The organism is Kitasatospora sp. DSM 101779 (assembly GCF_025655475.1).
GTDB lineage: Bacteria > Actinomycetota > Actinomycetes > Streptomycetales > Streptomycetaceae > Kitasatospora.
Genome location: NZ_JAHTIK010000001.1, coordinates 6,501,504 through 6,556,734, shown reverse-complemented (window position 1 = coordinate 6,556,734; position 55,231 = coordinate 6,501,504). Strand labels below are relative to the sequence as shown.

The window sequence follows — 55,231 nt, the reverse complement described above, 5'->3', positions numbered from 1 at the left end:
CCCGGGGGCGGCCCCCCCCCCCCCGCCCCCTCCCACGCCCGGCCCGCGCCCCCCGCCCGCCCCCGCCGTCCCGCCATCATGGAACCGCCGCCCAACAGGGTCCGGTCCTTCGGCTCCCCTTCGACCAGGAGGTCGGCATGCCCGAGCCCGACCTCCCGCCCGTCGCCCACCGGCCCCCGCCCGCGCTCGCCGGCCCCCGCACGGGCGGCCCCCGCTCAGCCGGCGGCGGCGACCCCGACGGCGGCGGGCAGCCCCGCCTCCAGGTACCGCAGCTCTCCGCGCTCACGGGCGTCGAGGGCGGCGGCGAGCCGCCGCAGCCGGGCGGCGGGCAGCAGTCCGGCGGCCTCGTCGAGGGTGACGAAGCGCCAGCTGCGCAGTTCGTCGGCCTGCAGCCGCAGTTGCTGCCGGGCCTCGGCTGCGAGCCGGCCGCCGTCGTAGACGAGCCGCAGGCCGCCGCGCCGGGGGCCGGTCCGGGGTTCCCAGTCGACGGCGAGCAGTCGCAGTGCGTGGGCGTCGAGGTGCAGGCCGAGTTCCTCGGCGGTCTCGCGCAGGGCGGCGTCGGTCGGTGCCTCGCCGCGTTCCACGACGCCGCCGGGGAACTCCCACGCGGGCTTGTAGACGGGGTCGACGAGCAGGACGCGGTCCTGTTCGTCGAAGAGCAGGACGGCGGCGGCGACGGTGTCGCCGGTGGGATCGGCGCTCTGCACGATCGGGCAGCGGGCGGTGCCGTCCTCGACGAGCCGGGCCAGACGGCGGGCGGTCTGCTCGGGGGTGAGCCCGGTCGTGTCGACGAGCTGGGCGTCGCGTCCGAGCCACCGTCTGGCCGAGCGGTAGGCGGGCAGGTGGTCGAGGCACCAGCGGCGGACGCGTTCGTTGCGTTCGGGGTCGCCGGGGTACTCCTCCCGGCCCGCTATCCGTTCCTGCAGGATCGTTTCGTCAGGGTCCAGCACGAAGTGGTGGACGGCGACCCCGCGAGAGGCGAGCGCCCCGAACATCTCGTCGCGGTAGTCCTCGCGCAGCAGCGTCATGGGGACGACCAGCGGCCCCGGCACCTCGGTGAGCAGGGCCGCGGCGACCTCGGGCACCAGGCGCCGCCAGGAGGGCAGGTCCTGGAAGTCGGCGACCGGGGCCAGCCGGTCGGCGGGCAGCAGCCGGCAGAGTCCGGCGCCGACCAGTTCGGGGTCGAAGAGGAGGCTCCCCGGCAGGAGCTCCACCAGTTCCCGGCACGCGGAGGTCTTCCCCGCGCCGAACGTGCCATTGACCCAGACGATCACAGAGCATCCCCTGCCCTCGGCCCACCCCGGTGCCCCACGCACCGGGCGGCGGGAGTCCGTGCTGCGGCCCCCGCGCCACACCGGTGGTACCCGTACGGGCCGCCGTCCCATGCCTCGCGGTGCCGGGCAGCGTCGGCGTCCGGCCACCGGGCACATGCCCGGCGGGGCGGTCAGCCGCGGTCGAGCAGCTGCTTCTTGAGCACCTTGCCCATGGCGTTGCGGGGCAGTTCGTCCACCAGCACGACCCGCCGCGGGCGCTTGTGGACGGAGAGCCGCTCGGCGACGAAGGCGGTGAGCCCCTCGCCGGTGACCGTCCCGTCGGGGATCACGTAGGCGACCACGGCCTGGCCGAGGTCGTCGTCGGGCACCCCGACCACGGCGGCGTCGGCGACCTCGGGGTGGTCCCGCAGGGCGGCCTCGACCTCGCCCGCGCCGATCCGGTAACCGCCGCTCTTGATCAGGTCGACGGAGGCCCGGCCGACGATCCGGTGGAAGCCGTCCGCGCCGATCACCGCGACGTCCCCGGTGCGGAACCAGCCGTCGGCCGTCCACGACTCCGCATCGGCGTCGGGGCGGTTGAGGTAGCCGGCGAACAGGGTCGGCCCGGCGACCTGCAGCTCGCCGACGGACTCCCCGTCCGCGGGGACCTCCGCACCGTCCTCGCCGACGAGTCGGGTGCGTACCCCGTCGAGCGGCAGGCCGACGCTGCCGGGGCGGCGCTCGCCGTCGGCCCGGGTGGAGACGGTGATCAGCGACTCGGTCATCCCGTAGCGCTCGATCGGCTCGTGGCCGGTCAGTTCGGCGAGCCGCTCGAAGACCGGGACGGGCAGCGGTGCGCTGCCGGAGACCAGCAGGCGGGCGCCGGACAGCGCGCGGGCGGCGGTGCCGTCCGCCGTCAGCCGGGACCAGACGGTCGGCACGCCGAAGTACAGGCTGCCGCGCGCGCCGGCGTACGCGCCGGGCGTGGGGCGCCCGGTGTGCACCAGGCGGCTGCCGGTGCGCAGCGCGCCGAGGACGCCCAGTACCAGCCCGTGCACGTGGAAGAGCGGCAGCCCGTGGACGAGGGTGTCGTCGGCGGTCCAGCGCCAGGCGTCGGCGAGGCCGTCCAGGCCGGCGGCGACGGCGGAGCGCGGGATCACCGCCCCCTTGGGCGCGCCGGTGGTGCCCGAGGTGTAGAGGACGAAGGCGGGTCGCTCCGGCGCGGGCTCGGCGAAGGTCGCGCCGGAGGAGCGCGCGCCGAGGTCGACGGGCACCGCCTCGGCGTCCTCCGCCCGTTCGCCCACCGGGACGGCCAGCAGTTCGGCGCCGGAGTCCCGCAGGATGTGGCTTCGCTCCTTCGGCCCGGAGTCGGGGGGCAGCGGCACCACCGGGACGCCGGCCAGCAGCCCGCCGACCACGGCCGCCACCGTCTCGGCGGTCGGCCGGGCCAGGACGGCGAGCGCGGGCGCTCCCGCGACCCGTTCGGCCACCGCGCCGGCCGCGCCAAGCAGTTCCTCCCACGACATCGCGCGGCCGTCGACCACCACCGCGTCGCCCCGGTCCCCGTGTCCGCCCTCAAGTGCCGTCAGCAGTCCCATGCTCCGGACTCTACGCGCCCCTCCGGGCCGGCACGCGGGGACGTCCCGCGGCTCGGGACACCCCGTGGAAGCCGGTGGAAGGCCGCTGCAGGGCCGATGCGAGGCCGGTGCGAGCGGGTACGGCGAAGGGCGCGGCTCCCGGTCTCCCGGGCGCCGCGCCCTCCTGCGCCGTGCGTGGTTCAGCTCCCGGGGATCAGCCCTTGCGGGCCTTCACCTCGGCGGTGAGCTGGGGCAGGACGGTGAAGAGGTCGCCGACGACGCCGTAGTCGACGAGTTCGAAGATCGGCGCCTCGGGGTCCTTGTTGACGGCGACGATGGTCTTCGAGGTCTGCATGCCGGCGCGGTGCTGGATGGCGCCGGAGATGCCCGCGGCGACGTACAGCTGCGGGGAGACCTGCTTGCCGGTCTGGCCGACCTGGTTGGTGTGCGGGTACCAGCCGGCGTCGACGGCGGCGCGGGAGGCGCCGACGGCCGCGCCGAGCGCGTCGGCGAGGTCCTCGACGACGGCGAAGCCCTCGGCGGCGCCGACGCCGCGGCCGCCGGAGACCACGATCGCGGCCTCGGTCAGCTCGGGGCGGCCGGAGGCGACGCGCGGGGTGCGGGCGGTGACGGTGGCGGCGTTGCCGGTGAAGGCGACGGTGACCGGCTCGACGGTGCCGGCGGCCGGGGCCGGCTCCGGGGCGGCGGCGTTCGGCTTGACGGTGATCACCGGGGTGCCGGTGGTCACGGTCGACTTGACCTGGAACGAGGCGGCGAACACCGACTGGGTGGCGACGGGGCCGCCGTCGCCGGCCTCGAGGTCGACGGCGTCGGTGATGATGCCGGAGCCCAGCCGCAGCGCGACGCGGGCGGCGACCTCCTTGCCCTCGCCGGAGGAGGTGACCAGGACGGCGGCGGCGCCGGCGGCCTTGGCGATCTGGGTGAGGGCGTCGACCTTCGGGACGACGAGCTGGGAGGTGAACTCGTCGGCGTCGGCGGTGTAGACCTTGGCGGCGCCGTACTCGGCGGCCTTGGCGGCGATGTCGGCAGCGGCCGCACCGGCACCGAGGACGACGGCGGAGGGCTCGCCGATCCGGCGGGCCAGGGTCAGCAGTTCGAGGGCCGGCTTGCGGACCACGCCGTCGGCGTGGTCCACGAGAACCAGGATCTCAGCCATGATTCGTTGCTCCTGATCGTTCGTTGGATGCGCGCGTTGGGCGTGGGCTCAGATGAACTTCTGCTCGGCGAGGTAGGCGGCGAGCTGCTTGCCGCCCTCGCCCTCGTCCTTGACGACGGTGCCGGCGGTACGGGCCGGGCGGGCGGTGATGTCCGCGACCTTGGTCCAGGAGCCGGCCAGGCCGACCTCGTCGGCGTCGATGCCCAGGTCGTCCAGGTCGAGCTCGGCGACCGGCTTCTTCTTCGCGGCCATGATGCCCTTGAAGGACGGGTAGCGGGCCTCGCCGGACTGGTCGGTGACCGACACGACGGCCGGCAGCGCGGCCTCGACCTGCTCGGTCGCCGCGTCGCCGTCGCGGCGGCCCTTGACCACACCGCCCTCGACCGACACCTCGGACAGCAGGGTCACCTGCGGCACGCCCAGACGCTCGGCGAGCAGCGCCGGCAGCACGCCCATCGTGCCGTCGGTGGAGGCCATGCCGCACACCACCAGGTCGAACCCGGTGTTCTCCAGCGCCTTCGCCAGCACCGCCGAGGTACCGATCACGTCCGAGCCGTGGATGTCCTCGTCGTTGACGTGCACGGCCTTGTCCGCACCCATCGACAGGGCCTTGCGCAGCGCGTCCTTCGCGTCGTCCGGACCGACGGTCAGCACCGTCACCTCGGCGTCACCGGAGGCCTCCGCGATCCGCAGCGCCTGCTCCACGCCGTACTCGTCCAGCTCCGACAGGAGGCCGTCCACGCCCTCCCGGTCGGTGGTGGTGTCGTCCGCGAAGCGACGGTCACCGGTCGCGTCGGGCACGTACTTCACACAGACAACGATCCTCAAGCTCACGGCCTGTCTCCTGTACTGGTCCTGTCCGGCGGCTGCGGCTGTGCAGTCGGGCGGAACACATGCTCCTGCCCGCACGCGGGCCGCGTCTTCCTGTGCCCGTCCGGAACTTCCTGGCAGCATACTCGCCAGTAGCTCAAACAGGCTACTGGCGAGTAGCTTAGCCTTTGCGATGCCCCGGACGGGGCGCCCCGACCGCCGCCGCACACCCTGGCCGGCAGGCTTCCGGGACGGCTGCACTGCCGTCTGGGCCCATCCTGCCCCAGGCGGCGCCCGGTACCACCTGACCGGGCGGCAGATCCCGCTGTGAGATTGAAGGTCTTGACAACGCCGACGATGATCGGCGCGGCCGTCACGCCCGTCCGGGCCGGTCAGACCGCCTCTCCGAGGGCCGCGACGACGTCCGCCCGGCGCGGCTGGCCGGCGGCGCGCCGGATCACCCGGCCGGTCGCATCGAGCACCAGCACGGTCGGCGTGCGCAGGATGTCCAGCCGGCGCACCAGGTCGAGCCTGGACTCGGCGTCGATCTCCACGTGGGCCACGCCCTCGACCATCCCCGACACCTCGGCGAGCACCCGGCGGGTCGCCCGGCACGGCTGGCAGAACGCGGTGGAGAACTGCACCAGCGTCGCCCGCTCCCCCAGCTCGCCGCCCAGGTCCGCCGCCGTGAGCCGCTCGACCCCGTCCTTCACCCGCAGCCTTCCGTCCCGGTGCGCGCGCAGCAGCCCGAAGGCGCTCGCCAGCACCAGCACCGCACCGCACACCACCCAACCGGTCACCGCTCCAGTGTCCCGCACGGCTCCGCATCCGCCGGACCCCACCCACCGGAACGCGCACCGCCCCGACCGCGCACCACCCGCAGGCGCAGCGACCGGACGCGCACCCACCGGAACGCGCCACCACGTGGACACCGCTCGACCGGGCGCGCCCGCGGGCCCTACCATCGGCGGATGGACTCCCTCCGCTCCCGGCTGCCCCGGCTGACCACCCGCCGCGTGGTCGACCTGTGCCGGGCCACCGCGTCCCGCTGTCGCTGACCGCGGCCGCCCGAGCGGCCGACCAGGTCCCCGACCGGTTCGCTTCCCAGGAGTCCCTCCCGTGCTGATCGACCCGCGCGGCCCGCGCTTCGCCGCCGCGCTCACCTCCGTCGTCCTCGCCGCCGTCCTGGTCACGGGCAGCGGCGTGCTGCTCGCCCTGCAGGCCGCCGTCTTCGCCGTCGGCGCCCTCGCCGGCCTGCAGCGCTCGCCCTACGGCCTGCTCTTCCGGGTCCTCGTCCGGCCCCGGCTCGCACCGCCGCGGGAACTGGAGGACGCCCGGCCGCCGCGCTTCGCCCAGGCCGTCGGCCTCGCCTTCGCACTCGTCGGCACGGTCGGCTTCCTGTCCGGCGCCGACTGGCTGGGCCTCGCCGCCACCGGGCTCGCCCTCGCCGCAGCCTTCCTCAACGCCGCGTTCGGGTACTGCCTCGGCTGCGAGGCGTACCTGCTGCTGCGGCGCGGGACGGACCGGGTCGCCGCACGCGCCTGAGAAAGTGTTGGGTAATCGGGTGATTACTGGTTCTCGAGGTCGTCGGCGAGGCGGCGGGCTGCTTCGGTCTCGATGGGGCCGCGTGGTTCGATCTCCTCGCCGGCGAGGCGGGCGGCCATGAGCCGGATCATGGCGACCTTTATCATTGCTTCGGCGTGCGCGGTCTTGCGCTCGTAGTCCCGTGCCAACCGTCTGCACCGTCCCAGCCAGGAGAATGTCCGCTCGACCACCCACCGGCGGGGCAGCACCTGGAAGCCTTTCACATCCGCGTTTCGGGGCACCGCGACGATCTCCAGCCTCTCGTGCTCGGCCGCCCAGCCGACCAGCCCCGCGTCGACGACGTTCACGTAGCCGCCGTCCACCCAGACCAGCCCGGCCTGCGGAAACACCTCCCGCAGGCCGGCGAGAACCAACTTCGCGCCGGCCCGGTCCTGCACCGAGGCCGAGTGCACGACCGCCCGGAGCACCAGCCCGCAGGTGTCCACCAGCAGGTGCCGCTTGCGGCCCCGCACGCGCTTGCCCGCGTCGTAGCCGATCGCCTGCCCGCCCTGGTGGCTGCGGGCGGACTGAGAGTCCAGCACCGCCGCCGAGGGCTGCGGGTCCCGGCCGTCCGCCACCCGCACCCGCTCGCGCAGCGCGTCGTGGACCCGGTCCCAGGTGCCGTCCGCCGCCCAGACCCGGAACCACCGGTAGGCCACGTCCCACGGGGCGAGGTCGTGCGGAACCAACCGCCAGGCACAGCCACTGACCAGCACGTACAGCACGGTGTCCACGACCAGCCGACGCGGGAACTTCAACCGACGACCCGCCCGGCGCGGATCCCGCACCGGCAACAACGGCTCGATCACCGCCCACTGGGCATCCGTCAACGACGAGTCATAGGACGGCTTGCACACGCAGACACACATGGCGGCGATCATCGCGAACACCACGGCCGCAAAGATCACCGCCCGCGCATCACGTCTCGCAGTTGATCAATTACCCAACACTTTCTGAGACGTCCGGCGGGCGGCTCCGCGAGCGGTTCGGCGGCGAGTCACCGGGTGAGACGCAGCTCTCACGTGACGTAGCCCTCGCCGCCGATTCCCGCCCCGCGGACGCCGCCGCGTGACATCGGGCACGTCTTCGGGGGATCATCGGGCTGAAACACCCGTGGCCGCCGCGGCGTGCCGCGCCCTCGCCGGTCGGCCCCGACGACCCGGGTACCGCCGGACCGGGCATCAGGCCCGACGAGAAGTAGGGCTGACCGTGGCTGAGTTCGTGTACCCGCCGGTGATCCGCGCCGCCTTGACCGCGTTCAAGGCGCTCGACCTGCGCGTCTCGGTCGTGGGAGCCGAGCACGTCCCCGCGACGGGCGGCGCCGTCCTGGTGAGCAATCACATCAGCTACCTCGACTTCATCTTCGCCGGCCTCGGCCCGTGGCGCGGCGGCAAGCGGCTCACCCGCTTCATGGCCAAGGACGACGTCTTCAAGCACCGCATCTCCGGCCCGCTGATGCGCGGCATGCGGCACATCCCGGTGGACCGCACCGACGGCCAGCCCGCCTACGACGCCGCCGTCGAGGCACTGCGCCAGGGCGAGATCGTCGGCGTCTTCCCCGAGGCCACCATCAGCCGCTCCTTCATGCTCAAGAAGTTCAAGACCGGCGCGGCCCGGATGGCCGCCGACTCCGGCGCCCCGCTGCTGCCCGTGATCCTCTGGGGCACCCAGCAGCTGTGGACCAAGGGCCGCCCGAAGACCCTCACCAAGCGGCACATCCCGATCACCGTCATGATCGGCGAGCCGATCGAGCTCACGCCGCAGGACAAGCCGGTGATGGTCACCCGGCGCCTGCGCGCGGCCATGGGCGAGATGCTGGACCGCGCCCAGCGCGAGTACCCCGGCAAGCCCTCCGGCGAGGACGACACCTGGTGGATCCCGGCCCACCTCGGCGGCACCGCGCCCACCCTGGAGCAGGCCGAGGCCGCCGAAGCGGCCGAGGCGGCCGCCAAGGCGGAGCGCGCGGCCAAGTCCGACTGATCGTCCCGCCCGGCGTACGGCCTGCCGGTCAGAGCCGTACGCCGGGCGGAGTGTCGCGTCCGCGCGTCGAGCGTGTCACCAGGGCCCCGGGTCCCCCGATCCGACAGGGGTGGCAGCTCTCGCGGGGCTCGGCCGTCTCGGGGGCCACCCCGGTGACGGAAACCGTCCGGGTGCTGTGCCGCACCCCGACCGACCGTCCGGCCCGCCGTCGGTGCCCTGACCGCCCTCGTGCCTCTCCCCGGCTGTGCGGCCGGTCCCTGCCGCGCCCGAGGGCGCCCTTGCTCCCGGCTCGCCCGTCCGCCGGCACAGCGACGTCCGCTCCCCCGCCCGGGGCCGTCGCCACGGACCCATCGCCGACCAACACGTACGTCGACAGCGAGAAGCAGGCTGGCAGGTCTTCGCCGCGGCCCCGGCGGCAGCTGACCGCAGCAACTCCCCCGGCCCGGCCCGAGCACCCCGGACGGCCACCCCGACCGGTGGTCCGACGGCAGCGCCACCCCGTGACCCGGACCGCCGGCACCTGGAACGGCCACCGCAATCGGTGCACCGCAGCCCCCTGGCCGGCAGCCCCGGGCGCCACATCCCTGCTGCTCGCTCGGTAGGCTCGTGGTGTATGACGACACCTCAGTTCTCGACCGCCACCGAACGGGACGCCCTCTGCGGCTTCCTCGACAAGCAGCGGGCCGCCCTGCTCCGCACCTTGGACGGAGTCGGCGAGGCGGACGCCCGCAAGGCGCCCACCGCCAGTTCGCTGTCCCTGCTCGGGCTGCTGAAGCACAACGCCCTCTGGGAACGCCGCTGGTTCCAGGTGATCCTGGCCGGCCGGCACTTCCCCGACGAGTGGCCGCACGACGAGGACGGCGCGGACGACGACTTCGTCCTCGACGAGCACGACACCGTCCCGCGCTGGCTCGCGTACTACGAGGAGCAGGTCACCACCGCCCGCGAGATCGTCGCCACCACCGACCTGGACACCCCGTGCGCCTGGCCGAAGCTCGCCCACCGCAACCTCCGGTGGGTCCTCCTCCACATGATCGAGGAGGTCGCCCGCCACGCGGGCCACGCCGACATCATCCGCGAGACCCTCGACGGTAGCCGCAGCAGCTGACTCCAGCCGTCCGCAGACCCCGGTCAGGACGGGGCAGATCGGGACGGGGCTCGACCGAAGGAGCCGTCCGGCCTGCGGACATGCTCGCCGCCGTGGCTTCCGAGCACGACTACTCCTGCGCCTGCTGCGGCGACCGGCACGGCGAGGTCCCGATGAACTTCTCCAGTCCGGCGCCGGTCCACTGGGAGGGGTCGCCGGCCGCGGATCCGGACAGCGTTCTCACCTCCGACCGGTGCGTGATCAAGGGCGAGCACGTCTTCGTCCGCGGCCTGGTCGAACTGCCGGTGATCGGCAGTGACGAGGTCTTCTCCTGGGGTGTCTGGGACTCGCTCAGTGCCGCCGATTACGCCCGTGCCGTCGAGGCCTGGGACAGGCCGGGACGCGAGCGCGAGCCGTGCTCCTTCGGGTGGTTCTCCACCGAGCTGCCGATCTGCACTCCGACGACCGCCAATCTCACGACCCGCCTGCACACGCGCCCGGTCGCCGAGCGCCCGTGGATCGAACTGGAACCCACCGACCACCCGCTCGCCGTCGAGCAGCGGCCGGCATCACCATGGGCCGGGTCCGGGAGATCGCCGACGCGGTGCTGAACGCCGGCCGCTGACGCCGTCTTCGGCATGGCCGCCCCGTCCACGGGGAAGTCCCCCGGTGAGCCGCACCTTCGGACCGTGCGGCGAGCCACTCCCCGAGGAGCCCGATGGCCGTCGACCTCGTCTACGAGTCGCACTCCACCACCACCGACAACGAAGCGGGCATCGCCACCGGGTGGCTCCAGGGCCACCTGTCCGAGCTGGGCCGCCGTCAGGCCGCCGAACTGGGCGAGCGCCGGCGCGGCGGCGGCTTCGCCGCGGTGTTCACCTCCGACCTGCACCGGGCGGTCGAGACGGCCGCCATCGCCTTCCCCGACGGTCTGCCGCCCGCCCACCAGGACCGGCGCCTCCGCGAGTGCGACTACGGCGAACTGAACGGCTGTCCCACCGCACACGTCGCCGCCCGCCGGACCGCATGCCTCGACGAACCCTTCCCCGGCGGGCAGAGCTACCGCCAGGTCGTGCGCGCCACCGCCGACTTCCTCCAGGACCTCGCCGCCGCCCACGACGGCCGCCGGATCCTGCTGATCGCCCACTCCGCCAACCGGTGGGCCCTGGACTGTCTGCTCACCGGCGTTCCCCTGGAGGAGATCCTCCGCTCACCCCCGGCCTGGCGCCCAGGCTGGCACTACGCCCTGCCCACGGGCTGGCAGCCGCCGCACTTGTGATCAACCGTCAGTGGCGGTCGAACGGCTCGTCACTCCAGCGGAACCACGCCTGGTCGCCGTCGATGTGCAGCAAGAACTCCGCGACCGGCCCCTCCGGAGAGGCGAGCGTCAGCGCCTCGGAGATCCGGTCGTACGCCTCGTCGAAACGCTCCTCGTACTCCTCGGCCTCCAGTAGGGCGAGCGTCTCGGCGAACCACGGAGCCACCGCGGGATAGCCCGGCCCCGGGCGGAACGTCCCCGCCAGCCACGGGAAGTCGGCCTCGGCTGTCTCGATCTCGCCGACGAGCTCCACCCCTCGCGTCAAGCGCCAGACCCCGTCGTGCATCTCAGCTCTCCTCCCCCGTGGTGCTCCGCATCCTGCCACGCCCACGGACCAGGCACTGGTGGACCGCCCAGCAGCCTCCCGCACCGGCGGCGTACCAGAGCAGATCCGGCACGTTGAAGGTCGATCCCAGGACGAGCCGCGCCGCCGTGCTCTCCGCCGACCACCGCGCCGGCAGCCCCGTCAGCTGGAAGAACTCCACGCCCCAACTCACCAGCAGGGCCGCGACGGCGGCCCTGCCCGGCCTGATCCGCGGTGCCACCATCACCACCAGGACGTACACGAGCACGGTGTACAGCGCATCACCGCCGTACTTCGCCACCACCCCGGTGGCCGCCGTCCGCAGCCCCAACCCCGCCACCACGGTCAGCAGTCCGGCCGCAGCCGCACCCCACCGCATTCCTCGCACGTTCTACTCCCCCCCGGACATGCGAGAAGCCCCGCCCGGTGTCCCCGGGCGGGGCTTCTCTGAAGAATTGTTCGGCGGCGTCCTACTCTCCCACAGGGTCCCCCCTGCAGTACCATCGGCGCTACGAGGCTTAGCTTCCGGGTTCGGAATGTAACCGGGCGTTTCCCTCGCGCTATGACCACCGAAACACTATGAAACACATCGAACAACCGACACAGAGCCTGTTCGTGGTTTCAGAACCAACACAGTGGACGCGAGCAACTGAGGACAAGCCCTCGGCCTATTAGTACCGGTCAACTCCACCCATTACTGGGCTTCCATATCCGGCCTATCAACCCAGTCGTCTACTGGGAGCCTTACCCTCTCAAGGAGGTGGGAGTGCTCATCTCGAAGCAGGCTTCCCGCTTAGATGCTTTCAGCGGTTATCCCTCCCGAACGTAGCCAACCAGCCATGCCCTTGGCAGGACAACTGGCACACCAGAGGTTCGTCCGTCCCGGTCCTCTCGTACTAGGGACAGCCCTTCTCAACACTCCTACGCGCACAGCGGATAGGGACCGAACTGTCTCACGACGTTCTAAACCCAGCTCGCGTACCGCTTTAATGGGCGAACAGCCCAACCCTTGGGACCTACTCCAGCCCCAGGATGCGACGAGCCGACATCGAGGTGCCAAACCATCCCGTCGATATGGACTCTTGGGGAAGATCAGCCTGTTATCCCCGGGGTACCTTTTATCCGTTGAGCGACGGCGCTTCCACAAGCCACCGCCGGATCACTAGTCCCTACTTTCGTACCTGCTCGACCCGTCAGTCTCACAGTCAAGCTCCCTTGTGCACTTACACTCAACACCTGATTGCCAACCAGGCTGAGGGAACCTTTGGGCGCCTCCGTTACCCTTTAGGAGGCAACCGCCCCAGTTAAACTACCCACCAGACACTGTCCCTGATCCGGATCACGGACCCAGGTTAGACATCCAGCACGACCAGAGTGGTATTTCAACGGCGACTCCACAACAACTGGCGTTGCTGCTTCACAGTCTCCCACCTATCCTACACAAGCCGAACCGAACACCAATATCAAGCTATAGTAAAGGTCCCGGGGTCTTTCCGTCCTGCTGCGCGAAACGAGCATCTTTACTCGTAATGCAATTTCACCGGGCCTGTGGTTGAGACAGTCGAGAAGTCGTTACGCCATTCGTGCAGGTCGGAACTTACCCGACAAGGAATTTCGCTACCTTAGGATGGTTATAGTTACCACCGCCGTTTACTGGCGCTTAAGTTCTCAGCTTCGCCCGACCGAAATCGGACTAACCGGTCCCCTTAACGTTCCAGCACCGGGCAGGCGTCAGTCCGTATACATCGCCTTACGGCTTCGCACGGACCTGTGTTTTTAGTAAACAGTCGCTTCTCGCTGGTCTCTGCGGCCACCCCCAGCTCAGACCGTAAAGGTCATCACCAGGGCTGGCCCCCCTTCTCCCGAAGTTACGGGGGCATTTTGCCGAGTTCCTTAACCACAGTTCACCCGAACGCCTCGGTATTCTCTACCTGACCACCTGAGTCGGTTTGGGGTACGGGCCGCCATGAAACTCGCTAGAGGCTTTTCTCGACAGCATAGGATCATCCACTTCACCACAATCGGCTCGGCATCAGGTCTCAGACTACGTGCAGGGCGGATTTGCCTACCCTGCGTCCTACACCCTTACCCCGGGACAACCACCGCCCGGGCTGGACTACCTTCCTGCGTCACCCCATCGCTCACCTACTACCACCTTGGGCCACCGGCTCCACCACTCCCCTTCACCCGAAGGATCCAGGACGGCTTCACGGGCTTAGCATCAGAGGGTTCAGCGTTGGCGCTTCAAAGCGGGTACGGGAATATCAACCCGTTGTCCATCGACTACGCCTGTCGGCCTCGCCTTAGGTCCCGACTTACCCTGGGCAGATCAGCTTGACCCAGGAACCCTTGGTCAATCGGCGCAAGAGTTTCCCACTCTTGTATCGCTACTCATGCCTGCATTCTCACTCGTGAACCGTCCACGACTCGATTCCTCGGCCGCTTCACCCGGCACACGACGCTCCCCTACCCATCACAGCCTCCGTTGGGAGTATTGCTGCAATGACACGACTTCGGTGATGTGCTTGAGCCCCGCTACATTGTCGGCGCGGAATCACTTGACCAGTGAGCTATTACGCACTCTTTCAAGGGTGGCTGCTTCTAAGCCAACCTCCTGGTTGTCTCTGCGACTCCACATCCTTTCCCACTTAGCACACGCTTAGGGACCTTAGTCGGTGTTCTGGGCTGTTTCCCTCTCGACCATGGAGCTTATCCCCCACAGTCTCACTGCCGCGCTCTCACTTACCGGCATTCGGAGTTTGGCTAAGGTCAGTAACCCGGTGAGGCCCATCGCCTATCCAGTGCTCTACCTCCGGCAAGAAACACGCGACGCTGCACCTAAATGCATTTCGGGGAGAACCAGCTATCACGGAGTTTGATTGGCCTTTCACCCCTAACCACAGGTCATCCCCCAGGTTTTCAACCCTGGTGGGTTCGGTCCTCCACACGGTCTTACCCGCGCTTCAACCTGCCCATGGCTAGATCACTCCGCTTCGGGTCTTGGGCATGCAACTCAAACGCCCTATTCGGACTCGCTTTCGCTACGGCTACCCCACACGGGTTAACCTCGCTACACACCGCAAACTCGCAGGCTCATTCTTCAAAAGGCACGCAGTCACAGTCCGAAGACTGCCCCCACGGCTTGTAGGCACACGGTTTCAGGTACTATTTCACTCCGCTCCCGCGGTACTTTTCACCATTCCCTCACGGTACTATCCGCTATCGGTCACCAGGGAATATTTAGGCTTAGCGGGTGGTCCCGCCAGATTCACACGGGATTTCTCGGGCCCCGTGCTACTTGGGAGATGAGCAAGCAAGCCGCTGATGTTTCGTCTACGGGGGTCTTACCCTCTACGCCGGACCTTTCGCATGTCCTTCGACTACACCAACGGTTTCTGACTCGCCGACCGGCCGGCAGACCGATCAAGCTCATTCCCACAACCCCCCGAGCGCAACCCCTGCCGGGTCTCACACGCTCAAGGTTTAGCCTCATCCGGTTTCGCTCGCCACTACTCCCGGAATCACGGTTGTTTTCTCTTCCTGCGGGTACTGAGATGTTTCACTTCCCCGCGTTCCCTCCACTTACCCTATGTGTTCAGGTAAGGGTGACAGCCCATGACGACTGCCGGGTTTCCCCATTCGGACACCCCCGGATCAAAGCTCGGTTGACAGCTCCCCGGGGCCTATCGCGGCCTCCCACGTCCTTCATCGGTTCCTGGTGCCAAGGCATCCACCGTGCGCCCTTAAAAACTTGGCCACAGATGCTCGCGTCCACTGTGCAGTTCTCAAACAACGACCAGACACCCACCCTCGAACCGTCCCAAGGACGACCCTCAAGTGGAGCCGGCATCCACGAGGAAACCTTCGTTCCCTCAGGACCCAACAGCGTGCCCGACCCGAACAGTTCACATCACGCGTTCCACGCCGAAGCAGTACTAGCGTCCATGACTCTGTCCGTGCCGAATAGTCAACGTTCCACCCATGAGCTAGCACTCCGGAACACTCGTCCGAAGCTGCCGTGCGCTCCTTAGAAAGGAGGTGATCCAGCCACACCTTCCGGTACGGCTACCTTGTTACGACTTCGTCCCAATCGCTGGTCCCACCTTCGACGGCTCCCTCCCAAGGGTTAGGCCACCGGCTTCGGGTGTTACCGACTTTCGTGACGTGACGGGCGGTGTGTACAAGGCCCGGGAACGTATTCACCGCAGCATGCTGATCTGCGATTACTAGCAACTCCAACTTCATGGGGTCGAGTTGCAGACCCCAATCCGAACTGAGACCGGCTTTTTGGGATTCGCTCCGCCTCACGGCATCGCAGCCCTTTGTACCGGCCATTGTAGCACGTGTGCAGCCCAAGACATAAGGGGCATGATGATTTGACGTCGTCCCCACCTTCCTCCGAGTTGACCCCGGCAGTCTCCTGTGAGTCCCCGACATTACTCGCTGGCAACACAGAACAAGGGTTGCGCTCGTTGCGGGACTTAACCCAACATCTCACGACACGAGCTGACGACAACCATGCACCACCTGTACACCGACCACAAGGGGGCTGATATCTCTACCAGTTTCCGGTGTATGTCAAGCCTTGGTAAGGTTCTTCGCGTTGCGTCGAATTAAGCCACATGCTCCGCTGCTTGTGCGGGCCCCCGTCAATTCCTTTGAGTTTTAGCCTTGCGGCCGTACTCCCCAGGCGGGGAACTTAATGCGTTAGCTGCGGCACCGACGACGTGGAATGTCGCCAACACCTAGTTCCCAACGTTTACGGCGTGGACTACCAGGGTATCTAATCCTGTTCGCTCCCCACGCTTTCGCTCCTCAGCGTCAGTAATGGCCCAGAGATCCGCCTTCGCCACCGGTGTTCCTCCTGATATCTGCGCATTTCACCGCTACACCAGGAATTCCGATCTCCCCTACCACACTCTAGCCTGCCCGTATCGAATGCAGACCCGGGGTTAAGCCCCGGGCTTTCACATCCGACGCGACAGGCCGCCTACGAGCTCTTTACGCCCAATAATTCCGGACAACGCTCGCACCCTACGTATTACCGCGGCTGCTGGCACGTAGTTAGCCGGTGCTTCTTCTGCAGGTACCGTCACTTGCGCTTCTTCCCTGCTGAAAGAGGTTTACAACCCGAAGGCCGTCATCCCTCACGCGGCGTCGCTGCATCAGGCTTTCGCCCATTGTGCAATATTCCCCACTGCTGCCTCCCGTAGGAGTCTGGGCCGTGTCTCAGTCCCAGTGTGGCCGGTCGCCCTCTCAGGCCGGCTACCCGTCGTCGCCTTGGTAGGCCATTACCCCACCAACAAGCTGATAGGCCGCGGGCTCATCCTGCACCGCCGGAGCTTTCCACCAACCCCCATGCAGAGGAAGGTCGTATCCGGTATTAGACCCCGTTTCCAGGGCTTGTCCCAGAGTGCAGGGCAGATTGCCCACGTGTTACTCACCCGTTCGCCACTGATCCACCCCGAAGGGCTTCACCGTTCGACTTGCATGTGTTAAGCACGCCGCCAGCGTTCGTCCTGAGCCAGGATCAAACTCTCCGTGAATGATTACCGGCTATCCGGTGCACACTCGCGTTGAGCGGCACGGCAACCACCGGAATAGGGTGATCCCGCGCACTGCGTCCTCGCTGTGTTATTTCAAAAGGAATCTCCAACCGATCGATTGCCCGACCGGCCGGGGATGTCAACATATCTGGCGTTGACTTTTGGCACGCTGTTGAGTTCTCAAGGAACGGACACTTCCTTCGGACCGCCTTCCAGCGGATCCTCCGGGTGTTTCGCTCTTTCGTGTTTCCAGCTTATCAGATCCGAGTCCGTGCTCTTCACCGACTTGCTTTCTTCACCGCTTTGTCGGAACCGCCTGACGGCCCGTCCGACGCTTCAAACCTTAGCCGATCCCCGCTCCGAAAAGCGAATCGGCCTCGATCCGAAGTGCAATTCCTATAAACAGGCACGCCGAATTCGCACAGGGGCGCGACAAGACGCGACCCGGTGAGGATCTGGAAGTGGTGTTTCAAGGGATTGGCCGCTCCGGGACCGTCCGCGCAGACGCGTGTCCGGTGCTCCCTGCCGAGCGACCAGTGAACACTACGCCGAACCACCCGCAGATGCAAAACGGCCCCGGCGCGGGTGTCCGCGCCGGGGCCGTACTGCTGTACCGGGGATGGGGTGGGGTCAGGCCCGGCCCATCTCCTCGGCGATCGCCGCGGCGAACGCGTCGATGTCGGCCTCGCTGGTGTCGAAGGACGCCATCCAGCGGACCTCGCCGGTGTGCTCGTTCCAGAAGTAGAAGCGGTAGCGCTTCTGCAGCCGCTCGCTGACCTCCCGCGGGAGGATCGCGAAGACCGCGTTCGCCTGGACCGGCCGCACCACGGTCACGCCGTCGATGCCGCTGACGGCCTGCTCCAGGCGCTTCGCCATGGCGTTGGCGTGGCCGGCGTTGCGCAGGTACAGGTCGCCGGTGAGCAGCGCCTCGAACTGCACGGAGACGAAGCGCATCTTCGAGGCGAGCTGCATCGACATCTTGCGCAGGAACTTCAGGTTGCGGACGCGCTCGGGGTTGAGCACGACCACGACCTCGCCCAGCATCAGGCCGTTCTTGGTGCCGCCGTAGGACAGCACGTCCACCCCGGCGTCGGTGGTGAACTCGCGGAACGGCACGCCCAGGGTGGCGGCGGCGTTGGCGAGCCGCGAGCCGTCCATGTGCACGAGCATGCCGCGCTCGTGGGCGTGGTCGCAGATGGCCTTGACCTCGTCGACCGTGTACACGGTGCCGAGCTCGGTGCTCTGGGTGAGGGAGACGGCCAGCGGCTGGGCGCGGTGCTCGTCGTCCCAGCCCCAGGCCTGCTGGTCGATCAGCTCGGGGGTGAGCTTGCCGTCCGGGGTGGGGACGGTGAGGATCTTGATCCCGGCGATCTTCTCCGGCGCACCGCACTCGTCCACGTTGATGTGCGCGGACTCGGCGGCGACCACCGCGCCCCAGCGCGGCAGGAGGGACTGCAGGGCGACCACGTTGGCGCCGGTGCCGTTGAAGACGGGGTACGCCTCGGCACGGTCGCCGAAGTGGCGGCGGAAGACCTGCTGCAGGTGGGCGGTGTAGTCGTCCTCGCCGTAGGCGACCTGGTGGCCGTCGTTGGCGAGGGCGATCGCCGCGAGGATCTCCGGGTGGATGCCGGCGTAGTTGTCGCTGGCGAATCCGCGCACGGCGGGGTCGTGGTGCCGCACGGCGTCGGTGCGGGCGCCTTCGGTGCCGATGGTCATCGGGCTGTCAGCCACAGGTGCTGTCCGTTCAGTTCTGCTGCGGGGCGGTCCCAGAGGCCCGCCAGGGTCTCGGCCAGGTCGGCGGTGTCGGTGAAGCCGGCGAACTTGGCGTCCGGCTTCTCGGCACGCATCTCGGGAGAGACCAGGGCCTTGATCACCAGGATGGCAGCCGCGGCGGTGGGCGTGCCGTCCCCGGCGGTGGTCTCCTTCACGAAGGAGTCCGCCATGGCCAGCGTCCAGGCCTCGGTGGCCGCCTTCGCGGCGGCGTACGCGGCTCCGCCGGCGGTCGGCTTGTGGGCCGCGGCCGCGGAGACCATGGCGTAGCGGCCGCCGCTGCGGACCAGTGCCGGCTGGAAGGCCAGCGAGGTGTGCTGCAGGGTCCGCACCACGGTGTCGTGCAGGAAGTCCCAGTCGTCGATCCGGGTGTCGAAGAAGGTCTTGCTGCCGCGCCAGCCGCCGACCAGGTGGAGCAGGCCGTCGACGTGGCCGTGCTCGGCCTCCAGGTGGTCGGCCCAGTCGTGGACCTCCTGCGGGTCGAGCAGGTCGATGACCTGGCCGCTGACCTTGGCGCCCGGCACGGTGGTCCGGACGCTGTCGAGGGCCCTGTCGAGGCGCTGCTGGTCGATGTCGGCGCCGATGACGGTGGCACCGGCGGCGGCGAGGCGGCGCACGGTGGCCTGGCCGGCGGGGCCGCTGGCCCCGGCGACCGCGATCACCTTGTCGTCGAGACGGGCGCTCATGCGGCGACCCCCTGGACACCGGTGCCGGTGATGCCGGTGGTGGCGGCGATGACGCCGCTCAGCTTCTTGGAGAGGGCCTCGTAGAACATGCTGAGGGGGAACTCGTCCGGCTTGACGGCGTCGCACAGGGCCTTGTTGAGGGCCTTGCCGTCGGTGATGTCGAGCGGGAGCGCCTCGGGGCCCTTGGCCCAGACGGAGGCGGGGTGCGGGGTGAGGTAGCGGGAGACGAGCTCGTAGGCGGCGATCCAGTGGGCCGTCTTCGGGCGGTCGATACCGTCGCGGTAGAGGGTCTCGATCTCGCCGCAGAGCTGGTTGGTCACCTCGGCGACGCGGTCCCAGTCGATGGAGAGGCGGTTGTCGCGCCAACGCAGCGCGTCGTGCTTGTGCAGGTAGGCGAAGAGCAGCTGGCCGCCCATGCCGTCGTAGTTGCGGACGCGGTCACCGCTGACCGGGAAGCGGAACATGCGGTCGAAGAGGATCGCGTACTGGACGTCGCGGCCCTGGGCGTAGCCCTCGGCCTGCAGCTTCACGGCCTCCTTGAAGGCGGTGAGGTCGCAGCGGAGCTCCTCGAGTCCGTACATCCAGAACGGGCTGCGCTGCTTGATCATGAAGGGATCGAACGGCAGGTCGCCGTGGCTGTGGGTGCGGTCGTGGATGAGGTCCCACAGCACGAAGGTCTGCTGGGCGCGCTCCTGGTCCTTGAGGAGGCCGGTGGCGTCCTCGGGGATCTCCAGGCCGAGCAGCTCGACGGCGTTGGTGGAGACGGCGCGGAAGCGGGCCGCCTCGCGGTCGCAGAAGATGCCGCCCCAGGTGAAACGTTCCGGCGCCTGGCGGACGGCCACGGTCTCCGGGAAGAGCACGGCGGAGTTGGTGTCGTAGCCGGCCGTGAAGTCGGTGAAGGTGATCGGCACGAACATCGGGTTGTCGAAGCGCTCGCGCTCCAGCTCGGCCAGCCAGTCCGGCCAGACGACCTTGAGCAGGACGGCCTCGAGGTTGCGGTTCGGGTTTCCGTTCTGGGTGTACATCGGGAAGACCACGAGGTGGTCCAGGCCGTCGGTGCGCTGCTCGGCGGGGTGGAAGGCGAGCAGCGAGTCGAGGAAGTCGGGCTCGCGGTAGCCGGTGTCGGCCCACTTGCGCAGGTCGTCCTGGACGGCGGCGAGGTACGCGGCGTCGTGCGGGAAGAGCGGAGCGAGCTCCTGCACCGAGGTGAGCACGGCCTCGACCAGCGGGTCGACCGTGCCGCGCTGGACGGCGGACAGGTCGATCGAGCCGTCCTTCGACTGCAGCGGGCGGAGGGACTCCACCGCGTCCTTCAGACGAAGCCAGGCGGGGTGGCCGGCCGGAGAGGCGGAAGCATCGCCAGCCACGGCGAGCGTCGGCGAAAGATTCTGCATCGGAGACTCACTTCGACAGGAGGTATTGCGACGTACCCACCATAGATACGAAAGGTTCTTCTGTTCAAGGGGGGTCTGCCGGGCAATCCTGCGGCGGATGGGGCTCGCGGCGGGAGATCCGGCACTCGGAGGCGTCTCGCGGGCGGTTCCGGCGGGTTCCGGAGGCCGCCGCATCCCGACCATCCCGCGGCCGCCGCGGCCCCGCCACCGGGGAGCGGCGCCGCCCAACGGGGCGCGGTCCGGGCACCGATCGGCCGGGCACCTCCGTGCGCCCCCCTGCGCGCCCTGCTGCCCGCTGCCCGGATCGGTGATCGTGGACGTACTGTCCGCTGGCACCGGTCGGGAGGGGCGCCGTGCACGGTCCGGCCGTCGTCACGTGGATGCTGGCGGGGCTGGCCGCCGGCTCGGCCACGCTGTGCGCGCTGCGCCTGCGGCGCCCGGGCTGTGCGGTGGCGCACCGCGAGGCCGACGCCGCCGAGGCGGCGATGGCGGTCGGCATGGCGGGGATGGCCGTGCTGCCCGGCGTGCTCTGGGGCTGGTTCTTCGCGGTGCTCGCCGGCGCGCTGGTCCTGGGGGCACTCGCCGGGCGCGCGGGGCGGGTGCACCGCCTGCACCACGGGGTCGGGGCGCTCGCGATGGCGTACATGGCGCTGGCGATGGCCGCCGCACCGGCGGCCTCCGCCGCCCACCTCCACCACGTGGTACCGGGCGCCACCGGGACGGCGGGCGCACCGATGGGGCTACCGGTGCTGACCGGTGCGCTGCTCCTCTACTTCGGCGGGTACTCGCTGTGGGCGGGCAGCCGCCTGCTGTCCGCGCCGGGGGCGGCGGGCACGGCGGCCACGGCGGAGGGTCGCACCGTGCGGGCCTGCCGGGTGGCGATGGGCATCGGGATGTTCGCCATGCTCCTGACGCTCTGACGGCTGTCGGGCACTGACGGGGTGTCGTTGGTCACCTGTCCGCGGAAGCCGTTCCACGGGGGCGCCACGGAGCATAGGTTGGAGGTAGCGCACTGTCGCGCTCCTGATCGCTCCTCGGGGGAGCCCCTGCCATGACGGCCCTGCTGAGCCTGCTGCTGCTCGGACTGCTGCTCGCCACCGTGGCTCCGGGCCTGCTGGCCCGGGCCCGCTGGCCCGAGCGGGAACCCGTGCTGGCGCTGCTCGCCTGGCAGTCCCTGGTGGTGGCCGTACTGCTCTGCTGCGTGCTCTCCCTGCTGCTGGCCTGCGCCGCGGCGCTGCCCGCACTGCGCGCGGCGGTCTTCACGGGCGCGCCGGCCGGCGTCGAGGAGGCGTACGGCCTGGCGGGTGCGGAGGGCTGGGGCCGGCTGACGGCCGCTCTGCTGGCCCTCGGCGGGGTGCAGACCGCGGTGTCGCTGACCCGCGAGGTGCGTGCGGCCCGGGCGCTGCGCGAGGCGCGCCACGCCCAACTGGACGACCGGGCACCGCAGTTGCCTGGCGAGTCGGCGGCGGAGCGGCGCGGCGGCGAGCGGCTGGTGGTGCTGGAGAACCTCCGTCCGGAGGCCTGGTCGCTGCCAGGCCCGGAGGCCCGGCTGGTGGTGACGACGGGCGCACTGCAGCAGTTGACCGACCGTGAGCTGGCGGCGGTGCTGAGCCACGAGCGCAGCCACGTCCGGGCCCGGCACCACTGGCTGGCGCAGTGCGCCGAGGCGCTGGCGACCGGCTTCCCCGGGGTGGGGGTGTTCAGCGCCTTCCGGAACCAGGTCGGCGAACTGGTGGAGTTGGCCGCGGACGACCGGGCCGCGCGCCGGCACGGCCGGATCACCACGGCGCTGGCCCTGGTGGAGATCAACGCCGGACGCGGGGTGTTCGGCTCGTGCCCGCCCAAGCAGCTCGCCCAGGCGCCGCGCCGGGTGGACCGCCTGCTGGCGGGCGAGCCTCGGCTGCCGGTTCACCACCGGCTGCGGCTGACGCTGGCGGCGCTGGCGCCGCCGGCCGCGGTGGTGCTGCTGGCGGTGGCGCCGGGCCTCGGCACGCTGCTCTGACGGGAGCCCTCCTGCCCGGCGCTCAGCCGAGGGTGCGGGAGAGCACCTCGCGGTGGATCGGCTGGGCCTCCTGGTAGCGGGCCCGGCCCTCGTCGGTGAGCGCCACGAAGATCCCGCGCCGGTCGAGCTCGCACATGACACGGGCGACCAGGCCGTCCTTCTCCAGGCGACCGATCAGCCGGGACAGCGCGCTCTGGCTGAGGTGGACCGTCTGCGCTATCTCCTGCACACGGAGCTTGCCGGGGCCGACCTTCAGCTCGTCCTCCCAGAGGCGCTCCAGCACCTCGAACTCGCTCATACCCAGGCCGAACCGCTCGCCCAGCGCGCGGTCGAGCGCGCAGGAGACGGCGGCGTGGCGCGCGAGCACGTCCCGCCACTCGAACACGAGGGCGGATTCTGGAGCGAGATCCGGTTCAGCCACGGCGCCATGATAGCACATGTCCGCACATCTATTGCGCACGCATTAAATTCACTTGCATTGAATGCATGCGCATGGAAGTCTCGTGGCCATGACGACCGCATCTGACGACCCGTCGACGACCGGGGCCTGGAGTCCACGCCTGTGGGGTACCCTCGTCGTCCTCTGCGCCGCCCTCTTCCTCGATGCCCTCGACGTCTCGATGGTGGGTGTGGCACTGCCCTCCATCGGTACCGACCTCCACCTGTCCACCTCCGCCCTGCAGTGGGTGGTGAGCGGCTACGTGCTCGGCTACGGCGGGCTGCTGCTGCTCGGCGGCCGGGCCGCCGACCTGCTCGGCCGGCGGCGCGTCTTCCTGGCCGCCCTCGCCGTCTTCGCCGCCGCATCGCTGCTCGGCGGCCTGGTCGACGACGGCGGCCTGCTGATAGCCGCCCGGTTCCTCAAGGGCGTGAGCGCCGCGTTCACCGCCCCCGCCGGCCTGTCGATCATCACCACGACCTTCGCGGAGGGCCCGGCGCGCAACCGGGCGCTCTCCATCTACACCACCTGTGGCGCCAGCGGCTTCTCGCTCGGCCTGGTGCTCAGCGGCCTGCTCACCTCGGCGGGCTGGCGCTGGACGTTCCTGATGCCGGTGCCGGTCGCGCTGGTGGCCCTGGGGGCGGCCGTCCGCCTGCTGCCCCGGCAGCCCGTCCCGGCCCGCGGTACCGGCGGGTACGACATCGCGGGCGCGATCACCGGCACCGGCTCGTTGCTGCTGCTCGTCTTCACCGTCACCGAGGCGCAGAACGCCGGCTGGGCGAGCGTCCGCACGCTCGGCTCGCTCGTGGCCGTCGCCGTGCTGATGGCGCTCTTCCTGCTGGTCGAGTCCCGGGCAGCCCATCCGCTGGTCCGGCTGGGGATCTTCCGCAACGGCGGGGTGAGCCGGGCCAACGTCGCCGCGCTGGCGGTGTTCGGGTCGTACGCCGGCTTCCAGTTCACCGCGACGCTCTACCTGCAGCGGCTGCTCGGCTGGTCCGCGCTGGAGATGGCCCTCGCCTTCCTCCCGGCCGGAGCGCTGGTCGCGCTGTCGGCGACGAAGATGGGCGCGGTGGTCGACCGGTTCGGCACCGCCCGCCTGCTGCCGCTGGGCATCCTCTCGCTGACTGCGGGATATGCGCTGTTCCTGCGGCTGGACGAGCACTCCGGGTTCCTCGGCCTGGTGCTGCCCAGCATGGTGCTGCTCGGCCTCGGCTTCGCGCTCGCCTTCCCGTCCGTCAACATCGCCGCCACCAACGGCGTCGACGACGACGAGCAGGGGCTGGCCTCCGGCCTCGTCAACACGGCCTTCCAGGTCGGCAGTGCGATCGTGCTGGCCGTCGTCACGGCGGTGATCACGGCGGGCAGCGGTGGCGGGCAGGGTCCGCAGGCCCAGCTGGACGGCTACCGGCCCGCGCTGCTGCTGGTGACGGCGGTCTCGTTGGGCGCCCTGGTGGTGACCCTCGTGGGGTGGGCCCTCGAGCGCCGACGGACGACGACCCTCACGGCCGGGTCCATACCCACACACTCCTCACGGGCGGCTGCCGGGCCGACGACGGCCGGGGGCTCCGCCGCGGAGGAGAACACCGAGGGGAGGGTGCTCGCCGACCGCTGACCGGGCGACCACCCGGGTCCGCATCCGCACCCGGGGCGGGAAACACAGCAGCGCCGGCTCCACCAAACCCCCGTGTTGGTGGAGCCGACGCTGCTGTGTGCGCTGCCACCGAGGTCATCCGGGCCTGGGCATACGGCCGCGCCGCGACGGGCCCGGCCAGTATATTGGCCCGGAGCCAGTCAACGTTCGGAGCAGACACGATGGCACCTCGCGGGGAATCGGTCAATGAGGAGATGCGCCGGCGATCCCGCCGCCGAATCATGCGCGCCACCGTGGAGCTCGTCGACCAGCACGGATATGCCGGGACGACGCTCAGCGACATAGCGGAGCACGCAGGGCTCGCCCGCGGCCTGGTGTCGTACTACTTCGACGGCAAACGGCTGTTGATGCAATCCGCCACCCACCGGCTGATGCACCTGGAGCTGGCCGCGGCGCTGGCGGAACTGCCCCTCGACGCCTCCCCCGACGCCCGGCTGGCGAGGGCCATCGACGCCGTCCTCGGGCTGGCGCTGGACCATCCGCGGGTGATGCGTTCACACCTGGCGCTGATCCTCGATCCGGACGTCGGCGCCTTCGTCCAGGACCCGGAGCAGCAGCAGTTGGGCGCGATCCTGCGCGGCCTGCTGCAGGACTGGGGCGCACCCGATCCGGTCGCCGAACACGCCGTGCTGCGCAGCGCGTTGATGGGCGGGTGCATAGGCGTGCTGCTGCCCGGCGCGTCCACACCGCTGGCCCCGATCCGGGCCGACCTGTTCGCGCGGTACGGGCTGGCCTGGGAGCTGGGGGTGCCGCCGCAGCCCACGGCGCCCGAGCGCGGCGGCGCATCCGTCCGTGGCAGGGTCACCACCCAGGCATGACCCTCCGCCCCCGGGCCCGCCGCCCGTCCGGGCCGGCGCGAGGCTGTCGGCCTCGTTCGGCGGGTCGATAATCGGCTCGTGGACACCAGCCGCGATCTCGTCCGGGGCCGTGCGTGTTACGCCGCCGGGGCCTGGCGCGAGGCCTTCGAGAGCCTGAGTGCCGCCGACGGAGCCGCACCGGTGGGTGCCGACGACCTGGAGCTGCTTGCCAGGTCCGCCTACATGCTCGGGCGCGACGAGGACTACGTGGCCCGGTTGGAGCGCGCCCACGCGAGGTGGCTGGACGCCGGTGATGTGCCGCGGGCCGTCCGCTGTGCGGTGTGGATCGGCCACAGCCTGCTGTTCCGGGGCCACGGTGCGCGGGCGAGCGGCTGGTTCGCCCTCGGCGAGCGCCTCCTGAAGGCCGACGGGCGGGACTGCGTGGAACGCGGGTACCTGCTGATCCCCGTGTGGCTGGCCCTGATGGCCGGCGGCGACTGGCAGTCCGGCCGTGCGACGGCGGCCGTGGCCGCCGAGGTCGGTGAGGCGTTCGGCGACGCCGACCTGGTGTGGTTGGCGCGCGACGAGCAGGCCCGGGCCCTGCTGAACCTGGGCCGTGTGCACGAGGGCCTTCGTCTCGTCGACGAGACGCTCGTGGTCGTCGAGTCCGGTGCGCTGTCGCCAATCGTCAGCGGCATCGTCTACTGCAACACGATCGGCTTCTGCCACGACCTGTACGACCTGCGGCGTGTCCGCGAGTGGACGGCCGCCCTGACGCGGTGGTGCGACCGCCAGCCGCAGATGGTCGCGCACAACGGACTGTGCCTGGTGCACCGCGCCGAGGTGATGCAGTACGCCGGCGCCTGGCCCGCCGCGCTCGACGAGGCCTGTCGCGCCGCCGGACACTTCACCCGGGGTGTCCTGAACCGGATCGCCTGTGGACAGGCCCACTACCGGCAGGGCGAGATCCACCGGCTGCAGGGCCGCCCGGCCGAGGCCGAGGGCGCCTACCGGGAGGCCAACCGATGCGGGTTCGAGCCGCAACCCGGGTTCTCCCTGCTCCGGCTGGCGCAGGGCAAGGGCGAGGCGGCAGCGGCCACGATCCGCCGCGCCGTGTCCGAGCACACCCGGGAGCTGGAGCAGGCAGCCCTCCTCCCGGCATACGTCGAAATCATGCTGGCAGGCGCCGACCTCGACGGCGCGGCCGAGGCCGCCCGCCGACTGGAGGCCGTCGCGGAGCGCCATGCCAGCGATGTGCTCCGCGCGGCAGCGGCCTACGGCGTCGCCTCGGTGGCACTGGCCAGGGGCGACGCCCCCGCCGGTCTCGCCGCGGCACGGCGGGCGTGGCGCGGGTGGCAGGAGCTCGATGTGCCGTACGAGGGAGCGCGGGCACGGGTCCTGGTGGCACTCGCCTGCCGCGCCCTCGGTGACGACGACACCTCCGGTCTGGAGCTCCAGGCCGCCCGCGCACTCTTCGCCGAGCTCGGGGCCGGGCCGGACGTGGCCCGCCTGGATTCCCTCGCCCGCGGCGGACCGGGCACGGCCCCGGGCACGCGCGGTGACACGGGCACGGGCCCGGCCGGCTACGGTCTCTCGGCGCGCGAGGTCGAGGTGCTCCGGGAGGTGGTCGGCGGCGCGAGCAACCGGCAGATCGCCGCCGCCCTGGTGATCAGCGAGCACACCGTCGCCCGGCACCTGCAGAACATCTTCGGCAAGCTGGGCGTCTCCTCCCGGACCGCGGCGAGCACCTTCGCGCTGGAGCACGGCCTGCTCTGAGCGGCATGGCCAGGATTGACCATGCCTCCCCGCGCCGGATTGGTGAATGCGGGCGACGCGGCGTCCTCCTCCGCAGGCCTACGGTCGAACCGTCCGAAGTCGAACCGTCCGACAGGGACGGAAGGCAGCGAGGAGGACTCCCATGTACGTCGTGGTCCAGCACACGATCCTCGCCCCGGAGACCGCGTTCACCCGCGGCCGGGCCCTCATGAGCGGCAGTGGAGCGCCGGACGGCACCCGGGTGCTGCAGTTCTACCCGCACGTCGAGGGGTCCGCCGTGACCTGCCTCTGGGAGACGCAGTCCGTCGGTGACGTCCAGCGCTTCGTCGACACCACTCTCGGGGACTCCAGCAGCAACCTCTGCTACGAGGTCGACGCGGAGCAGGCGTTCGCCGACCGCCCGCTCGGTCTGCGCCCGTCACCGGCTCCGGTCGTTCACTAGGCGTACCGCCGGAGGAAGGGCGTGCCGCCGGAAAAACGGTCGGGCGCCCCGAGGGGCGCCCGACCGCGTTCTGCCGTGTTCGCCGGCTCAGCGGTCCTTGAGGATCGAGGTGAGCAGGTCGACGGTCTGATCGGGCGTCAGGCTGTCTACGCAGAGCCGTTCCATGACCTGGATGTAGGCGTCGACGTCGTCGCGCTTGTCCAGGTAGAGGGCGCTGGTGAGCTGCTCCAGGTAGACCACGTCGGCGAGGTCCTGCTCGGGGAAGCGCAGGATGGAGAAGGCGCCGCTCTCACCGGCGTGGGCGCCGAAGCGGAACGGCATGACCTGGATGGTCACGTTGGGCCGGTCCGCCATGTCGATCAGGTGCTGCACCTGGGCGCGCATCACGGCCGGGCCGCCGACCGGGCGGCGCAGCGCGGCCTCGTCGATGACGGCCCACAGGTGCGGGCTCCGATCCCCCGTCAGCAGGGTCTGGCGGCGCATCCGGAGGCTGACGCGGCGCTCCAGTTCCTCGGCACTTATCGCGGGGCGGCTCTGGCCGAAGACGGCCCGGGCGTACTCCTCGGCCTGCAGCAGGCCGGGGATGAACTGCACCTCGTAGGTGCGGATCAGCGCGGCGGCCTCCTCCAGACCGACGTAGGTCTGGAACCAGCCGGGCAGGACGTCGTTGAAGCTGTGCCACCAGCCGGACTTGTTGGCCTCGCGGACCAGGCCGAGCAGCGCCTCGCGCTCCGCACTGTCGTCGACGCCGTAGAGGCTGAGCAGATCGGCGACGTCGCGCTCCTTGAAGGAGACCCGGCCGAGCTCCATGCGGCTGATCTTCGACTCGGAGGCACGGATGGTGTAGCCGGCGTCCTCGCGGGTGATGCCACGTCCCTCGCGCAGGCGCCGCAGCTGCGAGCCGAGGAGGATGCGGCGCACCATCGAGCCCCCGCCGGGCTGAACTGTGGTCATGCGGTCGGAAACCTCCACCTCGGGTCAAACAGCGCACAGTCTGCCATCAGTTGGGCGCGCTCGGTGCCCGTAGTGGCGCAACGATCTACTACTTCTGCATCACATCCTCCATCTTGCACGTGCATCTGGCGCTTGCATATGCCAAACATGCGACTGCACGTGAATCGACTCTTGCATCTGCAGTGGGCGCAGAGGACCATGGTGCACGTGCACTTGCACGCACCTGACAACTCCGCGGGCTTCGCGTCGACCGAACGCGCGACCCCCCCATGCCCTCCCGGCCGCTCCCCTGTGCGGCCGGGAGTTCGTGTGCGGGTCCGGGCTTACGGGCGGGCGGCCGAGCGGCCGAGCGAGTCGGAGGTGACCGGCATGACCCGGGTGGGTCCCGCCGTGTCCGCCCCCTTATGGGAGGAGCTCTTCATGAGCACCGGTACGGCCATCGCTGCCGACCCGTACGTGGTCAGCTGTACCCTCGCCCCTCGCTACGAAGCCGTCAGATCGGCCCGGGACTTCGCCAGGACCACCCTGCGGAACTGGGGACTCGACTCACTCTTCGACGATGTCGCCCTGGTCGCCTCGGAGTTGGTGACCAATGCGCTGCGCCACGCCCTGGGCGCGGTACCGGACGGCTGCAACAGTGCGGTCGCGCAGGTGCCGGCGCAGCTCGCCCGCCCGCAGGGCGTCGAGGGCCGCACCCCCATACGCATCAGCCTGGTGCACCGGGCTCCGCAGGTGGTGTGCGCGGTGAGCGACCCCAGCAGCCAGGGGCCGGTGGCACGCGAGGCGGACTTCGTGGCGGAGTCCGGTCGCGGGCTGCACCTGGTCGATTCCTTCAGCAGCTCCTGGGGCTGGCACCCGCTCGCCGGGGCGGGCAAGGTCGTCTGGGCCCTGTTCGAGCCCGCGCCCACCGGCGGGACCGGTCGGCACCGCTCGGCCTGAACCGGTCCGAGCCGAACCGGGCCCAACCGGACCGACCGGGCAGCGGCTGCGGGGCCGCGGATGAACGGTCGAAACGCGTCCGCCGGGCGGAGGGTTCCGGGCGGGTCGGGCAGAGGGGACCCGATCGGCCTTCTCGTACCGCACCGGCGGGACCGCCGGTCCGACGGGCACCGCGGCCGCGGGGAGACAGTCCGCGGACGCTGCACCGCCGGAGGCGCCGGGCCGGGAACGCACAGCCGGGCGGGTCGTGACCGGACAGCGCGAGCAACCGGGGAGGACACCCGACCCGGCCGGGAGCACCACCGGGCAGGACACGCAACCGGGCCGTCGCGGCGACCTCCACGACGGCCCTCACGGGAAGAAGGCCCGAACGCCGGGCCCACCGGCTACAGCGACACGGCGGCCCGACGGACGGTCAGGTCGCGAGGTGGTCGAACTCCCCGTCCTTGGCGCCGAGGAGCAGCGCGGCTATCTCGGCCCGGGTGTAGATGAGCGCGGGCCCGTCCGGGAAACGGGAGTTGCGCATCGCCACCTCGCCGGTCGGCAGGGCGGCGAACTCGACGCAGTTGCCCTGCGAGTTGCTGTGCCGGCTCTTCTGCCAGACCACACCGTCGAGGTCCGCAGCCGCCATGCCGTTGTACGTGTCACTCATCGTTGTCTCCCTGAGCCTGGCGTTCGCCTCACTTGACGTGATGATAGCTGGCCTGCACGTGCATCAGCACGGGACAAAGCGCGTGCATCTGACTCATCAGTAGCGTTGAACGGCCGCGCCGCGCGCCGGGCAAACCAGGTCAAACCACAGCAGACGACACAGCAAACGATCACCGTGGGTACGGGCCGGCCTGCGTCCCGTTGATCTTGACGCTCGCCGTCGGCCTTTACGCGCAGTCACATCGGCCACTGTGAGGAGCATCACGCACCCCACCGACGGACCGCGCATCGCTTTGCCGGGATTTGTCCGACCTTGCGCCGTCACCATCAACCCCTCACGGGAGTCGACTGCAGTAAGGGCCCCGGTATGTCCTACGATCTCCGCCATGAGCACCGCAGCCATCCCGGGCGCGCCACTGCCCGTCCGTACGCCAGGCTCCCGTGCGCGGGGGCGCCACCGCCGTCCCGAGCGCCCCGAGGTCCCGGCCGGCTCCCCGGCCCTGCTGCTGGCCGTCCCGGCCACGGCCGGACCCGAGGCCCGCCCGATCGTCGACGAGCTGCTCTCCATCGTGCGCGGCGAGCAGCCGGGCATCGAGATCGCCGCCGGCTACGTCGCGGCCGAGTCCGAGGACGCCCCGACCGTCTCCGACCTGCTCGCCATGGCCGCGGGCAACGGCGCGCCGCCGCCGATCGTGGTGCCGCTGCTGCCCGGTCCGCACGGCTTCCTGACGGAGCTGCACGAGGTGGCCTCGGCCGCCGGCTCCCCGGTCACCGACCCGCTGGGCCCGCACCCGCTGCTCGCCGAGGCCGTGCACGTCCGTCTGTCCGAGGCCGGTCTGGCCCGCGCCGACCGCGCCCGCCTGTTCGCGATCGCCACCTCCGCCGACGGCGTGGTGCTGACCGTCTCCGGCGGCGAGGACGCCGCCGCGGCCGCCGGGATCACCGGTGTGCTGCTCGCCGCCCGTCTCGCCGTGCCGGTGGTGGCCGCCGCCCTCGACGTTCCGGGTTCGGTCGCCGCCGCGGTGGACCACCTCAAGGCCACCGGTTCCGAGCGCCCCGCGCTCGCCCCGCTGGTGATCGGCCCGGAGGCGGACTCCGAGCTGCTGGCCACCGCCGCCGAGGAGACCGGCTGCCCGAGCGCCGCTCCGCTGGGCGCCTACCCGGCCGTCGGCCAGCTGATCGCCTCCACCTACCTGGCCGCGCTGCCGCCTCGGCCGCAGATCGACGAGGAGGAGCTCGCCGCCGCCGAGGCCGAGGCTGCCGCCCGAGCCGAGGCCGAGGAGACCGCCACGGAGCAGTGAGCGGTGCGCAGGCATCGGCCGCGCACGCAGTGAACTCCAGGAGGGGCCCCGACCGCATCAGGTCGGGGCCCCTCCTCGTTCTGCGGTCCGACCCCGGCCCGCCGCACTGTCAGAAGCACGGCCACAGCGTCAGAGCACGGCAACGGCGTCGCAAGCCCGGCCGCGGGCTCGGCAGGGCGGCCGGGGGCACGCCGGTACAGCCTCGGGCCCGGGAGCACGGCCGAGGCCGAGGGCTCAGACGGGCAGCCGGCGGGTCGGTGCCGCCGTGTCCGCGAGCCGGATCGCGGGGGTGACCACCGCCCGGGGCGGGCCGTCGACCGTGGTGGGCGCGGCGGCGGCGTTCCACTCGGCCTTGCCCGGGCCCGGCTGCAGCTGCACGGCCTCCCGCTCGCCGGCCTTGCGCAGCACGACCCGGGCCGGGCGGGGCGCCTCCGGGTCCAGCCACACCTCGTTGCCGCCGAAGGAGCAGTCGAGCACGGCGATGTCGTCCGGTTCGCCGTCGGTGGTGGCGCGGAATGCCACGCCGGCCTTCCGGTAGCCCGTCAGACGGCTCCGAGCGATCGTCACGGTCGTTCCTGCGAGCTGGTGTTTGACCGTGGCGATCGCGTAGTCGGACTGTCCGGCGGCGTCGATCAGCAGGCCGTCGAAGACGGTGCCCTTCTCGCGCCCGAGCGCGTGCACGGCCACGCCCCCGGCGGCATTGCCGTACAGCACGCCGCCGTTGTAGTCGAAGTCGTTGAGGTAGGCGCCGTGCTCGATGCCCCAGCCGCCGTTGTGGTACGCGACGAAGCGTTCCAGCACGTGGTGCTGACGGGCGTTCAGCCAGACGAAGATGCCGTTCTCGAGGTTGTTGTGGGCCAGGCAGCGTTCGAAGGTCCACACGCCCTCGCCGGCCTCCGGCCATTCGTAGCCGGAGGCGCCGGTGGCACCCTGCACGCCGACGGCCACGCAGTCGCGGGCGACGCCGCCGGTGCCGGCGCCGAGCGAGAAGCCGGTGAGCCGGTAGCCGCGCGGGTTGGGCTCGTACACGGTGCGGGAGGCCACGCAGGACTCGTAGGCGATGTCGTCGGACGGCGCCTGCGGGGTGCGGGTGTCCGTCGGCCCGTCCCACCAGTAGGCGTCCTCCCAGGTGTTGTGGCTGATGCAGCTGCGGAAGGTGATGCCGTGGCTGGCGTGCGGGACGAAGGCGTGGCTGCCGGCGTCCCGGACCACGACGCCCTCGACGACGGTGCCCCGGGAGGTGTCGCCGAGCATGTGGAAGTGCAGGCCGTAGCGGCCGAGCACGGGCTCGGTCACGGGGGCGCCGTTCCAGGTCTCCTTGCCGGGCTGCCGCGGGCCGAGCCAGCGCAGTGCGGCATGCCGGACGTCGGCCCGGCGCGAGCTGGTCAGGTGGACGTGGGCGCGGCCTTCGGCGGTGCCCTCGATCCGCACGCTGCGGGTCAGGTTGAGCACCTCGGCGCCGATCGCGACACCGCCGCCGGCCGTCACCCGCGGGTGCGCGAACGCGAGGGGTGCGGCCAGCGTGACGGTCTTGCCGTCGATCCGTCTGATCGTGCACAGATCGTACCGGGTGGAGAATTCGTCCTCGCTCGGGGGTCCGGTCGGCGTGACGGCCAGCTCGTCGCCGGCTCGCCAGCCCGTGGGCGGCTCGGCCAGGCGCAGCTCGGTGTCGCCGGCCCGCAGGGCGGTGGCCGCACGGACCCAGGCGGTCTTGGCGGCGCCGTCCAGTCGCAGGTAGCCGGTGCCCGTGACCCAGAGCCCGGTGTCCCCCTCCATCACCGTCATGCCGCCGCCGCGGAAGCCTCGTTCGTTCACAGACGGAAATCTCAGAGTGTGCACGGCCCCGTCCTCCGGGGCCAGCACCAGGGCACCGCGAACCTCCACGCTGCCCGCCGAGGAGAGCGTGAGGCTGCGCCCGGGGGTGAAGACCAGCGAGCCGCCCGGCTCGACCGCCAGGGAGCCGACGGACGCGTCGGCGTCCAGCAGGACGCGGTCGGCGATCCGGACCGCGCTCTCCACCCCGGGGACGGCGCCGCCCCAGCCGGCCGGGTCGGACCAGCGGCGGCCCGTCAGATCGACCGGGGAGGGCGCGGGGTCGGCGGGGGCCGGAGCGGCGTGCGCGTGCCCGACAGAGGCCCCCGCGGGGCCTGTCGGGGGCGCCGTGGCCGGCGGCGCGGGCGCGGCCCCGGAGGCGAGCGCGCGGCGGGCCAACTCGCCGCCGACCGCGACGGCGGCGGTGGAGATCCCGAGCCAGAGGAGCATCCTGCGCCGGCCGAACCGGCGGTGCGACGCCGGCCCCCGGGGCACCTCGCCGGACTCCCCCTCCGGGTGCTGCCCGCGCTGATCCATGACCGGCCGACCCCTCCCCCGGGCCGCCGCCCGGCCTCCGATGCCTGAAGCATAAACAGGCCGGTTTTCCCCGAAGGGCTTTGCCGGAAATCAAAAGAAGTCGATCACTGAATGATCAATGGATCGATCATGGAATATACCAAGATCGCCTGTGACCGGCATCACACATGTTTGCGGTTTGAACTTAACTCTGTCTAATGTCCTCCCACGTTCGTGGTCACACGGACCCAGTTGGCCCGAACGCCGAGTCCTGCCGGCGGTCCGACTGGCAATGCGAAACGCACTTCGGCAGGGGCGGGGGAACCAGGTAAGTCGCCCGGGAGCGGTCCAGCGCCGCTCCCCGGCTTGGGGTGAAGCCGCGCGCGCGGAAACGGCGAGAGATCGCCCGATTCTGCGCGGGCGGCCGGGCAACTCCAGCCCGAATCCGACAGCTCACCTCGCAGGCGTGGGAGAGGAACGCTGCTTCATGCTGTCCATCAACTCCAAGCGCGGCCGCCGCATTCTCGCCACCACCGGCGTCGTCGGCATCGGCCTCAGCATCCCGTCCCTGGCGGCCGGCACCGCCTCCGCCGCCTCGGTCTCCACCTGGGACAAGGTCGCCCAGTGCGAGTCCTCCGGCGACTGGCACATCAACACGGGCAACGGCTTCTACGGCGGCCTCCAGTTCACCAACAGCACCTGGACCTCCTTCGGCGGCGGCAGCTACGCCTCCCGCGCCGACCTGGCCACCAAGGACCAGCAGATCGCCATCGCCGAGAAGGTGCTGGCCGTCCAGGGCCCCGGCGCCTGGCCGGTCTGCTCCGTCAAGGCGGGTCTGACCAAGGGCGGCCCGGCCCCCGAGATCAACCCCGGCGGCTCCGCCTCCAGCACCGCCCCGGCGGCCTCCGCCGCCCCCAAGCCGGCCGCTCCGGCCGCGCCCGCCGCCTCCACCGGCTCGACCGCCTCCACCGGCACCTCGCAGGACGGCATGGCGTGGCAGGGCAAGAAGTCCTGGCAGGGCCAGTGGAACCACGGCGCCACCTACACCGTGCGGGCCGGCGACTGGCTGTCGACCATCGCCGAGCGCAACCACGTCCAGGGCGGCTGGCAGAAGCTCTACGAGATCAACAAGTCGGTCCTGAAGAACGGTCCGCACACCATCTACCCGGGCCAGAAGCTGTCGCTGGGCACCCCCGCCAAGGCGTCCTCGACCCCGGCCCAGGCCGCCCCGGCCGCCGCCAAGCCGGCCACCACCGCGGTCAAGGCGAGCACCACCACCACGACCGCGCAGACCGCCACCGGCTCCAAGGCCGCCGCGGTCAACTTCGCGCTCTCCAAGGTGGGCCAGGCCTACATCTACGGCGGCACCGGCAACGGCGGCTGGGACTGCTCCGGCCTCACCCAGGCCGCGCTGCGCGCCGCGGGCATCTCCGTCCCGCGCGTCGCCGCCGACCAGGCCGACTACTCGACCCGCGTCTCGCTGGACAACCTGCAGCCGGGCGACCTGCTGTTCTGGTCCAGCAACGGCGCCAACTCCGGTGTGCACCACGTCGCCCTGTACATCGGCGACGGCAAGTACGTCGAGGCCGCGAACCCGAGCGCCGGTGTCCGCGTCCAGACCATCGCCAACTGGGCCCCGGACTTCGCCGGCCGGGTCTGATCCACCCTCCCGGCGTCCCGTACGCCGGGGCAGGCGCCCGAAGCCGTACCTGGGTCCCTCGGCCCGGGCGCTCCTCTCCTCTCCGCAGCCCCGGAGCGGCCTCCCGCCGCTCCGGGGCTCCGGCCTGCCCGCGCATGGATAGGCTGGCGCCCCCACGGAATTGAGGAGCCACCATGGCAGCGAAGGTCACCGTCACACTGGACGCCGACCTGGCGATCGAGGTCATGCTCGCCGCCGGGGCCGGCAACCCGCAGGACGCGGTCGAGCTGATCGTCCGCGACTACCTGGCGCGGAGCCGGCGAACCGAGGCCCGCACCGGCGACGCCGCCGACGCCGCACGCACCGCCCGCCCCCACCGCACCGCCGAAGAGGGCTGACGCCAGAGGGGGCGGATCAACCGCCAGGGACCACGGGGCCGGCCCAAAGGGGGGAACTGCGCAATTCGGACGCGGGGTCACTGCGAGATCGGGGCCGTCCCCTGGTCCGTACGGCGGCCCACATCCGAAGCGCGCAGTTCTCCCCCAGCCTTCGGCCGGGAGGTGCCCCCACGCGCCCCTGTGTGGTTGCCCCACGCCCCGGGTGGGTTCGCCACGCCCCTGGGGCCGCCCCGAAACGCCCTGTGGCCCCGGAGAGGGCTCTCCGGGGCCACAGGGGTGTGCCTCCGGCCATCGGCCGGGTGGCGGGGTGTCAGCGCACGCTGGCACCGGTGGAGCCGCGCATCACGAGCTCCGGCTGGAACATGAACTCCGCGCGCTGCGCGGGGTTGCCGCCGACCTCCTCCAGCAGGGCGTCCACGGCCGCGATGGCCATGGCCTCCACCGGCTGGCGGATCGTGGTCAGCGGCGGCTCGGTGAACGCTATCAGCGGCGAGTCGTCGAACCCGACCACCGAGACGTCCTGCGGCACCGCGAGCCCGCGCTGCCGGGCCGCCCGGATCGCGCCGAGCGCCATCATGTCGCTGCCGCAGACGATCGCGGTGCAGCCCTTGTCGAGCAGCACACCGGCCGCGGCGTGCCCGCCCTCCACGCTGAACAGCGTGTGGTGGACCCAGCCGTCGGCCTCCTCCGGGGTCAGCCCGAGCAGTTCCTGCACGGCCGCCCGGAAGCCCTCGACCTTCCGGAGCACCGGCACGAAGCGCCGCTGCCCGATCGCGAGGCCGATCTTCGTGTGGCCGAGCTCGACCAGGTGCTGGACGGCCATCCACATCGCGGCGCGGTCGTCCGGCGAGATGAACGGCGCGGCGATCCGCTCGCTGTAGCCGTTGATCATCACGAACGGCACCTGGCGGCCGATCAGCTTGTTGTACCGCTCGTGGTCGGCGGTGGTGTCCGCGTGCAGGCCGGAGACGAAGACGATTCCGGACACCCCCCGCTCCACCAGCAGCTCCACGAGCTCGTCCTCGGTGGAACCACCGGGGGTCTGGGTGCACAGGACCGGCGTGTAGCCGTGCCGGCTGAGCACCTGCTCGATCACCTGCGCGAGCGCCGGGAAGATCGGGTTGTTCAGCTCCGGGATGATCAGGCCGATCAGACCCGCACTGCGCTGCCGCAGCCGGGTCGGCCTCTCGTACCCGAGCACGTCGAGAGCGGCCAGTACGGTCTGGCGGGTGGTCGCGGAGACGCCCGCCTTGCCGTTGAGGACGCGGCTGACGGTGGCTTCACTGACCCCCGCCTGCGCCGCGATGTCCGAGAGTCGCGCCGTAGTCACGATCCCAGAGCCTATTGCAACCATCTCAGACCGCCCACCAAACGGTGCTGTCCGCTGCCAGCAGAATCTCTCCGTCCACGGCCTCGGTGTCCGCGGAGGACAGCAGGATACGTCCGGGAGCGGCCATCCGGACCGGCGCACCGGTGGTGTTGGAGGTGCAGACGAAGGAGCCCTGCGCGCTGTCCCGGCGGAAGGCGAGGACGCCCTCCGGCGACTCCAGCCAGGTCAGCTCGGTGCCGGCGCCGAGCGCGGGGTGCTCGCGCCGGACGGCCAGCGCCGAGCGGTACAGCTCCAGGGTGGACGTGGGGTCGCCGGTCTGGACCTCCACGCTCAGGTCGGCCCACTCGGCCGGCTGCGGCAGCCAGCTCGGACCGCCCTCGGCGGGGCCGAAGCCGTACGGGGCCTCGGTGCCGGACCACGGGATCGGCACCCGGCAGCCGTCGCGGAAGCCGTCCTGGCCGGAGGCGCGGAGGAAGGACGGGTCCTGGCGGACCTCGTCCGGCAGGTCGGTGACGTCCGGCAGGCCGAGCTCCTCGCCCTGGTAGACGTAGGCGGAGCCGGGCAGGGCCAGCATCAGCAGGCTGGCGGCGCGGGCGCGGCGCAGGCCGAGCTCGCGGTCGCCGGCGGTGCGGATCTGGGTGCCGAGGCCCGGCTCGTTGGCGAACCGGGTGGCGTGCCGGGTGACGTCGTGGTTGGAGAGCACCCAGGTGGTGGGGGCGTCGACCGGGCGCATCGAGTCGAGCGAGACGTCGATCACCTCGCGCAGCTCGTCGGCGGCCCAGGAGGTGCCCAGGTACTGGAAGTTGAAGGCCTGGTGCAGCTCGTCGGGGCGGACGTAGTTGGCGGTGCGCTGGACGGTGGGGGTCCAGGCCTCGGCGACGCCGATCCGCTGGCCCGGGTACTCGTCGAGGATCTTGCGCCAGTCGCGGTAGATCTCGTGGACGCCGTCCTGGTCGAAGAAGGGCATCACGTCGTTGCCGAGCAGCTTGAGCTGGTCGCCCTCGCCGCCGATGTCGGGCAGGCCAGCCTGCTTGACCATGCCGTGCGCGACGTCGATCCGGAAGCCGTCGACGCCCATGTCCAGCCAGAACCGCAGGATCGAGCGGAACTCGTCGGCGACGGCCCGGTTCTCCCAGTTGAAGTCGGGCTGCTCCGGGGCGAAGAGGTGCAGGTACCACTCGCCCGGGGTGCCGTCCGGGTTGACGGACCGGGTCCAGGCCGGGCCGCCGAAGATCGACTCCCAGTTGTTGGGCGGCAGCTCGCCGTTCTCGCCCTTGCCGGGGCGGAAGTGGTAGCGGTCGCGCAGCGGGGAGCCGGGGCCCTCCCGCAGCGCGCGCTGGAACCACTCGTGCTGGTCGGAGGAGTGGTTGGGGACGAGGTCGACGATGATCCGCAGGCCGAGCGCGTGCGCGTCGCGGATCAGCCCGTCGGCGTCCAGCAGGGTGCCGAACATCGGGTCGACCGCGCGGTAGTCGGAGACGTCGTAGCCGGCGTCGGCCTGCGGGGAGGCGTAGAACGGGGAGAGCCAGACCGCGTCGACGCCGAGGTCGCGCAGGTAGGGCAGTCGGCTGCGGATGCCCGGCAGGTCGCCCATGCCGTCGCCGTTGGAGTCGGCGAAGCTGCGCGGGTACACCTGGTAGATGACCGCGTCCCGCCACCAGCCTCTGCTCGCGCCCGCACTCGCTGCGATGGGCTCGGCGGCGGGAACGGGGGCGGGCCGGGAGGCGTCGGCCAGGTTCTGGGTCATTGGTCAGTCATCCCTTGGGGATTCGCGGCGAACAGAGCGTTGTGTGACGGTACGTCAGCCCGTCGGCCTCAGTGGGCACTTCGGCCGCTCGGTGCGTGATTTCGTCAGGACTTGGCGGCACCGGCGGTCAGTCCGGTGACGAGGTGGCGCTGGACGAGGTAGAAGACCAGCGCGGCGGGCAGCGCGATCAGCACCGAGGTGGTGGCCATCAGCTGCCACTGGTGGTCGTGCTCGCTGATGAAGGACTGCAGGCCGACGGCGAGCGTGTACTTGTCCGAGCTGAGCATGAAGGTCGAGGCGAAGGCCACCTCGGCCCAGGCGGTGAGGAAGGAGTAGAAGGCGGCGACGGCCAGGCCCGGGCGGGCCAGCGGCAGGATCAGCCGCCAGAAGGTGCCGAAGGGGGAGAGTCCGTCGACCCGGCCGGCCTCGTCGATCTCCACCGGGATGGTGTCGAAGTAGCCCTTCAGCAGCCAGGCGCAGTACGGGACGGTGGTGCCGGAGTAGACCAGGATCAGGCCGAAGTAGCTGTCCAGCAGCTGGAGGTTGGACAGGATGTAGTACATCGGCACGATCAGCACGGCGATCGGGAACATCTGGGTCACCAGCAGCGTCCACATCAGCTGCTTGTGGCCGGCGAAGCGCATCCGGGAGACGGCGTAGCCGGTGCTGGCGGCGAGCATGACGCCGACCACGGTGGTGCCGCCGGCGACGATCACCGAGTTGCCGAACCAGCTGAAGAAGTCGGTCTGGTTGAGCACCTTGTCGTAGTTCGACAGGGTCGCCTTGCCGAGGATCTGCCCGGGGTGCAGGTAGTCCATGTCGTCCGGGCCGAGCGAGATGTAGGCGATGTAGACGACGGGGAAGAGCGCGATCAGGCTGGCCGCGATCAGTGCGAGGTGGCTGAGCGCGGTGGCGACGGGGCTGCGCTGCTCACGGCTGCGGACCTTCGCCGGCCGGGCTGCGTGGGCGGCCGAGGAGCGGGCGGCCGGTCGTTCGGTGGTGGTGGTCATCGGGTACCTGCCTCGTGGATGTCGCTGGTCTGCTGGATGCGCGCGGCGCTCAGCCGTTCGCCTGCTCGTTGCGGGCGAGCCAACGGCGGTAGAAGCTCGTGAAGACGATCAGGAGCGAGAGCAGCAGCACGCCGTAGGTGGCGGACTGCGCGTAGTCGCGGGGCATCTGGCCGAAGCCGAGGCGGTAGGCCCAGGTGACCAGGATCTGGGCGTCGGGGGCGCCGTTGCCGAACAGCAGGAAGATGACGGCGAACTGGTTGAAGGTCCAGATCACGCCGAGCAGGACGACGGTGCTGCTGACGGTGCGCAGGCCCGGCAGGGTGACGTAGCGGAAGCGCTGCCAGGGGCTGGCGCCGTCCATCTCGGCGGCCTCGTACAGCTCGGCCGGGATGGACTGCAGGCCGCCGAGGAGCGAGACCATCATGAAGGGCACGCCGACCCAGGTGTTGACCGCGATGGCGGCGGCCTTCTGCGCGAACGGGTCGGAGAGCCAGCCGGGCTCCGGCAGGCCGACGGAGCCGAGGACGGCGTTGATCGCACCGCCGTCGGCGAGCATCAGGCGCCAGGAGAAGACGGTGACGAAGGTCGGCACGGCCCAGGGCAGGATCAGCAGCATGCGGTAGAGGCCGCGGCCGCGGAGCTTCTGGTTGAGCAGCAGGGCCAGCGCCAGGCCGATGGAGTAGTGCAGGAGGACGCAGATGGCCGTCCAGGCGATCGTCCACACGAAGTGCGACCAGAATCGGTCGTACGAGCCGGGGCCCCACAGCACATCGGCGTAGTTGTGCAGGCCGACGAACGTGAAGCTGTCCGGGATGTGGTTGACGCCGATCTGGCGGCCGGTGTTGAGGCTGGTGGCGTCGGTGAGCGTCAGGTAGACGCCGCGCACGAGCGGATAGCCGACGAGCACGCCGAGCACGATCACGACTGGCGCGATCATGGCGTAGGCGTACCAGTACTTGCTGTACGAGAGCTTGATGCGCTCCACGAGGCCCGGACGCGGTTCGCGGCCGCGGCTGCTCTTGCCGGGAGCGCCCTGCACGGCGACTGCCATTGTTGACACCTTTTCGGGAGGTCCGCCGCCTCGCGTCGGCGACTGGGTCTTCGTACGGGGGCGGCCGGGGGTGTTACTTGGCGAAGCCGGGGAGGAGCTTCGCGTAGTCGACGGCGGTGGCGTCGAGGCCGGTCTTGGTGTCGGCCTGGCCCTGGACGATCTTGGCGAGGTTGGTGCCGATCGAGGCGAACAGCGAGCCGTACTCGGGCAGCTCGGGCCGCGGCTGGGCGGAGCTCAGGATGGCCTGGTAGCCCGCGATGCCCAGGTTGGCCTTGACCTCGGCGGTGTAGGCGTCACCACGGGTCGGCAGGGTGGAGTTCTTCAGCGCGAGGGTGGTCTGGCTCTCGGCCGAGGTCAGGAACGCGGCGAGCTTCTCGGCAGCGGCCTTGTGGGCGGCGTCGGAGCCGGCGTAGACGGAGACGTTGTGGCCGCCGGTGGGGGCGCCGGCCTTGCCGGTGGAGCCGGCCGGGACGGGCGCGATGCCCAGGTTCGCCTTGTTGCTGAACGCGGCGCCCTTGTAGACGTTGGTGATCTCCCAGGGGCCCTGGATGATCATCGCGACCTTGCCGGTGTTGAACGCGTCCATCATGTGGGCGTACGAGTCGGTCGTGGTGTCGGCCTTGACGGTGCCGGGCGAGGTGAACATCGTCTTGTAGGTCTCGACGGCCTTGACGGCCTCGGGCGAGTTGATGCTGATCTTCTTGCCCTTGGCGTCCACCATGTCGGTGCCCTCGCCGAAGAGGAACGGCATCGCGTAGTAGCCGTCGCCGGCCCGCATGAAGAAGCCGTCCACGCCGGCCTTGTCCTTGACCAGGGCGGCGTCGGCCTTGAGCTCGTCCCAGGTCGCGGGGGCCTTGGTGATGCCGGCCTTGGCGAACAGGTCCTTGTTGTAGAGCAGGCCGAGGGTGTCGGTGACCAGCGGCGCGCCGTAGGTCTTGCCCTCGTACTTCGCCTGCTGGATCAGGCTCGGCTGGAAGGCCGACGCGTCGGGGAGCGCCGGGGTGCCGTCCAGCGGCTCCAGGAAGCCGGCCTTGGCGAAGGCGGAGGTCCAGCCGACCTCGGAGCGGAAGGCGTCCGGAGCGCCCTTGGCGCCCATCGCGGTCTGCAGCTTGTTCTGCGCCTGGTCGAACGGCACGTTGACGAAGTTGACCTTGATGTTCGGGTTGGCGGCCTCGAACTTCTGGACCAGCGCCTGGTACGTCGGAGCCTCGTTGGTGGCGTTGGACGTGTCCCAGTAGGTGATGGTGACCGGACCGCCGTCGCCCTTGGCGTCCGAGCCGGAGCCGCTGCTGCCACAGGCTGCAAGAGATACCGCAAGGGCCGCAACGAGAGCGGAGGCCGCGATGCCACGCCGCATGAGAACTCCTAGGAAGGTGGGGGTGCCCGAATTGGTGGAGGACCGCGCATAATGGCTGTCCCGTGCCGACTGCGCCGTTGCGGCCGTCGGGCTTGGGGAGGAACGTAACAGCGCCGAAAGCCAACCTGAAAGCCCTTGCAGCAACTTTCTGCAAGCGTCATTCAGATCGTTACATCCGCGTGTCCTCCGAGTTGCCGTCACACGAACCCGCCCCGGGACCCCCTGTGGCCTGCATCGCTCCTGGCCGGCCGGGGCATGCGAACGGCCCGTGCCGGCCGGGTCGTCCCCGGCGGCAACGGGCCGTCGTTGCGGTGGTTTGCAGCAACCTTTCCCGGTCGGGCGGGCTCGCGGCCCCTCCCCGGACGGTCGCCGGGCCTCAGACGGTGCCCAGGCGCAGCACCGTCGTCGAGCGGAACTCCTCGCCCGGACGCAGCACCGTCGACGGGTACGAGGGGTGGTGCGGCGAGTCCGGGTGGTGCTGGGTCTCCAGGGCGACGCCGGCGTACGGGCCGTACGGGACGCCGCGGGCGCCGGTGACCGCGCCGTGGAAGCCGTTGGCGGTGTAGACCTGGATGCCGGGCTCGGTGGTGAGCACCTCCAGGGTGCGGCCGCTCTCCGGGTCCTCCAGCAGGGCGGCGCGGGCCGGGCTGCCGTCGGCGGGGCGCTCGCGCAGCACCCAGTTGTGGTCGTAGCCGCGGGCGGCGGCCACCTGCGGGTGGTTCTCGGCGATCCCCTTGCCGATCGGCCGGGCGGTGGTGAAGTCGAAGGGTGTGCCGGCCACCGCCTCGAACGGCCCGAGCGGGATCTGCCGGGCGTCGACCGGGGTGTAGTGGTCGGCGTCCAGGGTGAGCAGGTGGCCGAGCACGTCGCCGCTGCCCTCGCCGGCGAGGTTGAAGTAGGCGTGGTTGGTCAGGTTGACCACGGTGGGCTTGCTGGTGACGGCGTGGTAGTCGATGGTCACGGCGTCGGCGGAGAGGGTGTAGGAGACGGTGACGTCGAGTCCGCCGGGGAAGCCCTGGTCGCCGTCGGGGCTGTGCAGCTTCAGCCGGACGCCGCCGGGGATCTCCTCGGCCTCCCAGATCCGGTGGGCGAAGCCGTCCGGGCCGCCGTGCAGGGTGACGCCGTTGCCGGTGGGGGCGAGCGGGTACTCCTCGCCGTCGACGGTGATCCGGGAGTCGGCGATCCGGTTGGCGTAGCGGCCGACGGTGGTGCCGTAGTGGCGGGCGGCGCCGAGGATCAGCGGGAGTTCCTCGGTGGAGAGCAGGATCTGCTCGGGCGTGCCGGAGCGGTCGGGTGCGGTGAGGGTGTGCAGGGTGGCGCCAAGGGTGAGGACGCTGGCCTCCAGCGGGCCGTTGCGCAGGGTCCAGCGCTCGATCGCCGCGCCCGCGCCGCTGGGTTCGAAGGGCCCGTGCCGGACCTCCGTGGCCTGTGCGGATGCCGCCATGGCCTGCTCCTCACCGAAGCGGCCGCGACCGCCTCACCTCGACAGCTGTTCGATTATGGGCGATCTTGTCGCTCCGGGAGCAGCCTAGCCCGGCCGGGGCCCGGCACGGCGCTGCTGCGCCGTACGTGCCCCGGCCGGTCGGCGGCGTCGGCCGGGCTCAGGCGCCGTCGCCGTCGCGGGAGTCCTTGTCGGGCAGCCCGAGGGCGGCCGCCAGGCCCTCCGGCCCGGTGCCCGCTTTGCGGTGCACGGCGGCCAGCCGGCGGTGCACCAGGCTGAGCGGCAGGTCGAGGTGGTCGGCGATCCGCTGCGGCGGCAGGCCGCGGACGGCGAGTTCGGCGACCTCCCACTCGTGCTGGCTGAGGGCGTCCTTGGTGAGCGTGCGGAGCCGGTTGGGGCGCAGCCCGGAGACGGAGAGCTCGCGGCGGGCGCGGGCGACCAGGCCGTCGGCGCCGCACTGCTGGGCGAGCTCCATGCCCTGGTACAGGTACTCACCGGCGTCGACCAGCCGGCCACTGCGGCGCAGGGCGGCGCCGAGGTCCACCAGGGCGTGCGCGTGCTCGTGGCCGGCCGGGGACTGGCCCAGCACGGCCACCGCCTCCTCCAGGAGCTCGACCGCGACCGGGCCGTCGCTGACGGCGGCCTGCAGACGCAGGGCCGCGCCGACCGCGGAGGCCGAGCCGAAGTGCCGGGCGCGGTCCACGCCGAGCTGCGCGTACTCGCGGGCGCCGTCCGGGTCGTCCGGCGCGAGGGCGAGCGCGAGGTGGCCGGCCCAGGGTGCCCAGACGGTGTTGTGGCGGCCGCGGGCGGTGAGCTGATCGCCGACCTGCCGCAGCACCTTGGCGGCCTCGGTGAGCTCGCCGCGGGCGAGCAGCAGCTTGCCGTAGAGGGTGGGCGCGTCGGGCAGCACCATCGCGGTCTCGTGGTACGGCGGGGCGAAGCGGTACTGCTGGGCGAGCTCCCAGGCCTCCTGGACACGGCCGCGGGCGAGCAGGGTGTCGGCGAGCACGCCGACGATGTCCCACTGCAGCGGCAGGTCGGGGGCGATCCGCTCGGAGATCCGCAGACCGCGGCGGAGGAAGTCCTCGGCCTCCAGCAGGAAGCCGCGGCGGAACCGGACGAGACCCATCAGGAAGTAGGCGAAGCCGCGGTGGGCGCCGCTCCAGCCGGCGACCTCGAACTCCATGATCGCGTCGGAGAACAGCCGCTCGGCGCGGATGAGTTCGTCGGTGTAGGTGAGGGTGAGGCCGATCAGGGCGGGCAGTTCGAAGCCCCAGGTGGTGCCCGTCCAGCCGAGTTCGGCGGGCAGCCGGCCGTTGACCAGGGCCCGGTCGGCGAGCTCCACGGCACGGGCGGCGGACTCGCCGCGCAGCGTGAGGTCCCAGGCCCGCATGGCCATCACGGCGCGTTCGGCGCTGTCGCGGCCGGTGAGCGAGGCGGCAAGCTCGTCCAAGCGCTGGGAGCGGCCGACGGCGTCGTCCTCGTCGCGCTGGAAGGCGGCCCACATGAAGTGCGCCGCCTGCAGGCGCAGCCGGCCCGGGCCGTGCGGGGTGCGCTGCGCCTCCTCCTGGCAGACCGTCGCGGCCCGGGTCAGCTGCCCGGCGTGGGCGAGCGCCTCGGAGAGCCGGAAGGTGGCGTCGGCCCGCAGCGCGGCGCTGAGGCCGTTCTCCGGCTCCAGGGCCATGGTGAGCTGGTTGACGGTGGCGGCCGGGTCGGTGAGCAGGGCGGAACAGCCGAGCTCGTACATCACCTCGGCGCGGATGTCGTCGTCCGGCGGCTCGTTGAGGGCGCGTTCGAGGCAGCGCTTGGCGGCGTCCGGGGCGCCGATCGCGAGATGTTCCTGGGCGGCCTTGCGCAGCTTGCGGACGATGGCGTCGTCGCCCTCCGGCAGCACCTCCAGCAGGTGCCGGGAGGCGGCGAGCATGGTGCCGCCGGCGTTCTCGATGGCGGTGGCCGCGATGCCGTGCATGGCGGTCTTGGTGGCGGCCGGCATGGTGAGGTAGATCGAGGTGCCGATCAGCGGGTGGACGAACTCCAGCCGGCCGTTGGGCTGGCTGGTGAGGACGCGCTGGCGGCGCAGCAGGCGCACGGACTCCTCGGCCTGGTCGGGCCCCTGGGCGGAGATGGTGGCGGCGAGGCTCTGCCGGATGTCGGTGCCGAGCAGGGCGGCGGCCCAGGCGAACCGCAGGGTGGTGGGGCCGAGCTTGTCCAGCCAGTGCTGCAGGGTCTCGCCGCGGGCCGCGGCGGCGAGGTCGTGCAGCCTGCGGGCGTTCTCCTCGCTGGGCTCCAGCGCCTGGTCGCGGACCTCGCGGAGCAGGGCGACGACCTCGTACGGGGTACCGCCGGTGACCGCCCAGACCTGGCGGCAGAAGGCGTCCTCGGCGTGCGGGCCGAGCTCGGCGCGGACGAGGTCGGCGACGGTGTCCGGGGTGAGGCGGCGCAGTTCGTGGCGGTGCTGGGCGATGGACTCGATCTGGTGGCGCAGCGGGAGCGCCTTGTGGTCGAACTCGTCGCGGTAGGCGAGGACGAGCAGGACGGGCAGTTCGCGGGAGCGGACGGCGAAGGCGGCGAGCCAGCTGAGGGACTCCTGGTCGGCCCAGTGGAGGTCGTCGACCACCATCACCAACGGGGCCCGGCGCGGCGCGAGTTGGGTGAAGACGAAGTCGAGGCCGTCGCGCACGCCCTGCGGGTCGAGCGGCTCCAGCTCGTCGGACGGCGGGACGAGGCCGATCGCGGGGCCGACGATGCCGTACCAGTTGCCGAAGACCTCCTGCTTCTCGTCCTCGAGCAGCGCGCCGAGCACCGGCTGCAGCAACTGCCGCAGCACGCGGAAGGGTTCGTTGCGCTGGCGCTCGCCGCCGCGGGCGAAGAGCACAGTGCAGTCGGGCTGGAGCTTGGCCAGGCGGCGGACCCGGTGCAGCAGCGAGGTCTTGCCCATGCCGCCGGGGCCGGAGTAGCACAGCACCTCGCCGATCTCGGTGCCGCCGGCGGCGAACTTGCGGCAGAGCCGGGCTACCGCCTCGTCGGCGGCGTGCAGTTCCGCGTCGCGCTCGCGCAGGGTCTCCTCGGTCGGCGAGGTGACGTACTCCTGTTCGCCCTGCCCGTTCTGATCTGCCGCCACCGCCGCGCCTCCGCCTCGTCCGTTCGTCGTTCCGCAAACGACCCTAGCGCCGTGCACGCCCGCGCGGGCGGCATTCGTGCAGGCCCCGGCGGGAGCCGAGGGTTGAGGGCGCGGGGCCAGGGCAAGTGCCCTGGTGCGCATGCCATCTGATGATCCGATCGGGTAGTCTGCCGGGCCGGACGGCACAGTCGATCTTCAGCACGTCCCAGTATTCAGCATCGGGGTCACCGCACGACGCTCACGCACAGCACCGGATCGAAGAGTCACCTGGCTGGGAGCACCATGTCCGACGACAGCTCGCTCGACTTCCCGTTCCCGCACCGGCGCAGCGGGCACCACGCCCACGCCGCCGAACGGCACCGCGCGTGGCTCGACCGCCACCGCGAGCTGGCGGACGTCGCGGACGCCACGGTCTACGGCCACTGGGAGGTCGCCGAGCTCGCCGCATTCAGCCATCCGGACGCCGACCCCGACGAACTCGTCCTCGCCGCCGACATGTTGGGCTTCTTCTTTCTCTTCGACGACCAGTTCGACAGCTCGCTGGGCCGCCGCCCGGCCGAGGTCGCCCGGATCTGCGACCGGATGACCACGATCCTGCACGGAGCCCTGCCGGACGGCACCTCCGACGTGGAGCGGGCCTTCGCGGACCTGTGGAGACGGTCCACGGCCGGCATGCCCGGCCGCTGGCGGGCGCGGGCCGCGGCCAACTGGGAGTGGTACTTCGCCAGCCATCCCGCCGAGGCGGCCGGCCGCGCCTCCGGCCGGATCCCGGACCGCGAGGGCTATCTGACGCTCCGTCGGGGAACGGCGGCCATGGAGACCATCTTCGACATGGTGGAGCGGCTCGGCCGGTTCACGGTGCCCCAGAGCACCTTCCACCACCCGGTGCTGCGGCAGCTGCGCCAGGTCGCCGCCGACATCCCCTCGTACAGCAACGACGTCCACTCCTACCCGCTGGAGGCGCCGCGCGGGGACGTGTACAACCTGGTGATGATCGTCCAGCGGGAGCGCTCCTGCCCGCCGGAGGAGGCCTGCTCGATCGTCCTCGCCGAGGCGCAGCTGCTGGTCGACCGTTACACCCGGCTGCTCGCCGAACTGCCCTGCGCCTTCCGCGAGCTGGAGCTCGACGAGGAGCAGCGCGGCATCGCGCAGCGCTACGCCGACGGCATGACCGCCTGGCTGGCGGGCTACCTGCACTGGGAACGGCGGACGGGCCGCTACCGCACCGGGTGATCGGCGATGCACCCACCGTAGCGGAACGGGCGCCCTGCGACCAGAGCCTCCGGCACACCTGTGCGGAGATGAAGGACACATCCCGGGCGCGGGAACTGCGCAGCTCGGATGTGGTTCGCCGGACGGACCGGGGCCTGCCCCGAACGGCGGTGCGTCAGCGCCCGTTCCGGGCGCGGGCCGCGCGGACGGCCTCCTCGATCCGCTCCGGCGGGATCCGCACGCCCGAGGCGATCCGCCCGCCGACCGCGCCGAGGGCGGCCGCGGCGCTCTGCGCCCACAGGTGCTCGATCAGCACGACCACCGCGACGGTGCCCGGGGCGAGCAGGGCGGCAGCCTCCTCGGCGTCGGCCGGTCCGATCAGCGGCAGCTCGTGCCCGCCGGCCGCGACCACCCCGTGCAGGTGCTCCACCTCACCGACCTCGGCGTACTCGACGGTGCCGTCGGTGCGGCGGGTGACGACCAGGGCGTCGACCACCCGGATGTCCCCGCCCGTCCGCAGCGCGGCGAGGGCGCGGGCGCTCTCGGCGGTGATGGCCTCCTGCGGGAACGTCAGGACGATCAGTTCGGCCGGCCCCATCCAGGGCACTCCTTCCGTCGGCGGTTCCCCGCGGTGGCCCCCGGAAGCGGATCAAAGCACAGCCCGGGCCCGGTGCCGCGGAGGCGGGGCGCGGACGGCGCACGCCGCTGGCGGGCGCCCTGGCCCCGTGGTCTCTGGGAAGCACGGCACCGTGCCGTGCACCCCGGGACGAGGAGGCCCCGACCATGACGATCCCCGCCGCCAAGCTGTCCAATCCCGCCGTCCGCGCGCTGGTCAGCGCGATCAACGGGGGCGACCCGACGGCGTTCTTCGCCGTGCTGACCCCGGACGCCACGATGTCCGACGACGGTTCGGACCGCCCGCTGGCGGCCTGGGCTGAGCGGGAGATCTTCTCCTCCCGCGGGCACATGGACGTCCAGACCGAGAAGGACGGCGGCCTCGCCCTGATCGCCAACTACCGCAACGACACCTGGGGCGAGATGCGCACCGCGTGGCGGTTCACCGTGGACGGCGACCGGATCAGCCGTTTCGAGACCGGCCAGGCGTAGGCCCGCTCCGCGGCCCCGGAGGACGCCCGCCACGGCCCGGGCACACGGCGGCCCGGCCACGGTCACGCACGTATGCCCGCCGTCGACCGTCTCCGCCTCCTCCACCGGTACGGCGGTCCGGGCGCGATCGAGGTGTGGCGCTTCGGCGCCCACGCCGGCGGACGGGCCTCCCGGCAGCAGCGGCAGCTGGAGTGGCTGCGCGAACAGGGCCTGGGAGCCACGCTCCGGCACGCCGGCGGGCACGACCGGGCGCCCTCGGGCGTCCGCGGGCCCGTCCGTGCCGGCGTCGCCCGCCGGTCAGCCGGTCCTGCCTTCCAGACAGGCCCGTACGGCGGCCATCAGGCTGCGGGAGCGGATGTCGCCGGTCACGCCGGGCTGCATGCCGTTGGTGACGTAGCCGAAGCCGATGCCGAGCTCCGGGTCGGCGAAGCCGAGCGAGCCGCCGCGGCCGGGGTGGCCGAAGCTCGCCGGCGTGGCCATCGGGGAGGTGGCGGCGTGCCGGAAGAAGCCGTGGCCGAAGGTGGTGTTGACGATCAGCACCTTGTCCGGGCCGCTGACCGCGGGGCCCATCGCCTCCTTCAGCACCTCCGGGCCGAACAGGGCGGGCAGCCGCTCGCCCGGCGCGCCGCCGTGCCGGTCGGCGGCGCCGATCAGCGAGGCGTAGAACCGGGCCACCGACCGCGCGGTGCCGATGCCGCCGGCGCCGGGCACCTCGGCGGCCTGTACCGCGGGGTCGTTGAGGTCGACGGCGGCGAGCACGGCGCCGAACGCCCGGGCGGTCAGCGAGGTTCGGTCCTGGTAGGCCCGCACCACGGAGGCCTTGGGACGGACCTTCATGCCGCTCGGGCCGGTCTGCGCGGCCTCGGGCGCGGGCAGGTCGACCAGTCGGCCGACCCGTGGCGCCGCCCCCGCGGGCAGGCCGATCCACAGGTCGAGGCCGAGCGGCTGGGCGATCTCCTCGGCCAGGTAGTGGCCGATGCTGCGGCCGCTGACCCGCCGGACGACCTCGCCGACCAGCCAGCCGAAGGTGTAGGGGTGGTAGCCGTGGGCCGTGCCGGGCTCCCAGGCGGGGGCCTGCGAGGCGACCGCGGCGGCGGCCGGCTCCCAGGTCAGCAGGTCCTCCAGGCGCAGCGGCACGTCCAGCACGGGCAGTCCGGCCTGGTGCGAGAGCAGCCAGCGGACGGGGATGCGTTCCTTGCCGGCGGCCGCGAACTCGGGCCAGTAGGAGACGACCGGGGCGTCCAGGTCGAGCAGGCCCTGCTGGACGAGGTGCAGTGCGGTGGCGGCGGTGAGCCCCTTCGTGACGGAGCGCAGCACCTGGGCGGTGTCGGCGGTCCACGGCAGGGCGGGGGCGGGCCACCCGCCGACCTCGGGCCGGGCGTCGCCGCCCCACAGGTCGACCACCTTGCGGCCGTCCCGGTAGAGCGCGAAGGCGGCGCCGAGCTCGCCGTAATCGCGGAAGTTGCGGGCGAAGGCCTCACGGACGGGTTCGAAGCCCGCCGCCGTCTCGCCCCAGATCTCCACCGCTGCCACGTTCCCCGCCGTTCCTCGCCTGCGTCTCCGGTTGGAACGATAGTCGGGTGGTCCTACCGGTGCCGCCGGGGTACCGGGGCGGCACCGGCCCGGGAGGTGGCAACCGACCGCGGCCCGCCCCCCTCCGGCGGTAGTGTCCCGAGCATGACGAACCCCGCCGAAGAACTGCTCGACGTGGTGGACGACCAGGACCGGGTGGTCGGCACCGCGACCCGCGCCGAGGTGTACCGGGACGGCCTGACCCACCGCTGTGTGTTCATCCTGGTCCGCGACCCGCGGGACCGGATCTTCGTGCACCGGCGCACGGACACCAAGCTGTTCGCCCCCGGCGCCTACGACTGCTTCGTCGGCGGGGTGGTCGGCTCCGGGGAGTCGTACGCACGGGCCGCCGTCCGGGAGGCCGAGGAGGAGCTCGGGGTGCGGGGGATCGAGCCGGTGCCGCTGTTCCGGTTCCTGTTCCGGCAGGACGGGCTGTCCTGGTTCTGCGACCTGCACGAGGCCCGCTGGGACGGTCCGGTCTCCCCGCAGGTCGAGGAGGTGGCCTGGCACGGCTGGCTGACCGAGGAGGAGCTCGCCGAGCGGCTCGCCGAGTGGGACTTCGTGGCCGACGGCCGGGAGGCCTACCAGCGCTACCTGGAGTCCCGTCCGTCCTGAGGGGCCCGCTCGTCCCCAAGGTCCCAGTCGGGGTGCTCGCGGGCGGCCCAGTGCCGGTCGACCAGCCCGGTGCGCATGCCGCGGCGGGCCTCCGGGTCGCGCACCGCCATCCAGACGTGGCCGGCCACCACCACCCCCACGGCGACCGCCAGCCAGTCGTGGACGAAGGTCGCCCCGGTCCGCCAGACCAGCGGTGCCAGGTGCGTGAACCACATCAGCAGGCCCGTGCCGAGCATGACCAGCAGCGCCCCGGCGATCCACGCCGCGTACAGCTTCTGCCCGGCGTTGAACTTGCCCGCCGGCCGGTCGTACGAGCGGCGGCGGACGGCCCGCAGCCAGCGGCGGTCGGCCGCGGTGAACCGGTTCAGCCAGCCCAGGTCGGCCCGCAGCGCCCGGGAGGCGAGGCCGAGCAGCAGCGGGGCCGGCAGCATCAGTCCGCACCACTCGTGGACCACGACCACCAGCCGGCGGCGGCCGACCAGTTCGGACAGCGGCGGGTAGTAGAGCATCAGCGCAGTGGCCACGCAGGTCAGCACCAGGGCGGCGGTGACCCGGTGCACCAGGCGCTCGGCGCGGGCGAAGCGGGCCACCCGGGCGGCGGGGCGGGCGGCGTGCCCGGGGTCAGCCGGTGGGTGCATCGTCGCGTCCGTTGGAGCGGCCGACCCAGGCGTCGACGTCGTAGCCGAGGCGCTCCCAGTAGCCGGGGTGGACCTCGGGGGTCACCGTGATCCCGGAGAGCCACTTGGCCGACTTGTAGAAGTACATCGGCGCGACGTACAGCCGGACGGGGCCGCCGTGCGCGTGGCCGAGCGGGCGGTCCTGCATCCGCAGCGCGACCAGCACGTCGTCGCGGCGGGCCTGGTCGAGGGTGAGGCTCTCGCCGTACGCGCCGTCGAAGCAGCTGAACCGCACCGCGGCGGCGCCGTCCCGGACACCGGCCCGCTCCAGCAGCAGGCTGAGGCGCACCCCCTCGAACGGGGTGGCCGGCACCCGCCAGCCGGTGACGCACTGCACGTCGTGGACGATCCGGGTCTGCGGCATCGCCTGCAGGTCGGCGAGCCGCAGCGTGGTCGGCCGGTCGACCAGGCCGTCGATCCGCAGCGTGTAGTCGGCGGCCGTGCGCCCGGGCACCGACGCGACCACCGAGTAGTAGCGGAACCCGCCGCCGCCCGGCACCAGGTCGGTCAGGCCCGTCGGGTCACGGCTGGTGACCGCCTCGACGACGCGCTGCAGGTGCGGGCCCGCGGCGACGCCCGCCGCCCCGAGGCCCAGCATGCCGAGCACCACCCGGCGCCCGACCGGCGTACCGGTGGATTCGTTCACCCCTCGATTCGACCACTCCGCGCGCCCGCCGACCAGGGCCTGCGGGCCGACGTCAGACTTTCGTCACCTCTGTCCGGCGGCGGGAATCCCATGATCAGGTGATCATCCGACGGTCCGGCCTGGATAGGGTGGCGCCATGGTTTCCCGTACGCCCTCGGCGGCGCCCCGGTCGGAGGATCAGCCCAGCCGTGCCGACAAGGCGCCCCGGCGCCGGCTCAGCGTCGACGAGCGGCGGGAGCAGTTGATCGCGGTGGCCCTGGAGCTGTTCAGCCGGCGTCCCCCGGAGGAGGTGTCGATCGACGACATCGCAGCGGCGGCCGGCGCCTCCCGGCCGCTGGTGTACCACTACTTCCCCGGCAAGCAGGCGATCTACGAGGAGTCGCTGCGCCGGGCCGGCCAGGAGCTGACCGCCCGGTTCGAGGAGCCCGCCGAGGGGCCGCTGTCCGAGCGGCTGCTGCGGGTCATGGGGCGCTACCTGGACTTCGTGGACAGCCACGGCCCCGGCTTCGCCGCCCTGCTGCGCGGCGGCTCGGTCGCCGCCAGCCCGGGCACCAACGCGGTGATCGACGAGGTGCGGCGGGCCGCGCAGGAGCAGATCCTGCTGCACCTGGCCCTGCCCGGGGCGAGCCCCGGGGTGCGCCGGACCGTCCGCGCCTGGATCGCCAACGCGGAGATCAGCTCGCTCGACTGGCTGGGCGAACGAGCCGTGCCCCGCGAGGAGTTGCAGCTGCAGCTGGTGCAGGAGCTGGTCGCTGCGCTGGCCGTCACGGCCTCCCGCGAACCCGAACTGGCCGCCGAGTTCGCCGCCTTCTTCGCCGACGAGCGCCCCGACGGCCCGTGCGCGGGACTGGTCCGCGACCTCAGCGGCCTGCTCGCCGTCGACGGCATCGCCGACGCCCTCGGACACCTGGCGTCGGGTTCCTGACCGTACGCCGTACGGCCTGCCGCAACACAGCGGGGGCGAAGGGCCGGTGGGCTTCGGGGGGTCACCGCGGCGTCGGCCCGGTCTGATAGAAAGTGGACAGATTTTCCACCGAGAGCGAGGGGGGCTCGGCGCATGACTCTGGACGGTTTCGCCGGCGCGGAGCGGATCGCCGCAACACTCGACGTACTGGCCGAGGCCCTGTTGGACGAACGGGCCACCCACTACGCCGCCGGGTCCCTGACGGCCTTCCGCCGCGAGGCCCACCCGTCCGCCGACGCCCTGTTCGGCCTGCGGATCGCCCCGGGCGGGCCGGGTGTGCTGACGGTCCGTGGGCTGGGCACCGTGGTCGAGGGCGGCACGGCCCGCCGCATCGAGTCGGCCGCCGGCGCGACGGCCGCACTGGCCGCCCGGTTCGGGGCCGGCGAGGTCCGCGGGGTCGCGGTCGACGCCACCGCGGGCGACGCCGTTCCGGGTGCCTTCCGGCTGCCGGTGGCGCCCGAGCCCGGCGACGCCAAGCTCCGCCCGCCGTTCACGGCCGAACTCGCCGCACTCGCCTCCGAGCGGCCCACCCGCGCACCCGAGGAGCTGTCCACCGGCTCCGGCACCGAGGTCCGCCTGGTGGTGCCGCCGGTCTTCCATCCGCTGACCGCCCGCGGCGGCGGCGCCGCGGTCGCCGCCCACCTGGCCGAGGTCGCGGAGGAGCTGTTCGCCGGCGCCGGTCCGGCGGTGCGCCGCGACTGGTCGGTGATCGCCGCCTCGCTGGCCGGCGAGGCCGCCGCGGCCGGGGTGGTCTTCGCCGGGCTCTGCGCGCTGAGCGCCGAGGGCCGGACGAGCCACGCCTCGCTCACCGTCTCGCTCCACCGGTCCAGCGGCCCGGCCGACCGGCTGGCCGTCCAGCTGGCCGACGCACGGCCGCACGCCGAGGTCTGGACGGTCCTGCTGCCGGCCGGCCCCGCCGCGCTGCTGGTCGAGCCGCGCACCTCACCGGTGCCGGCGGAGCTCACGGCCGACGGCCGGCGCCGATGGGCCGTCAGCTCGGTCGTCGAGGCGGTGCTTCCGCTGCCGGACGGCGCCACCTCGCTGGTCCTGCAGCTCGGCACCGTGCAGGCCGAGGACTGGGAGCTGTACGCGGGCGTGTTCGCGGACGTCCTGCAGAGCGTGCAGCTCGGCTGGGACGGCGTGGGTGCCGCGCAGCCGCAGCCGGTCGCGCAGCCCGTTGCGGAGCCGGTCGCCGCCGTACCCGCACCGGCCGCTCCCCCGGCGCCCGCTCCCGTGCCCGCCCCTGCGGCGCCCGACTCCCCGGTGCCCGTCGGGCCGCCCGTCACCGCCCCGACGCTGCCGCAGGCCGTCTTCGAGCAGCCGCCGGCCGTGCCGCCGATGCCTGCGGCGCCGCCGGTGGTGCCCGCAGCTCCGCCCGCCCCCGCTCCGGCACCGGTGCCGGTCGCTGCCGAGCCCGCCCTGGCGTCGGCCGCCGAGCCTGTGCCCACCGCGGCCCCGGAGCGGCCCAAGGGCACGCCGGTGCGCGTTCCCCCGCCGGACTTCAACCCGTTCGCCCCGCCGGCACCGGCACCCGCCGCGGCACCGGCAGCCCCCGCCGGGGGACAGGCCCCGGGCGCGGGC

General features: G+C 71.7%; 46 protein-coding genes, 3 rRNA genes and 1 riboswitch. Of the genes, 20 read left to right on the top strand and 29 right to left on the bottom strand.

Features of this window, described 5'->3' with window-relative positions:
- Positions 1-215: 215 nt before the first annotated feature.
- From KSNIM_RS29840 to KSNIM_RS29820, 5 genes are all read right to left on the bottom strand, one after another.
- Complete coding sequence (locus tag KSNIM_RS29840) at positions 216-1,274, bottom strand: NUDIX hydrolase (RefSeq protein WP_263106225.1); 1,059 nt, start codon at positions 1,272-1,274, stop codon at positions 216-218.
- A 170-nt stretch (positions 1,275-1,444) separates the two neighbouring features.
- Positions 1,445-2,851: an acyl-CoA synthetase gene (locus KSNIM_RS29835; protein ID WP_263106224.1), complete on the bottom strand. Its 1,407-nt coding sequence runs from the start codon at positions 2,849-2,851 to the stop codon at positions 1,445-1,447.
- Positions 2,852-3,044: 193 nt separating this feature from the next.
- Positions 3,045-4,007, bottom strand: coding sequence for an electron transfer flavoprotein subunit alpha/FixB family protein (locus tag KSNIM_RS29830; RefSeq protein WP_263106223.1), 963 nt, complete (start codon positions 4,005-4,007; stop codon positions 3,045-3,047).
- A gap of 48 nt (positions 4,008-4,055) precedes the next feature.
- Positions 4,056-4,841 (bottom strand): electron transfer flavoprotein subunit beta/FixA family protein, encoded by a 786-nt coding sequence (locus KSNIM_RS29825; protein ID WP_411543796.1) that lies wholly within the window; start codon positions 4,839-4,841, stop codon positions 4,056-4,058.
- Between the two features lie 368 nt (positions 4,842-5,209).
- Positions 5,210-5,617, bottom strand: coding sequence for a TlpA family protein disulfide reductase (locus KSNIM_RS29820; RefSeq protein WP_263106222.1), 408 nt, complete (start codon positions 5,615-5,617; stop codon positions 5,210-5,212).
- Positions 5,618-5,936: 319 nt separating this feature from the next.
- Here KSNIM_RS29820 and KSNIM_RS29815 point away from each other — a divergent pair, with 319 nt between their 5' ends.
- Positions 5,937-6,362 (top strand): DUF4395 domain-containing protein, encoded by a 426-nt coding sequence (locus KSNIM_RS29815; protein WP_263106221.1) that lies wholly within the window; start codon positions 5,937-5,939, stop codon positions 6,360-6,362.
- A 23-nt stretch (positions 6,363-6,385) separates the two neighbouring features.
- Here the strand turns inward: KSNIM_RS29815 and KSNIM_RS29810 are convergent, their stop codons facing one another.
- The gene (locus tag KSNIM_RS29810; RefSeq protein ID WP_263108050.1) at positions 6,386-7,282 is read right to left on the bottom strand and encodes an IS5 family transposase; all 897 of its coding nucleotides are present in this window, start codon (positions 7,280-7,282) and stop codon (positions 6,386-6,388) included.
- Positions 7,283-7,610: 328 nt separating this feature from the next.
- Here KSNIM_RS29810 and KSNIM_RS29805 point away from each other — a divergent pair, with 328 nt between their 5' ends.
- The 4 genes from KSNIM_RS29805 to KSNIM_RS29790 all read left to right on the top strand — a co-directional run bounded on the left by KSNIM_RS29805 (position 7,611) and on the right by KSNIM_RS29790 (position 10,747).
- Positions 7,611-8,381 (top strand): lysophospholipid acyltransferase family protein, encoded by a 771-nt coding sequence (locus KSNIM_RS29805; RefSeq protein ID WP_263106220.1) that lies wholly within the window; start codon positions 7,611-7,613, stop codon positions 8,379-8,381.
- A 613-nt stretch (positions 8,382-8,994) separates the two neighbouring features.
- Positions 8,995-9,489, top strand: a complete 495-nt coding sequence (locus KSNIM_RS29800; protein WP_263106219.1) for a DinB family protein — start codon at positions 8,995-8,997, stop codon at positions 9,487-9,489.
- A gap of 92 nt (positions 9,490-9,581) precedes the next feature.
- Positions 9,582-10,079: a DUF2199 domain-containing protein gene (locus KSNIM_RS29795; protein ID WP_317634070.1), complete on the top strand. Its 498-nt coding sequence runs from the start codon at positions 9,582-9,584 to the stop codon at positions 10,077-10,079.
- Between the two features lie 107 nt (positions 10,080-10,186).
- Entirely contained in the window at positions 10,187-10,747 is a 561-nt protein-coding gene (locus KSNIM_RS29790) for a histidine phosphatase family protein (RefSeq protein ID WP_263106218.1), read from the top strand.
- A gap of 7 nt (positions 10,748-10,754) precedes the next feature.
- Here the strand turns inward: KSNIM_RS29790 and KSNIM_RS29785 are convergent, their stop codons facing one another.
- The 8 genes from KSNIM_RS29785 to KSNIM_RS29750 form a co-directional block, all read right to left on the bottom strand.
- Positions 10,755-11,072: a hypothetical protein gene (locus KSNIM_RS29785; protein ID WP_263106217.1), complete on the bottom strand. Its 318-nt coding sequence runs from the start codon at positions 11,070-11,072 to the stop codon at positions 10,755-10,757.
- Position 11,073: 1 nt separating this feature from the next.
- Positions 11,074-11,469, bottom strand: a complete 396-nt coding sequence (locus KSNIM_RS29780; protein WP_263108169.1) for a DUF2809 domain-containing protein — start codon at positions 11,467-11,469, stop codon at positions 11,074-11,076.
- Positions 11,470-11,547: 78 nt separating this feature from the next.
- Positions 11,548-11,664 (bottom strand): 5S ribosomal RNA (gene rrf / locus KSNIM_RS29775).
- A 77-nt stretch (positions 11,665-11,741) separates the two neighbouring features.
- Positions 11,742-14,847 (bottom strand): 23S ribosomal RNA (locus KSNIM_RS29770).
- A gap of 274 nt (positions 14,848-15,121) precedes the next feature.
- Positions 15,122-16,636 (bottom strand): 16S ribosomal RNA (locus tag KSNIM_RS29765).
- The 16S, 23S and 5S rRNA genes sit together here, the layout of an rRNA operon.
- Before the next feature lie 630 nt (positions 16,637-17,266).
- Positions 17,267-18,352 (bottom strand): threonine aldolase family protein, encoded by a 1,086-nt coding sequence (locus KSNIM_RS29760; RefSeq protein ID WP_263108168.1) that lies wholly within the window; start codon positions 18,350-18,352, stop codon positions 17,267-17,269.
- Positions 18,349-19,092, bottom strand: coding sequence for an SDR family NAD(P)-dependent oxidoreductase (locus tag KSNIM_RS29755; RefSeq protein ID WP_263106216.1), 744 nt, complete (start codon positions 19,090-19,092; stop codon positions 18,349-18,351). The genes KSNIM_RS29760 and KSNIM_RS29755 overlap by 4 nt, the downstream gene beginning before the upstream one ends.
- Positions 19,089-20,486, bottom strand: a complete 1,398-nt coding sequence (locus KSNIM_RS29750; RefSeq protein WP_263106215.1) for a DUF6421 family protein — start codon at positions 20,484-20,486, stop codon at positions 19,089-19,091. The genes KSNIM_RS29755 and KSNIM_RS29750 overlap by 4 nt, the downstream gene beginning before the upstream one ends.
- Positions 20,487-20,839: 353 nt before the next feature.
- On the opposite strand from KSNIM_RS29750, the gene KSNIM_RS29745 reads away from it, so the two are divergent.
- Together KSNIM_RS29745 and KSNIM_RS29740 are read left to right on the top strand one after the other, a co-directional pair.
- A complete protein-coding gene (locus KSNIM_RS29745; RefSeq protein WP_263106214.1) occupies positions 20,840-21,406 on the top strand; it encodes a DUF5134 domain-containing protein in 567 nt (188 codons plus the stop codon).
- Positions 21,407-21,537: 131 nt separating this feature from the next.
- Positions 21,538-22,488, top strand: coding sequence for a M56 family metallopeptidase (locus tag KSNIM_RS29740; protein WP_263106213.1), 951 nt, complete (start codon positions 21,538-21,540; stop codon positions 22,486-22,488).
- A gap of 22 nt (positions 22,489-22,510) precedes the next feature.
- Here KSNIM_RS29740 and KSNIM_RS29735 read toward each other — a convergent pair whose 3' ends face one another.
- Positions 22,511-22,909, bottom strand: a complete 399-nt coding sequence (locus KSNIM_RS29735; RefSeq protein WP_263106212.1) for a MarR family winged helix-turn-helix transcriptional regulator — start codon at positions 22,907-22,909, stop codon at positions 22,511-22,513.
- Between the two features lie 88 nt (positions 22,910-22,997).
- Here KSNIM_RS29735 and KSNIM_RS29730 point away from each other — a divergent pair, with 88 nt between their 5' ends.
- The 4 genes from KSNIM_RS29730 to KSNIM_RS29715 all read left to right on the top strand — a co-directional run bounded on the left by KSNIM_RS29730 (position 22,998) and on the right by KSNIM_RS29715 (position 27,590).
- Positions 22,998-24,536, top strand: a complete 1,539-nt coding sequence (locus KSNIM_RS29730; protein ID WP_263106211.1) for an MFS transporter — start codon at positions 22,998-23,000, stop codon at positions 24,534-24,536.
- 260 nt (positions 24,537-24,796) lie between these two features.
- Positions 24,797-25,393, top strand: coding sequence for a TetR/AcrR family transcriptional regulator (locus tag KSNIM_RS29725; RefSeq protein ID WP_263106210.1), 597 nt, complete (start codon positions 24,797-24,799; stop codon positions 25,391-25,393).
- 78 nt (positions 25,394-25,471) lie between these two features.
- Entirely contained in the window at positions 25,472-27,148 is a 1,677-nt protein-coding gene (locus tag KSNIM_RS29720) for a LuxR C-terminal-related transcriptional regulator (protein WP_263106209.1), read from the top strand.
- 142 nt (positions 27,149-27,290) lie between these two features.
- The gene (locus KSNIM_RS29715; RefSeq protein WP_263106208.1) at positions 27,291-27,590 is read left to right on the top strand and encodes a hypothetical protein; all 300 of its coding nucleotides are present in this window, start codon (positions 27,291-27,293) and stop codon (positions 27,588-27,590) included.
- Positions 27,591-27,677: 87 nt separating this feature from the next.
- Here KSNIM_RS29715 and KSNIM_RS29710 read toward each other — a convergent pair whose 3' ends face one another.
- A complete protein-coding gene (locus tag KSNIM_RS29710) occupies positions 27,678-28,544 on the bottom strand; it encodes a helix-turn-helix domain-containing protein (protein WP_263106207.1) in 867 nt (288 codons plus the stop codon).
- 420 nt (positions 28,545-28,964) lie between these two features.
- Here KSNIM_RS29710 and KSNIM_RS29705 point away from each other — a divergent pair, with 420 nt between their 5' ends.
- The gene (locus KSNIM_RS29705; protein WP_263106206.1) at positions 28,965-29,483 is read left to right on the top strand and encodes an ATP-binding protein; all 519 of its coding nucleotides are present in this window, start codon (positions 28,965-28,967) and stop codon (positions 29,481-29,483) included.
- 415 nt (positions 29,484-29,898) lie between these two features.
- Here the strand turns inward: KSNIM_RS29705 and KSNIM_RS29700 are convergent, their stop codons facing one another.
- Positions 29,899-30,135, bottom strand: coding sequence for a DUF397 domain-containing protein (locus tag KSNIM_RS29700; protein ID WP_030272042.1), 237 nt, complete (start codon positions 30,133-30,135; stop codon positions 29,899-29,901).
- Positions 30,136-30,520: 385 nt separating this feature from the next.
- Between KSNIM_RS29700 and KSNIM_RS29695 the strand changes: the two genes are divergently transcribed.
- Positions 30,521-31,435, top strand: a complete 915-nt coding sequence (locus KSNIM_RS29695; RefSeq protein ID WP_263106205.1) for a hypothetical protein — start codon at positions 30,521-30,523, stop codon at positions 31,433-31,435.
- Between the two features lie 234 nt (positions 31,436-31,669).
- Here the strand turns inward: KSNIM_RS29695 and KSNIM_RS29690 are convergent, their stop codons facing one another.
- Positions 31,670-33,784, bottom strand: a complete 2,115-nt coding sequence (locus KSNIM_RS29690) for a hypothetical protein (protein ID WP_263106204.1) — start codon at positions 33,782-33,784, stop codon at positions 31,670-31,672.
- Between the two features lie 262 nt (positions 33,785-34,046).
- Positions 34,047-34,245, top strand: a riboswitch (cyclic di-AMP (ydaO/yuaA leader).
- Positions 34,246-34,250: 5 nt separating this feature from the next.
- Here KSNIM_RS29690 and KSNIM_RS29685 point away from each other — a divergent pair.
- Together KSNIM_RS29685 and KSNIM_RS29680 are read left to right on the top strand one after the other, a co-directional pair.
- Positions 34,251-35,423: a transglycosylase family protein gene (locus KSNIM_RS29685; protein ID WP_263106203.1), complete on the top strand. Its 1,173-nt coding sequence runs from the start codon at positions 34,251-34,253 to the stop codon at positions 35,421-35,423.
- A gap of 173 nt (positions 35,424-35,596) precedes the next feature.
- Positions 35,597-35,800, top strand: coding sequence for a hypothetical protein (locus KSNIM_RS29680; RefSeq protein ID WP_043174934.1), 204 nt, complete (start codon positions 35,597-35,599; stop codon positions 35,798-35,800).
- Positions 35,801-36,110: 310 nt separating this feature from the next.
- Here the strand turns inward: KSNIM_RS29680 and KSNIM_RS29675 are convergent, their stop codons facing one another.
- The 7 genes from KSNIM_RS29675 to KSNIM_RS29645 all read right to left on the bottom strand — a co-directional run bounded on the left by KSNIM_RS29675 (position 36,111) and on the right by KSNIM_RS29645 (position 46,857).
- Positions 36,111-37,154 (bottom strand): LacI family DNA-binding transcriptional regulator, encoded by a 1,044-nt coding sequence (locus KSNIM_RS29675; RefSeq protein WP_263106202.1) that lies wholly within the window; start codon positions 37,152-37,154, stop codon positions 36,111-36,113.
- A 1-nt stretch (position 37,155) separates the two neighbouring features.
- Positions 37,156-38,877, bottom strand: coding sequence for a glycoside hydrolase family 13 protein (locus KSNIM_RS29670; RefSeq protein WP_263106201.1), 1,722 nt, complete (start codon positions 38,875-38,877; stop codon positions 37,156-37,158).
- A gap of 104 nt (positions 38,878-38,981) precedes the next feature.
- Positions 38,982-39,887, bottom strand: a complete 906-nt coding sequence (locus KSNIM_RS29665; RefSeq protein WP_263106200.1) for a sugar ABC transporter permease — start codon at positions 39,885-39,887, stop codon at positions 38,982-38,984.
- 49 nt (positions 39,888-39,936) lie between these two features.
- Positions 39,937-40,938 carry a carbohydrate ABC transporter permease gene (locus KSNIM_RS29660; RefSeq protein ID WP_263106199.1) on the bottom strand — a complete coding sequence of 334 codons (1,002 nt, stop codon included), beginning with the start codon at positions 40,936-40,938 and terminating at the stop codon, positions 39,937-39,939.
- 73 nt (positions 40,939-41,011) lie between these two features.
- A complete protein-coding gene (locus KSNIM_RS29655) occupies positions 41,012-42,295 on the bottom strand; it encodes an extracellular solute-binding protein (protein WP_263106198.1) in 1,284 nt (427 codons plus the stop codon).
- A gap of 376 nt (positions 42,296-42,671) precedes the next feature.
- Positions 42,672-43,739 (bottom strand): aldose epimerase family protein, encoded by a 1,068-nt coding sequence (locus tag KSNIM_RS29650; protein WP_263106197.1) that lies wholly within the window; start codon positions 43,737-43,739, stop codon positions 42,672-42,674.
- 157 nt (positions 43,740-43,896) lie between these two features.
- Complete coding sequence (locus KSNIM_RS29645) at positions 43,897-46,857, bottom strand: ATP-binding protein (RefSeq protein WP_263106196.1); 2,961 nt, start codon at positions 46,855-46,857, stop codon at positions 43,897-43,899.
- A gap of 282 nt (positions 46,858-47,139) precedes the next feature.
- Between KSNIM_RS29645 and KSNIM_RS29640 the strand changes: the two genes are divergently transcribed.
- Positions 47,140-48,090, top strand: coding sequence for a terpene synthase family protein (locus KSNIM_RS29640; RefSeq protein ID WP_263106195.1), 951 nt, complete (start codon positions 47,140-47,142; stop codon positions 48,088-48,090).
- Between the two features lie 154 nt (positions 48,091-48,244).
- Here the strand turns inward: KSNIM_RS29640 and KSNIM_RS29635 are convergent, their stop codons facing one another.
- Entirely contained in the window at positions 48,245-48,667 is a 423-nt protein-coding gene (locus tag KSNIM_RS29635) for a DUF6325 family protein (protein ID WP_263106194.1), read from the bottom strand.
- A gap of 185 nt (positions 48,668-48,852) precedes the next feature.
- On the opposite strand from KSNIM_RS29635, the gene KSNIM_RS29630 reads away from it, so the two are divergent.
- Entirely contained in the window at positions 48,853-49,176 is a 324-nt protein-coding gene (locus KSNIM_RS29630; protein ID WP_263106193.1) for a nuclear transport factor 2 family protein, read from the top strand.
- Positions 49,177-49,473: 297 nt separating this feature from the next.
- Here the strand turns inward: KSNIM_RS29630 and KSNIM_RS29625 are convergent, their stop codons facing one another.
- On the bottom strand, positions 49,474-50,700 hold the full coding sequence (locus tag KSNIM_RS29625) for a serine hydrolase domain-containing protein (protein WP_263108167.1): 1,227 nt from the start codon (positions 50,698-50,700) through the stop codon (positions 49,474-49,476).
- Between the two features lie 153 nt (positions 50,701-50,853).
- Here KSNIM_RS29625 and KSNIM_RS29620 point away from each other — a divergent pair, with 153 nt between their 5' ends.
- Positions 50,854-51,363, top strand: a complete 510-nt coding sequence (locus tag KSNIM_RS29620) for an NUDIX hydrolase (protein ID WP_263106192.1) — start codon at positions 50,854-50,856, stop codon at positions 51,361-51,363.
- Here the strand turns inward: KSNIM_RS29620 and KSNIM_RS29615 are convergent.
- Both KSNIM_RS29615 and KSNIM_RS29610 read right to left on the bottom strand, forming a co-directional pair.
- A complete protein-coding gene (locus tag KSNIM_RS29615) occupies positions 51,339-52,001 on the bottom strand; it encodes a cytochrome b/b6 domain-containing protein (protein ID WP_263106191.1) in 663 nt (220 codons plus the stop codon). The genes KSNIM_RS29620 and KSNIM_RS29615 overlap by 25 nt on opposite strands.
- Positions 51,985-52,638, bottom strand: coding sequence for a molybdopterin-dependent oxidoreductase (locus tag KSNIM_RS29610; protein WP_263108166.1), 654 nt, complete (start codon positions 52,636-52,638; stop codon positions 51,985-51,987). Before KSNIM_RS29610 ends, KSNIM_RS29615 begins: the two co-directional genes overlap by 17 nt.
- Before the next feature lie 184 nt (positions 52,639-52,822).
- Between KSNIM_RS29610 and KSNIM_RS29605 the strand changes: the two genes are divergently transcribed.
- Both KSNIM_RS29605 and KSNIM_RS29600 read left to right on the top strand, forming a co-directional pair.
- A complete protein-coding gene (locus KSNIM_RS29605) occupies positions 52,823-53,611 on the top strand; it encodes a TetR/AcrR family transcriptional regulator (protein WP_263106190.1) in 789 nt (262 codons plus the stop codon).
- Positions 53,612-53,743: 132 nt separating this feature from the next.
- Positions 53,744-55,231: hypothetical protein (locus KSNIM_RS29600; RefSeq protein ID WP_411543795.1), on the top strand; the 1,488-nt coding region annotated here is incomplete at its 3' end.

Bases quoted from the DNA above. Each gene is read 5' to 3' on its own strand.
- KSNIM_RS29785 (WP_263106217.1), bottom strand. From the start codon at position 11,072: ATGCACGACGGGGTCTGGCGCTTGACGCGAGGGGTGGAGCTCGTCGGC.
- KSNIM_RS29615 (WP_263106191.1), bottom strand. From the start codon at position 52,001: ATGCACCCACCGGCTGACCCCGGGCACGCCGCCCGCCCCGCCGCCCGG.
- KSNIM_RS29635 (WP_263106194.1), bottom strand. From the start codon at position 48,667: ATGGGGCCGGCCGAACTGATCGTCCTGACGTTCCCGCAGGAGGCCATC.
- KSNIM_RS29710 (WP_263106207.1), bottom strand. From the start codon at position 28,544: ATGACCACAGTTCAGCCCGGCGGGGGCTCGATGGTGCGCCGCATCCTC.
- KSNIM_RS29670 (WP_263106201.1), bottom strand. From the start codon at position 38,877: ATGACCCAGAACCTGGCCGACGCCTCCCGGCCCGCCCCCGTTCCCGCC.
- KSNIM_RS29790 (WP_263106218.1), top strand. From the start codon at position 10,187: ATGGCCGTCGACCTCGTCTACGAGTCGCACTCCACCACCACCGACAAC.
- KSNIM_RS29760 (WP_263108168.1), bottom strand. From the start codon at position 18,352: ATGACCATCGGCACCGAAGGCGCCCGCACCGACGCCGTGCGGCACCAC.
- KSNIM_RS29610 (WP_263108166.1), bottom strand. From the start codon at position 52,638: ATGCTGGGCCTCGGGGCGGCGGGCGTCGCCGCGGGCCCGCACCTGCAG.
- KSNIM_RS29810 (WP_263108050.1), bottom strand. From the start codon at position 7,282: ATGATCGCCGCCATGTGTGTCTGCGTGTGCAAGCCGTCCTATGACTCG.
- KSNIM_RS29675 (WP_263106202.1), bottom strand. From the start codon at position 37,154: ATGGTTGCAATAGGCTCTGGGATCGTGACTACGGCGCGACTCTCGGAC.
- KSNIM_RS29715 (WP_263106208.1), top strand. From the start codon at position 27,291: ATGTACGTCGTGGTCCAGCACACGATCCTCGCCCCGGAGACCGCGTTC.
- KSNIM_RS29725 (WP_263106210.1), top strand. From the start codon at position 24,797: ATGCGCGCCACCGTGGAGCTCGTCGACCAGCACGGATATGCCGGGACG.
- KSNIM_RS29780 (WP_263108169.1), bottom strand. From the start codon at position 11,469: ATGCGGTGGGGTGCGGCTGCGGCCGGACTGCTGACCGTGGTGGCGGGG.
- KSNIM_RS29665 (WP_263106200.1), bottom strand. From the start codon at position 39,887: ATGACCACCACCACCGAACGACCGGCCGCCCGCTCCTCGGCCGCCCAC.
- KSNIM_RS29755 (WP_263106216.1), bottom strand. From the start codon at position 19,092: ATGAGCGCCCGTCTCGACGACAAGGTGATCGCGGTCGCCGGGGCCAGC.
- KSNIM_RS29650 (WP_263106197.1), bottom strand. From the start codon at position 43,739: ATGGCGGCATCCGCACAGGCCACGGAGGTCCGGCACGGGCCCTTCGAA.
- KSNIM_RS29800 (WP_263106219.1), top strand. From the start codon at position 8,995: ATGACGACACCTCAGTTCTCGACCGCCACCGAACGGGACGCCCTCTGC.
- KSNIM_RS29660 (WP_263106199.1), bottom strand. From the start codon at position 40,938: ATGGCAGTCGCCGTGCAGGGCGCTCCCGGCAAGAGCAGCCGCGGCCGC.
- KSNIM_RS29740 (WP_263106213.1), top strand. From the start codon at position 21,538: ATGACGGCCCTGCTGAGCCTGCTGCTGCTCGGACTGCTGCTCGCCACC.
- KSNIM_RS29750 (WP_263106215.1), bottom strand. From the start codon at position 20,486: ATGCAGAATCTTTCGCCGACGCTCGCCGTGGCTGGCGATGCTTCCGCC.
- KSNIM_RS29685 (WP_263106203.1), top strand. From the start codon at position 34,251: ATGCTGTCCATCAACTCCAAGCGCGGCCGCCGCATTCTCGCCACCACC.
- KSNIM_RS29835 (WP_263106224.1), bottom strand. From the start codon at position 2,851: ATGGGACTGCTGACGGCACTTGAGGGCGGACACGGGGACCGGGGCGAC.
- KSNIM_RS29620 (WP_263106192.1), top strand. From the start codon at position 50,854: ATGACGAACCCCGCCGAAGAACTGCTCGACGTGGTGGACGACCAGGAC.
- KSNIM_RS29630 (WP_263106193.1), top strand. From the start codon at position 48,853: ATGACGATCCCCGCCGCCAAGCTGTCCAATCCCGCCGTCCGCGCGCTG.
- KSNIM_RS29605 (WP_263106190.1), top strand. From the start codon at position 52,823: ATGGTTTCCCGTACGCCCTCGGCGGCGCCCCGGTCGGAGGATCAGCCC.
- KSNIM_RS29730 (WP_263106211.1), top strand. From the start codon at position 22,998: ATGACGACCGCATCTGACGACCCGTCGACGACCGGGGCCTGGAGTCCA.
- KSNIM_RS29700 (WP_030272042.1), bottom strand. From the start codon at position 30,135: ATGAGTGACACGTACAACGGCATGGCGGCTGCGGACCTCGACGGTGTG.
- KSNIM_RS29655 (WP_263106198.1), bottom strand. From the start codon at position 42,295: ATGCGGCGTGGCATCGCGGCCTCCGCTCTCGTTGCGGCCCTTGCGGTA.
- KSNIM_RS29705 (WP_263106206.1), top strand. From the start codon at position 28,965: ATGAGCACCGGTACGGCCATCGCTGCCGACCCGTACGTGGTCAGCTGT.
- KSNIM_RS29695 (WP_263106205.1), top strand. From the start codon at position 30,521: ATGAGCACCGCAGCCATCCCGGGCGCGCCACTGCCCGTCCGTACGCCA.
- KSNIM_RS29680 (WP_043174934.1), top strand. From the start codon at position 35,597: ATGGCAGCGAAGGTCACCGTCACACTGGACGCCGACCTGGCGATCGAG.
- KSNIM_RS29830 (WP_263106223.1), bottom strand. From the start codon at position 4,007: ATGGCTGAGATCCTGGTTCTCGTGGACCACGCCGACGGCGTGGTCCGC.
- KSNIM_RS29640 (WP_263106195.1), top strand. From the start codon at position 47,140: ATGTCCGACGACAGCTCGCTCGACTTCCCGTTCCCGCACCGGCGCAGC.
- KSNIM_RS29690 (WP_263106204.1), bottom strand. From the start codon at position 33,784: ATGGATCAGCGCGGGCAGCACCCGGAGGGGGAGTCCGGCGAGGTGCCC.